The sequence below is a fragment of the Mycobacterium attenuatum genome, from assembly GCF_900566085.1.
GTDB classification, from domain to species: domain Bacteria; phylum Actinomycetota; class Actinomycetes; order Mycobacteriales; family Mycobacteriaceae; genus Mycobacterium; species Mycobacterium attenuatum.
Genome location: NZ_UPHT01000019.1, coordinates 1 through 57,078, shown reverse-complemented (window position 1 = coordinate 57,078; position 57,078 = coordinate 1). Strand labels below are relative to the sequence as shown.

At 66.9% G+C, this 57,078-nt stretch carries 53 protein-coding genes and 1 pseudogene (1 of these 54 only partly in view); 18 read left to right on the top strand and 36 right to left on the bottom strand.

The genetic code is table 11. The features are described 5' to 3' along the window. Positions 1-678, top strand: a pseudogene (locus EET13_RS03080) (DUF1501 domain-containing protein); it begins 504 nt to the left of the window's first position. Here the strand turns inward: EET13_RS03080 and EET13_RS03075 are convergent. Genes EET13_RS03075 through fgd form a run of 3 tightly spaced genes read right to left on the bottom strand, consistent with a single transcriptional unit; the run spans position 640 to position 4,910 of the window. Then, complete coding sequence (locus tag EET13_RS03075) at positions 640-1,812, bottom strand: acetate kinase (protein ID WP_122440909.1); 1,173 nt, start codon at positions 1,810-1,812, stop codon at positions 640-642. The pseudogene EET13_RS03080 and the gene EET13_RS03075 sit on opposite strands and share 39 nt — an antisense overlap. Further along, positions 1,802-3,892 carry a phosphate acetyltransferase gene (gene pta / locus EET13_RS03070; RefSeq protein ID WP_122440908.1) on the bottom strand — a complete coding sequence of 697 codons (2,091 nt, stop codon included), beginning with the start codon at positions 3,890-3,892 and terminating at the stop codon, positions 1,802-1,804. The genes EET13_RS03075 and pta overlap by 11 nt, the downstream gene beginning before the upstream one ends. A gap of 7 nt (positions 3,893-3,899) precedes the next feature. Continuing rightward, positions 3,900-4,910, bottom strand: a complete 1,011-nt coding sequence (gene fgd, locus EET13_RS03065) for a glucose-6-phosphate dehydrogenase (coenzyme-F420) (protein WP_122440907.1) — start codon at positions 4,908-4,910, stop codon at positions 3,900-3,902. Positions 4,911-4,954: 44 nt separating this feature from the next. Here fgd and EET13_RS03060 point away from each other — a divergent pair, with 44 nt between their 5' ends. Genes EET13_RS03060 through EET13_RS03050 form a run of 3 tightly spaced genes read left to right on the top strand, consistent with a single transcriptional unit; the run spans position 4,955 to position 6,739 of the window. Then, positions 4,955-5,716, top strand: a complete 762-nt coding sequence (locus tag EET13_RS03060) for an MBL fold metallo-hydrolase (RefSeq protein WP_122440906.1) — start codon at positions 4,955-4,957, stop codon at positions 5,714-5,716. Between the two features lies 1 nt (position 5,717). After that, a complete protein-coding gene (locus EET13_RS03055; RefSeq protein ID WP_244603736.1) occupies positions 5,718-6,068 on the top strand; it encodes a hypothetical protein in 351 nt (116 codons plus the stop codon). Positions 6,069-6,097: 29 nt separating this feature from the next. After that, positions 6,098-6,739 (top strand): DUF2461 domain-containing protein, encoded by a 642-nt coding sequence (locus tag EET13_RS03050; protein WP_168991221.1) that lies wholly within the window; start codon positions 6,098-6,100, stop codon positions 6,737-6,739. Positions 6,740-7,210: 471 nt separating this feature from the next. Here EET13_RS03050 and EET13_RS03045 read toward each other — a convergent pair whose 3' ends face one another. Continuing rightward, complete coding sequence (locus tag EET13_RS03045; RefSeq protein WP_122440904.1) at positions 7,211-8,980, bottom strand: AMP-binding protein; 1,770 nt, start codon at positions 8,978-8,980, stop codon at positions 7,211-7,213. A gap of 651 nt (positions 8,981-9,631) precedes the next feature. Between EET13_RS03045 and EET13_RS03040 the strand changes: the two genes are divergently transcribed. Beyond that, complete coding sequence (locus EET13_RS03040; RefSeq protein ID WP_122440903.1) at positions 9,632-12,397, top strand: MMPL/RND family transporter; 2,766 nt, start codon at positions 9,632-9,634, stop codon at positions 12,395-12,397. A 318-nt stretch (positions 12,398-12,715) separates the two neighbouring features. On the opposite strand, the gene EET13_RS03035 is transcribed toward EET13_RS03040, so the two are convergent. The 7 genes from EET13_RS03035 to EET13_RS03005 form a co-directional block, all read right to left on the bottom strand. Continuing rightward, positions 12,716-13,414, bottom strand: coding sequence for a class I SAM-dependent methyltransferase (locus EET13_RS03035; protein ID WP_122440902.1), 699 nt, complete (start codon positions 13,412-13,414; stop codon positions 12,716-12,718). Between the two features lie 205 nt (positions 13,415-13,619). Beyond that, entirely contained in the window at positions 13,620-14,942 is a 1,323-nt protein-coding gene (locus tag EET13_RS03030) for an NtaA/DmoA family FMN-dependent monooxygenase (protein ID WP_122440901.1), read from the bottom strand. Beyond that, positions 14,939-16,054, bottom strand: a complete 1,116-nt coding sequence (locus EET13_RS03025) for an LLM class flavin-dependent oxidoreductase (protein ID WP_122440900.1) — start codon at positions 16,052-16,054, stop codon at positions 14,939-14,941. The genes EET13_RS03030 and EET13_RS03025 overlap by 4 nt, the downstream gene beginning before the upstream one ends. After that, positions 16,051-17,136, bottom strand: coding sequence for an LLM class flavin-dependent oxidoreductase (locus EET13_RS03020; protein WP_122440899.1), 1,086 nt, complete (start codon positions 17,134-17,136; stop codon positions 16,051-16,053). Before EET13_RS03020 ends, EET13_RS03025 begins: the two co-directional genes overlap by 4 nt. Further along, positions 17,133-17,612 carry a GNAT family N-acetyltransferase gene (locus tag EET13_RS03015; RefSeq protein WP_122440945.1) on the bottom strand — a complete coding sequence of 160 codons (480 nt, stop codon included), beginning with the start codon at positions 17,610-17,612 and terminating at the stop codon, positions 17,133-17,135. The genes EET13_RS03020 and EET13_RS03015 overlap by 4 nt, the downstream gene beginning before the upstream one ends. Positions 17,613-17,615: 3 nt before the next feature. After that, a complete protein-coding gene (locus EET13_RS03010) occupies positions 17,616-18,530 on the bottom strand; it encodes an SAM-dependent methyltransferase (RefSeq protein ID WP_122440898.1) in 915 nt (304 codons plus the stop codon). Positions 18,531-18,555: 25 nt separating this feature from the next. Further along, complete coding sequence (locus EET13_RS03005) at positions 18,556-18,936, bottom strand: DUF3054 domain-containing protein (RefSeq protein WP_122440897.1); 381 nt, start codon at positions 18,934-18,936, stop codon at positions 18,556-18,558. A gap of 35 nt (positions 18,937-18,971) precedes the next feature. On the opposite strand from EET13_RS03005, the gene EET13_RS03000 reads away from it, so the two are divergent. Together EET13_RS03000 and EET13_RS02995 are read left to right on the top strand one after the other, a co-directional pair. Beyond that, on the top strand, positions 18,972-20,159 hold the full coding sequence (locus EET13_RS03000) for an acyl-CoA dehydrogenase (RefSeq protein ID WP_122440944.1): 1,188 nt from the start codon (positions 18,972-18,974) through the stop codon (positions 20,157-20,159). 79 nt (positions 20,160-20,238) lie between these two features. Beyond that, positions 20,239-20,865: a hypothetical protein gene (locus EET13_RS02995; protein WP_122440896.1), complete on the top strand. Its 627-nt coding sequence runs from the start codon at positions 20,239-20,241 to the stop codon at positions 20,863-20,865. Between the two features lie 47 nt (positions 20,866-20,912). Here the strand turns inward: EET13_RS02995 and EET13_RS02990 are convergent, their stop codons facing one another. Continuing rightward, the gene (locus EET13_RS02990) at positions 20,913-22,073 is read right to left on the bottom strand and encodes a PPE family protein (RefSeq protein WP_122440895.1); all 1,161 of its coding nucleotides are present in this window, start codon (positions 22,071-22,073) and stop codon (positions 20,913-20,915) included. Between the two features lie 151 nt (positions 22,074-22,224). Then, positions 22,225-22,641: a putative copper homeostasis (lipo)protein LpqS gene (gene lpqS / locus EET13_RS02985; protein ID WP_136623092.1), complete on the bottom strand. Its 417-nt coding sequence runs from the start codon at positions 22,639-22,641 to the stop codon at positions 22,225-22,227. 276 nt (positions 22,642-22,917) lie between these two features. Here lpqS and EET13_RS02980 point away from each other — a divergent pair, with 276 nt between their 5' ends. Then, positions 22,918-24,333, top strand: a complete 1,416-nt coding sequence (locus EET13_RS02980) for an NAD(P)/FAD-dependent oxidoreductase (protein WP_122440893.1) — start codon at positions 22,918-22,920, stop codon at positions 24,331-24,333. A 373-nt stretch (positions 24,334-24,706) separates the two neighbouring features. Here EET13_RS02980 and EET13_RS02975 read toward each other — a convergent pair whose 3' ends face one another. The 3 genes from EET13_RS02975 to purT are packed head-to-tail and all read right to left on the bottom strand — an operon-like array spanning position 24,707 to position 27,786. Next, on the bottom strand, positions 24,707-25,936 hold the full coding sequence (locus EET13_RS02975; protein ID WP_122440892.1) for an O-succinylhomoserine sulfhydrylase: 1,230 nt from the start codon (positions 25,934-25,936) through the stop codon (positions 24,707-24,709). Positions 25,937-25,993: 57 nt separating this feature from the next. Continuing rightward, the gene (locus EET13_RS02970; RefSeq protein WP_122440891.1) at positions 25,994-26,416 is read right to left on the bottom strand and encodes a rhodanese-like domain-containing protein; all 423 of its coding nucleotides are present in this window, start codon (positions 26,414-26,416) and stop codon (positions 25,994-25,996) included. Beyond that, positions 26,413-27,786 carry a formate-dependent phosphoribosylglycinamide formyltransferase gene (gene purT, locus EET13_RS02965; protein ID WP_122440890.1) on the bottom strand — a complete coding sequence of 458 codons (1,374 nt, stop codon included), beginning with the start codon at positions 27,784-27,786 and terminating at the stop codon, positions 26,413-26,415. Before purT ends, EET13_RS02970 begins: the two co-directional genes overlap by 4 nt. A gap of 381 nt (positions 27,787-28,167) precedes the next feature. On the opposite strand from purT, the gene EET13_RS02960 reads away from it, so the two are divergent. After that, positions 28,168-29,469 carry a PPE family protein gene (locus tag EET13_RS02960; protein ID WP_122440943.1) on the top strand — a complete coding sequence of 434 codons (1,302 nt, stop codon included), beginning with the start codon at positions 28,168-28,170 and terminating at the stop codon, positions 29,467-29,469. Positions 29,470-29,476: 7 nt separating this feature from the next. On the opposite strand, the gene EET13_RS02955 is transcribed toward EET13_RS02960, so the two are convergent. Both EET13_RS02955 and EET13_RS02950 read right to left on the bottom strand, forming a co-directional pair. Next, positions 29,477-30,154: a PaaI family thioesterase gene (locus tag EET13_RS02955; protein WP_122440889.1), complete on the bottom strand. Its 678-nt coding sequence runs from the start codon at positions 30,152-30,154 to the stop codon at positions 29,477-29,479. Further along, positions 30,151-31,449 (bottom strand): adenylosuccinate synthase, encoded by a 1,299-nt coding sequence (locus tag EET13_RS02950; protein ID WP_122440888.1) that lies wholly within the window; start codon positions 31,447-31,449, stop codon positions 30,151-30,153. Before EET13_RS02950 ends, EET13_RS02955 begins: the two co-directional genes overlap by 4 nt. Positions 31,450-31,536: 87 nt before the next feature. Here EET13_RS02950 and EET13_RS02945 point away from each other — a divergent pair, with 87 nt between their 5' ends. From EET13_RS02945 to EET13_RS02930, 4 genes are read left to right on the top strand one after another with little or no spacing between them, the layout of a single operon-like run. Then, a complete protein-coding gene (locus EET13_RS02945) occupies positions 31,537-32,184 on the top strand; it encodes a peptidase M50 (protein ID WP_122440887.1) in 648 nt (215 codons plus the stop codon). A gap of 10 nt (positions 32,185-32,194) precedes the next feature. Next, entirely contained in the window at positions 32,195-32,974 is a 780-nt protein-coding gene (locus EET13_RS02940) for a site-2 protease family protein (protein ID WP_425294216.1), read from the top strand. Between the two features lie 42 nt (positions 32,975-33,016). Continuing rightward, positions 33,017-33,931 carry a cation diffusion facilitator family transporter gene (locus EET13_RS02935; RefSeq protein ID WP_122440885.1) on the top strand — a complete coding sequence of 305 codons (915 nt, stop codon included), beginning with the start codon at positions 33,017-33,019 and terminating at the stop codon, positions 33,929-33,931. Next, positions 33,928-34,746: a GNAT family N-acetyltransferase gene (locus EET13_RS02930; protein WP_211189018.1), complete on the top strand. Its 819-nt coding sequence runs from the start codon at positions 33,928-33,930 to the stop codon at positions 34,744-34,746. The genes EET13_RS02935 and EET13_RS02930 overlap by 4 nt, the downstream gene beginning before the upstream one ends. A 134-nt stretch (positions 34,747-34,880) precedes the next feature. Here the strand turns inward: EET13_RS02930 and EET13_RS02925 are convergent, their stop codons facing one another. Continuing rightward, entirely contained in the window at positions 34,881-35,294 is a 414-nt protein-coding gene (locus tag EET13_RS02925; RefSeq protein WP_122440884.1) for a DUF3151 domain-containing protein, read from the bottom strand. A 151-nt stretch (positions 35,295-35,445) separates the two neighbouring features. Between EET13_RS02925 and EET13_RS02920 the strand changes: the two genes are divergently transcribed. After that, on the top strand, positions 35,446-36,279 hold the full coding sequence (locus EET13_RS02920; RefSeq protein ID WP_122440883.1) for an Rv0361 family membrane protein: 834 nt from the start codon (positions 35,446-35,448) through the stop codon (positions 36,277-36,279). 18 nt (positions 36,280-36,297) lie between these two features. Here EET13_RS02920 and fbaA read toward each other — a convergent pair whose 3' ends face one another. Then, positions 36,298-37,341, bottom strand: coding sequence for a class II fructose-bisphosphate aldolase (fbaA, locus tag EET13_RS02915; RefSeq protein ID WP_122440882.1), 1,044 nt, complete (start codon positions 37,339-37,341; stop codon positions 36,298-36,300). Positions 37,342-37,437: 96 nt separating this feature from the next. Here fbaA and EET13_RS02910 point away from each other — a divergent pair, with 96 nt between their 5' ends. Beyond that, on the top strand, positions 37,438-38,124 hold the full coding sequence (locus EET13_RS02910) for a VTT domain-containing protein (protein WP_122440881.1): 687 nt from the start codon (positions 37,438-37,440) through the stop codon (positions 38,122-38,124). On the opposite strand, the gene EET13_RS02905 is transcribed toward EET13_RS02910, so the two are convergent. From EET13_RS02905 to EET13_RS02860, 10 genes are all read right to left on the bottom strand, one after another. Then, on the bottom strand, positions 38,113-39,225 hold the full coding sequence (locus EET13_RS02905; protein ID WP_122440880.1) for a glycoside hydrolase family 76 protein: 1,113 nt from the start codon (positions 39,223-39,225) through the stop codon (positions 38,113-38,115). The genes EET13_RS02910 and EET13_RS02905 overlap by 12 nt on opposite strands. Before the next feature lie 14 nt (positions 39,226-39,239). Continuing rightward, positions 39,240-40,520 carry a vWA domain-containing protein gene (locus EET13_RS02900; RefSeq protein WP_122440879.1) on the bottom strand — a complete coding sequence of 427 codons (1,281 nt, stop codon included), beginning with the start codon at positions 40,518-40,520 and terminating at the stop codon, positions 39,240-39,242. A 16-nt stretch (positions 40,521-40,536) separates the two neighbouring features. After that, positions 40,537-41,157, bottom strand: coding sequence for an SRPBCC family protein (locus EET13_RS02895; protein ID WP_122440878.1), 621 nt, complete (start codon positions 41,155-41,157; stop codon positions 40,537-40,539). Next, positions 41,154-42,050 carry an AAA family ATPase gene (locus EET13_RS02890; protein WP_122440877.1) on the bottom strand — a complete coding sequence of 299 codons (897 nt, stop codon included), beginning with the start codon at positions 42,048-42,050 and terminating at the stop codon, positions 41,154-41,156. The genes EET13_RS02895 and EET13_RS02890 overlap by 4 nt, the downstream gene beginning before the upstream one ends. Further along, complete coding sequence (locus tag EET13_RS02885; protein ID WP_122440876.1) at positions 42,047-42,622, bottom strand: nucleotidyltransferase family protein; 576 nt, start codon at positions 42,620-42,622, stop codon at positions 42,047-42,049. The genes EET13_RS02890 and EET13_RS02885 overlap by 4 nt, the downstream gene beginning before the upstream one ends. Beyond that, on the bottom strand, positions 42,619-43,488 hold the full coding sequence (locus tag EET13_RS02880; protein WP_122440875.1) for an XdhC family protein: 870 nt from the start codon (positions 43,486-43,488) through the stop codon (positions 42,619-42,621). Before EET13_RS02880 ends, EET13_RS02885 begins: the two co-directional genes overlap by 4 nt. A gap of 12 nt (positions 43,489-43,500) precedes the next feature. Beyond that, the gene (locus tag EET13_RS02875) at positions 43,501-45,900 is read right to left on the bottom strand and encodes an aerobic carbon-monoxide dehydrogenase large subunit (protein ID WP_425294217.1); all 2,400 of its coding nucleotides are present in this window, start codon (positions 45,898-45,900) and stop codon (positions 43,501-43,503) included. A 5-nt stretch (positions 45,901-45,905) separates the two neighbouring features. Beyond that, a complete protein-coding gene (locus EET13_RS02870; RefSeq protein ID WP_122440874.1) occupies positions 45,906-46,385 on the bottom strand; it encodes a (2Fe-2S)-binding protein in 480 nt (159 codons plus the stop codon). Positions 46,386-46,456: 71 nt separating this feature from the next. After that, the gene (locus EET13_RS02865; RefSeq protein ID WP_122440873.1) at positions 46,457-47,347 is read right to left on the bottom strand and encodes an FAD binding domain-containing protein; all 891 of its coding nucleotides are present in this window, start codon (positions 47,345-47,347) and stop codon (positions 46,457-46,459) included. A gap of 31 nt (positions 47,348-47,378) precedes the next feature. Then, positions 47,379-48,548, bottom strand: coding sequence for an XdhC family protein (locus EET13_RS02860; protein WP_168990655.1), 1,170 nt, complete (start codon positions 48,546-48,548; stop codon positions 47,379-47,381). Positions 48,549-48,581: 33 nt separating this feature from the next. On the opposite strand from EET13_RS02860, the gene EET13_RS02855 reads away from it, so the two are divergent. Next, a complete protein-coding gene (locus EET13_RS02855) occupies positions 48,582-49,547 on the top strand; it encodes a LysR family transcriptional regulator (RefSeq protein ID WP_122440872.1) in 966 nt (321 codons plus the stop codon). A 17-nt stretch (positions 49,548-49,564) separates the two neighbouring features. Then, positions 49,565-49,783, top strand: a complete 219-nt coding sequence (locus tag EET13_RS02850; protein ID WP_023370097.1) for a dodecin family protein — start codon at positions 49,565-49,567, stop codon at positions 49,781-49,783. Positions 49,784-49,980: 197 nt separating this feature from the next. Here EET13_RS02850 and EET13_RS02845 read toward each other — a convergent pair whose 3' ends face one another. From EET13_RS02845 to ttfA, 5 genes are read right to left on the bottom strand one after another with little or no spacing between them, the layout of a single operon-like run. Continuing rightward, complete coding sequence (locus tag EET13_RS02845) at positions 49,981-50,625, bottom strand: TrmH family RNA methyltransferase (protein ID WP_122440940.1); 645 nt, start codon at positions 50,623-50,625, stop codon at positions 49,981-49,983. Then, complete coding sequence (locus EET13_RS02840; RefSeq protein ID WP_122440871.1) at positions 50,622-51,512, bottom strand: hypothetical protein; 891 nt, start codon at positions 51,510-51,512, stop codon at positions 50,622-50,624. Before EET13_RS02840 ends, EET13_RS02845 begins: the two co-directional genes overlap by 4 nt. Before the next feature lie 10 nt (positions 51,513-51,522). Further along, positions 51,523-52,062, bottom strand: a complete 540-nt coding sequence (gene pyrE, locus EET13_RS02835) for an orotate phosphoribosyltransferase (RefSeq protein ID WP_122440870.1) — start codon at positions 52,060-52,062, stop codon at positions 51,523-51,525. Further along, positions 52,049-52,822: an SDR family NAD(P)-dependent oxidoreductase gene (locus tag EET13_RS02830; protein WP_122440869.1), complete on the bottom strand. Its 774-nt coding sequence runs from the start codon at positions 52,820-52,822 to the stop codon at positions 52,049-52,051. The genes pyrE and EET13_RS02830 overlap by 14 nt, the downstream gene beginning before the upstream one ends. A gap of 45 nt (positions 52,823-52,867) precedes the next feature. Beyond that, positions 52,868-53,722, bottom strand: coding sequence for a trehalose monomycolate transport factor TtfA (ttfA, locus tag EET13_RS02825; RefSeq protein WP_122440868.1), 855 nt, complete (start codon positions 53,720-53,722; stop codon positions 52,868-52,870). A 200-nt stretch (positions 53,723-53,922) separates the two neighbouring features. On the opposite strand from ttfA, the gene EET13_RS02820 reads away from it, so the two are divergent. Then, positions 53,923-54,363 carry a DsrE family protein gene (locus EET13_RS02820; RefSeq protein ID WP_211186331.1) on the top strand — a complete coding sequence of 147 codons (441 nt, stop codon included), beginning with the start codon at positions 53,923-53,925 and terminating at the stop codon, positions 54,361-54,363. 109 nt (positions 54,364-54,472) lie between these two features. Here EET13_RS02820 and clpB read toward each other — a convergent pair whose 3' ends face one another. Continuing rightward, the gene (gene clpB / locus EET13_RS02815; RefSeq protein ID WP_122440867.1) at positions 54,473-57,019 is read right to left on the bottom strand and encodes an ATP-dependent chaperone ClpB; all 2,547 of its coding nucleotides are present in this window, start codon (positions 57,017-57,019) and stop codon (positions 54,473-54,475) included. Positions 57,020-57,078: the final 59 nt, after the last annotated feature.

Below are 57,078 nucleotides of genomic sequence, written 5' to 3'. Positions count from 1 at the left end.
CTGGCGGTTGGCGAAAAGCGCACCGCCGCGGCGCTTTCGACCAACCCAGCAACGCAGGCCCCCGGCAGGTTCGACGCGACGATGAAGGCGCTGAGTGCGACCGACCCGGACGACACCCCGGCGATGGCGGCGGTTTCCAGGTCCTATCGCGACGCGCGCACCACCGACGCGGCGTTCGCGTCCATCAAGACGGACGGCGCCCATAATTCGCTGGCCACCCAGCTGAACATGGTGGCCGCGGCGGTCAAGGCGCGGGTGCCGGCCCGCGTTTACACCGTGCAGCTCGGCGGATTCGACACCCACGCCGACGAACGCGACACACAGCAGCGGCTGTTGCAGACTTTCGACGAAGCCGTCACCGGGTTCTTGCGGAAGATGGCCGGTGATCGCTGCGGCCGCAATGTCGTCGTACTGGCGTATTCGGAGTTCGGCCGCAGGGTGGCTGCCAACGCTTCGCAGGGCACCGATCACGGCACGGCCGGGCCGGTATTCGTCGCGGGGGTCCCCGTCAACGGCGGTTACTACGGCGACCAGCCCAGTCTCACCGACCTAGACCGCGGAGACCTCAAGTTCACCACCGACTTTCGCGACATCTACCACGAGCTGCTGGTGCATACGCTGGCAACCGACCCGACACCATCAGTCGGAACCGGCCCGACCAGCCTGGGTTTCCTGTAAGCAGTCCCGGGCGATTGCCAATTCCTCGTTGGTGGGGATCACCAGTACCGCAATCGGCGAGCCGTCCGTCGAGATCTGCCGGGGCCAGCCCGCCGGAGCAGCGTTGCGCCCCGCGTCGAGTTCGAGGCCCAGCTCACCCATTCCGGCCAACGCGTCACGACGTACCGCGGCATCGTGCTCGCCGATGCCCGCGGTGAAGGTCAGCGCGTCGGTGTGGCCGAGCACGGCCAGGTAAGCACCGATGTACTTGCGTAACCGGTGGATGAATACGTCGTAAGCCAATCTTGATGCGAGGTCGCCCTGTTCGATCAACTGGTGCAACCGCCGGAAGTCGCGTTCACCGGCCAGTCCCAAGATCCCGGAACGGTGGTTGAGCATCGACTCGATCTCGTCCACACCCATGTTCGCGGTGCGCCACAGGTACCACATGATGCTCGGGTCGACGTCACCGCTGCGGGTACCCATCACCAGACCCTCCAGGGGAGTGAGGCCCATGGAGGTGTCGACCGGGCGGCCGGCCGCGATCGCCGACGCCGACGCACCGTTACCCAGATGCAGCACAATCTGATTCAGCGTCTCCACCGGCCGGCCCAGGAAGGCGGCGGCCTGCTCACTGACGTAGCGATGCGACGTGCCGTGAAATCCGTAACGACGGATCTGCCACGCCTCGGCCAACTCGCGGTCGATGGCGTAGGTCGCCGCCGCGGCGGGCAGGTCATGGAAGAACGCCGTGTCGAACACCGCGACGTGCGGGATATCGCCGAGCATGGTGCGCGCCACCTTGATGCACAGCACCGCGGGCGGGTTGTGCAGCGGAGCCAACACCGACAGTTCCTCGAGCCGGGCCACCACCGCATCGTCGAGAACCGTCGGCCGGTGAAAGTCCTTGCCGCCGTGCACTACCCGATGCCCGACGGCCATCAGGCCACAGGTCGCCACGTCAATGCCGTCCTCGGACAGCATGTCGAAAGCACGCCGCAGCGCGGCGTCGTGATCGCGGACCGAGGACGACGCTTCGCCGATCCGCTCGATGTTGCCCGCCGCTTTAGACATACCCGACACGGGATCGATCAACTGGAACTTCAGCGACGACGAGCCCGAGTTGAGCACCAGCACCAGGCGACTACCTGGCATCGCCGATGCCCTGCGCCTGGATCGCGGTAATGGCAACCGTGTTGACGATGTCCTCGATCAGCGCCCCGCGCGACAAATCGTTCACCGGCTTGTGCAGGCCCTGCAGCACCGGGCCGATCGCGATGGCTCCCGCCGAACGCTGCACCGCCTTGTAGGTGTTGTTGCCGGTGTTGAGGTCGGGAAAGATCAACACCGTCGCCCGTCCGGCCACCGGCGAATCATGCATCTTGGCGGCCGCGACCGCGGGGTCGACTGCGGCGTCGTATTGGATGGGCCCCTCGACCAGCAGCTGCGGCTCGCGTGAGCGCACCAACTCCGTAGCCTCCCTGACCTTTTCGACGTCAGCACCGGTCCCCGACGCCCCGGTGGAGTAGGACAGCATCGCCACCCGCGGTTCGATGCCGAATTGTGCGGCGGTGCGCGCCGAGCAGATCGCGATATCGGCCAACTGCTCGGGCGTCGGGTTCGGCACGATCGCGCAGTCGCCGTAGGCCAACACCCGATCGGGCAGGCACATCAGAAAGATGCTGGACACCGTCAAGATACCTGGGGCCGTTCTGATGATTTCCAGGGCGGGACGAACGGTGTGCGCGGTGGTATGGGCAGCTCCGGACACCATGCCGTCGACGTGAGAATTGTAAACCAGCATGGTGCCGAAATACGATACGTCACACATGATTTCACGTGCCAGCTCGGCGGTGATGCCGTGCGACTTCCGCAATTCGGCATATTGCTCGGCGAAGCGGTCGCACAGCGGGCTGGTACGCGGGTCGAGCACCTTTGCCTGGCCCAGATCCACGCCGAGTTCGGCTGCGCGCGCCCGGATCCGGGCCTCGTCGCCCAGAATCGTCAGCTCGGCGATGCCGCGTTGCAGCAGGCGGCCGGCGGACTTGAGGATGCGGTCGTCGTCCCCCTCGGGAAGCACGATGTGTTTGCGGTTCGAACGCGCGCGTTGCTGCAAGCCATAGGTGAACATCTGCGGTGTTGTCACGGTCGGGATCGGAATGGCAAGGTGGGTCATCAAATCGGCGGTATCGACGTGGCGGTCCATCAGCTCCAGCGCGGTGTCGATCTTGCGCTGCGAGGTTGCGGTGAGCCGGCCGCGGGCCGCCGCGGCGGCGCCGGCGGTCTCGTAGGTACCCAATGTGGTGGCGATGATCGGCAACCTCAGCCGCAGCCCCGACACTAGCGCCGCGATCGACGGATGCAATTCGAAACCGCCGTTGATCACGATGCATGACAGCGACGGAAACCCTTCGGCCGCATGGGCGCTGGCGACGGCGAGCACCACGTCCGAGCGGTCGCCCGGCGTGATCACCGCCATGCCGTCGCGTAGCCGCTCCAGCACGTGATCGGCGGTCATTCCGGCCACCAGCACGTCCATCACCTCGCGATTGCGCAGCGGCGCCTCACCGCTGATCGCCGTCCCGTCGACGGCCCTTTCCAATTCGGCCACCGTCGGCGCCGACAGCAGCGGCTCCTCGGGCAGCGCGTAGCTTGGCGGACCGACGATGCGTAGCGCTTCGCGGATGGCCGCCAATTCCGCGGGCCCGCAACGGTTGGCCACCACCGCCGCGGTGTGTGCGTGGTGGGCCGACAGCTCGGCCAGACACACCCCGACGACGCTGACCACCTGGTCGGCGGTACGGCCTTTGGCGTTGACCGCCAACAACACCGGCACGCCGAGGTTGACCGCGATCCGGGCGTTGACCGACAGTTCGGTGGGGGTGGCGACGTCGGTGTAGTCGCTGCCGACGATCACCACCGCGTCGCACTTGTGCGCCATCGCGTGATACGCGGCGACGATGTCGGTGATCGCGGTGTCGGTGTCAACATGCAGCTGGTGGTAGGTCACGCCCACGCATTGCTCGTAGGGCAGGCCCGCGGTGGTGTGCTCCAACAGCAACTCCAGGAGGTAGTCACGCGCCCCGGATGCTCGCGTAAGTGGCCGGAACACGCCCACTTTGGCAACCGTTGCCGTCAACCGGTGCAGGATTCCCAGCGCAATGGTCGCCTTGCCGCTTGCCGGTTCGGGCGCGGCGATGTAGATCGCAGTGGCACCCGGGGAGCTCGGGGACACCGGCCGTTCAGCCCAGCCGTCGCAGCCGCGGCGCCAGGTCCGTTTCGAAGAGCTGCAGGAACCGGAGCTGGTCGTGCCCGGGCGCGTGGAATACCAGGTGGTTGAGGCCCCATGTCACGTACTGGCCCACCTGTTCCACGGCTTCGTCCGGGTCGGACGCCACGATCCAGCGCTTGGCGATCTGTTCGATCGGCAGGGCGTCGGCGGCCTTCTCCATCTCGATCGGGTCGTCGATGCTGTGCTTCTGTTCGGCGGTCAGCGACAGCGGCGCCCAGAACCGGGTGTTCTGCAAAGCCAGCTCGGGATCAGGGTCGTAGGAGATCTTGATTTCGATCATCTTGTCGATGTCGTCGGCGTTGCGGTTGGCCGCGGCCGCCCCTTCCAAGACGCCCGGGACCAGCTTTTCGGTGTAGAGCTCTGCGCCCTTGCCCGACGTGCAGATGAAGCCGTCGCCGGCGCGGCCGGCGTATTTGGCCACCGCCGGACCGCCTGCGGCGATGTACACCGGCACGCCGCCCAGGGGCACGTCGTAGATGGAGGCGCCCTTGAGCCGGTAGTAGTCGCCGTCGAAATCCACGCGGTCGCCGCGCCACAGTTCTCGCATCAGCCGCACCGATTCGCGCAGCCGGGCGAAGCGTTCCTTGAAATCAGGCCAGGCTCCTTGGTATCCGGTGGCGATCTCGTTCAGCGCCTCGCCGGTGCCCACACCCAGGAACACGCGGTCCGGATACAGACAAGCCATGGTGGCGAAGGCCTGCGCTATGACGGCGGGGTTGTAGCGGAAGGTCGGGGTGAGCACCGAGGTACCCAGCAGCACCCGCTTGGTGCGCTCGCCGACGGCGGTCATCCAGGACAACGAGAACGGCGCGTGCCCGCCCTTGTGGCGCCAGGGCTGGAAATGGTCACTGACCGTCGCGCTGTCCATGCCGTGCGCCTCTGCGGCGACGCCGAGTTCGACGAGCTCACGCGGGGCGAATTGTTCAGCCGACGCCTTGTATCCGAGTTTGAGTTCAGCCACCAGTTCTTTCTACTCCTGGACTTCCTGCTCCTAGACTCGCGGGCATGGCGGAGCTTGTTCAGGTCACCGAAAAGGTTCACCTTGCCCATGGCCATGCGGTGAACTGGGTGCTGGTCGCCGACGACACCGGGGTGATGTTGATCGACGCCGGTTATCCCGGCGACCGCGAGGAGGTGCTGGCGTCGCTGCGGCTGCTGGGCTACGAACCCGGAGATGTCCGCGCGATTCTGCTGACCCACGCGCACATCGACCACCTGGGCAGCGCGATCTGGTTCGCGCGTGAGCAGCACACGCCGGTGTACTGCCACGCCGACGAGGTGGGCCACGCCAAACGGGAGTACCTGGAGCAGGTGTCGCTCCTGGATATCGGGTTGCGCATCTGGCGGCCCCGCTGGGCGGTGTGGACGGTCCATGTGGCGCGCAGCGGCGGCCTGGTCCGCGACGGAATCCCGACCGCACAGCCGCTGACCGCCGAGGTGGCCGCGCAGTTGCCGGGCCACCCGATGGCCGTTTTCACTCCCGGCCATACGAACGGGCATTGCTCGTATCTGGTGGACGGTGTGCTGGCCAGTGGTGATGCTCTGATCACCGGCCACCCGCTGCTGCGCCGCGACGGTCCGCAACTGCTGCCCGCGATTTTCAGCGACAGCCAGCAGAACTGCATCCGCAGCCTGTCCGCGCTGGCCCTGCTGGAAACCGAGATTCTGGCGCCCGGCCACGGCGCCCTGTGGCGCGGCCCGATCCGGGAGGCCACCGAAGAGGCTCTGACACGCGCTGGTGTGAAGGCGCCGAGCCGGGAGAAGTGACGTGACTGACGCACGTATCGAAGAGATGGCACCCGGCGACGGTGAGAACTTGTTCTGGACGCTGGCACAGCATCTGCTCGCCCAGGCGGAAGTTTCCCGCTCGACGATGATGGGACTGCCGTGCTTGCGGGTGAATGGTGCCTTCTTCGCCAGCTGCGACCGAAAGACCGGCGAATTGCTGGTGAAGCTACCCGCGGCACGAGTCGCCGAGCTGATCGCCGCCGGACAGGCCGAACCCTTCGCGCCGGCGGGGCGCCGGTTTCGCGAATGGGCAGCCGTGCCGACGGCGCGCAGCGGCAGCTGGAAACCGCTGTTGCAAGATGCTTTAGCGTTCGTCGGGGGCCAACCCTGATGCGCGCATTTCGGTTTCCCCTGGGCACCGTGGACTTTCTGACCGAATTGCGCGCTCACAACGAGAAAAGTTGGTTTGATGCCCATCGCGGTCGTTACGAGGCCGACTACCTCGAGCCGGCGAAGGCGTTTGTCGAGGCGATCGGAACAGAGCTGGGTGATCTGGTGCCCGGCATTCATGCGGAGCCATGGTTACGAGGCTCGATATTCCGGATCAACCGGGATGTCCGGTTCAGCCGCGACAAGCGACCTTATAAGGACCATTTGGACTTTTGGTTCTGGGAAGGGGAGCGCACGACGGCGGTGGGCGGCTTGTTCCTGCGGGTGTCGCCGGACGGCATACTCGTCGGGGCCGGCGCGCACGGGTTTGACAGCAGGCAGCTGAATTCATATCGCAACGCCGTCACCGCGGCCGCGCCTGGGGCGGAGTTGGCCGCGGTCGTGTCTGACCTGGAAGCAGCCGGATACGAGATCGGCGGGCAAACGTTCAAGCGGGTGCCGCGCGGCTTCACCGCCACCGAGGCCACCGAACGCCTGCTCCGTCACTCCGCGCTCTACGTCCATAGCGAGCTGCCGGCGGATGCCGCCAGTTCAGGCGGTTTCATCGACGCGGTGCTGGCCGATTGGCGGACCTTCCTTGGCCTGTACACGTGGCTCACCGGACACGTCTAGCAAGCCGAGGACTCGGCGCCCTGGCCGACCAGGCGATGCTGCCGAAGTCATTCGGCGCCCCGGGATGGGACGGTTGGCCAGTTCGCAGGGTACGAACACGAGAACCCGCGCACGTCATTGAAACATGCCGGCGCAGTGGGCACGAGCAACAAGCAGCACGTGCCGGCCGGTTGAACGAAGCACGCAACCACAACATCGCCGCGCACGGCGTCGCCTTGAACCCTGGCTTAACTCGGCACCCGGTTCGCACCACTCAACCCTGCTCAAGAAATCTCGAGAAATGCGTTATTTTACCACCACGAGCCGGCGGACAACTTCCGTAGCAAACCAGGACGCGGCGATAGGGCCATGACCAACTGAGAACCCCGCCGCTTGCCCATAGCCAGGCCAGGAACGTTTCTACCGCACGCACGAATGCAGACCCGAAATCCAATCGCTGATTGCGGCAGCGGTCGACAGGTGCCGAATCCGTCACGGCGAGGCCTTGATTCGCTCGAATCTGTCCGCGGTGTACAGCTTCATGCAGGCGGTGCGGCTGATCTTGCCGCTAGTGGTCTTCGGGATGGTGCCGGGCCCCACCAACAGCAGATCGGCGATCCGTAGGCCATGCGATCTGGACACCGCCGCCATGACGCTTTTCTTCATGGTCGACACGTCCAACTCGGCTGATTGATCGGCGGCCGCAGCGACCTTCAGCTCGGCCACGACGACCAGGCGCTCGCCCGCGTCGTCGAGCAGTGAAAATGCGGCTACTCTGCCGCCGGTGAAATCCTTGACGGTGCTTTCGATGTCATCCGGATAGTGATTTGCACCGTTTTGGATGACCAGGTCCTTGATGCGCCCGACGATAAAGAGGCTGTCCTCCAGCATGAACCCCATGTCCCCGGTCCGCAGCCATGGCGCGTTCGGAGTGTCGGCATGCGCCTGGCGCAGGACCGCACGAAATTGCTCCCGGTTCGCCGTCTCGTCCGCATTGTGATAGCCGCGCGAGATCTTCCGGCCGCGCACCCAAATCTCGCCGACCTCACCCGGACCCAACTCGGTACGCGAGTCGGGATCCACAATTCTGAGCAGTGGCTCGTCGCCCGAGTTGTGGTAGCGCAGCAACCGCGTGCTGCGCTCGGTTTCCGCATTCCTTAACGCTGCGTGCCCGCGGGTCAGGCTTTGCGCATCGAAGTCAACGCACTGCGGCGGTGTTCCCGCTTTGGTGGTCGCGACGAATACCGCCGCTTCGGCCAGGCCGTACGACGGCCTAACCGCCTCCGGCCGAAGACCATAGGGACGAAACCGGTTCAGGAAGTTGCGCAAAGTGGTCGGCTGCACACGCTCGGCACCGCTGATGATGGTATGCACGCCGGCTAGATCACGACCCACCATATCCGCGTCAGAAATCCTTGCTGCCGCGAGATCGAAAGCAAAATTCGGCGCAGCAGAAAACGGCGCCTTGTGGCTTGCGAGAAGCCTGATCCAGCGCGCTGGTCTACGGATAAATGAATCTGGGCTAATGAGGGTACACGGACATCCCGTCAGCAACGGGAAGAAGATGCCAAGCACCAATCCCATGTCATGATAAAGCGGCAACCACGATACTACCGAACCGGGCAGCGCGGTGCGTTCATTCTTTTCCGGGAAATAATCACGAAGGACGTGTTCGAGATTTCTCTCGACATTGTTCAGAGTTAGCACCACGCCGCGGGGGGCCGCTGTCGACCCGAATGTGTACTGCAGATAGGAGCTGCTGCCCGGCGGCCGGCAATCATGAATATCGACGTCATCGTTCGTCAACGGGTAGAGATCAGCCAATGCGTCCACCGCGAGGATCGGTTCAACTCGGGACCGCCCATAGGCGGCCAGCGTCGACCTGACCGCTTGTTCGGCTTCCGATGTTGTCAGCACAATCTCGGCAGCGCAGTCGAGCAAAGCCAGCCCGGTCCGCTTGTCTTGCACGGTCCCCTGCGGTTCTGGTAGCGGAACAGGCGTCCAGCCTGCGCAAAGGGACGCCAGAAAGCCAACCACGTAATCCAGACCCGGTGGTGCGGATATCGCGGCAGACCGCCGTTGTTCGGCGCGCTTGTTCAAACCTGTCAGATAGGCCGCCAAACCGGTGGTCCGGCTATGCAATTGCCGCCAGGTCAGCTTGGCCATGCGCGCGGCGCCGCGCGCGTCGTAATCGACAAACACGAAAGCGTCATTGTCGGGAGTGGCAATCGCCCGTTCCCGCAACACCGAGATAATAGTCATGAGAATGGGCTTCCTTCATTCATGATCAATTGGTGCGGCGAGCGTGCCAGCTCTTCCGAGGAGACCATCGGCGTCCGATAAATGAGCGACAGGTTTGTAACAATGTCCAGCATCGTCATTTACACCTGCCGCGCTTCGATAATCCGGCACCTACTGGAATAACCTGGTCAACCGGAGCAATTGTTCTATTATCCACGGCCCAGGTTTATCGGCCGGACCCGCCGAGCTGTATCGTACATCCGGGTATACGGGTAGGGAAGTGCCTGCCAGCGGAGCAATTGCTCCAATAGTTTGATCCCGTAATCCCTCTGAAAAGATGCCTCCGCGGTGTACCCTCTGAGCTCGGCGTGCAGGTTGTGAGCGGGTTTATCGGAGCAATTGTTCCGCGGCCCGTAGCCGTGCTTTTATGTTGAAATCGCAACGGAAAGAGGCGATCATTGTTACTCAGCTTTTCGCTTTATGCGGGCCGCCGCCCCCCGCGCACGATATGGTTTGGCCGCACACCGTCGGCGCCGCAATCGACGGGGGGTTGCCCGCAGCCGCGACCTCCCGGCGGAACCGGCCGGACGGCGGCGACGCCGAAGCGATGATCCGTGGCGCACGCACGGTCGACGTCAATCACGCCCACATCAGCTGCGCGGCGAAGTCCGCATGAGCACCCGGAGACGCACGCGATACCGCGCTGCCGCCGGGCCGGCCATCCGAAGATGGTCGCTGCCCATCATGCTGTTCTGGGTGGCGTTGACGGTCACGGTGAATATCGTTGCGCCCCAACTGCAACAGGTCGCCAAAGCGCACTCGGTGACCCTCGGCTCCCGCGACGCACCGTCGCTGATCGCCATGAAGCGCATCGGCCGGAATTTCCAGCAGTTCGATTCCGACACCACGGCCATGGTGGTGCTAGAGACTCAGAGCGGGCTCGACGATGACGCACACCGGTTTTACAACGTTCTGATCGACCAGCTGTCCCGGGACAAGGCCCACATCGAATACGTCGAAAACTTCTGGGGAGACAGCCTTACCGCGGCGAGCGCGCGAAGTGCCGACGGCAAGGCCGCATATGTGGAGCTGTATCTCGCGGGCGATCAGGGGGGTTGGCGGGCCAACGAATCCGTCGAAGCGGTTCGACGCATCGTCGACAGCGTGCCGGCGCCACCGGGCGTCGCGGCCTATGTGACGGGCCCCGGTCCGCTGGGCACCGATCGAGTGAGCTACGGCGACCGTAGCCTGCAGAAGATCACGGCCATCAGCATTGCGGTGATCGCAATACTGCTGCTATTGACCTATCGGTCAGTGGTCACCGCTGTCGGTACCCTGCTCATCGTCGGTATCGAACTACTTGCGGTCCGCGGCATTACCAGTGTCCTGGCCATCAACGGCGTCGTGGGACTGTCCACTTTCACCGTCAATGTGCTGGTGGCGTTGACTATCGCCGCCGCTACTGATTACGTCGTCTTTCTCGTGGGCCGCTATCAGGAAGGGCGCACAGCCGGCCAGTCCCGAGAAGCTGCGTACCACATGATGTTTCGTGGTACAGCGCACGTGGTCTTGGGATCGGGCCTGACCGTCGCCGGGGCGATGTATTGCCTGAGCTTTACCAGGCTTCCCTACTTCAACACCCTCACGGCCCCCTGCGCGCTTGGTCTGATCGTGGTGATTCTGGCCTCCCTCACCCTGGCGCCGGCCGTGATCGGCACAGCTGGCCGATTCGGCGCGTTCGAGCCTCGGCACAGGACAACAACGCGGCGCTGGCGCCGCATTGGCACCGCTGTTGTCCGATGGCCTGGTCCCGTCCTCACCGCAGCCACGCTGGTGGCTATGCTCGGAATCCTTGCCCTGCCGGGATATCGGACCGGTTACAACGAGCGCTACTACATCCCCGGCGAAGCACCGTCCAATGTCGGCTACCGCGCGTCGGACCGCCACTTTTCACAGGCCCGAATGGAACCAGACGTCCTGCTGATCGAGACCGATCACGACCTACGTAACCCCACGGACATGCTCACGCTGGAACGAATCGCAAAGGGAGTGTTCCATATTCCCGGGGTTGCTATGGTGCAGAGCATTACCCGACCGTTGGGCTCCACGATCGACCACAGCTCCATACCGTTTCAGATGAGCTTCCAAAGCGCGGTGGCGATCGAAAACCTGCAGGATCTCAAAGAACGCGTGGCGGATCTGTCCAGGATCACCGACGAGCTGCAACACATGATCGACATCACCAAGCGCACCGAAGCTTTGACGCGACAACTTAGCGATATCACCCACGACATGGCTGATCACGCTGAACACATGCAGGCCAGCAGTGACGAATTGCGGGACCGACTAGCCGATTTCGACGACTCATGGCGCTCGATTCGCAGCTACTTCTACTGGGAGCGTCATTGCTTCGACATTCCGGTCTGCTGGTCGCTGCGGTCCCTTTTCGACAGCATCGATGACGTCGACCGACTCAGCGAAGATATCGGAAACTTCACACATGACCTTGCCCGGGGTGACACCGTACAGCCGCCGCTACTTGCCCAGTTGCCGACGATGATCGCCGCAATGGAGACCGTCAAAACCATTGCCCTGACGATGACCAGCTCGTTCTCCGGCCTGATCAATCAGATGGAAAGCCTCACCCGAAATTCGACCGCGATGGGCATGGCGTTCGACGCTTCCAACAATGACGACACGTTCTACCTGCCGCCGGAAGCCTTCGAGAATCGGGACTTCCAAAGAGGTTTGAGGCTGTTCCTGTCTCCCGACGGCAAGTCGGCGAGGTTCGTCATCACCCACAAGGGAGATCCCGCCAGTCCTGAAGGCATCGCCCAGGTCGACCCCATCACCCGGGCTGCCGAAGAGGCCGTGAAGGGAACCCCTCTGGCAAGCGCCAATATTCACCTGGCTGGCACCGCGGCCACCTTCAAAGATATCCACGTCGGCACCGTCTACGACCTCATCATCGCCATCGTCGCGTCGCTGTCGCTGGTCTTCATCGTCATGTTGGCCATTACCAGAAGCGTGGTCGCCGCCGCGGTCATCGTGATGTTGGCCGTCGGCTCGGACTACAACCTGCTGCTGGTCTCGCGATTCCAAGAGGAAATGGGGGCGGGTCTCAAGACCGGCATGATCCGGTCCTTGGCCAGCACGGGCAAGGTGGTCACCACCGCCGGGCTGGTGTTCGCCTGCACTATGGGTTCGATGGTGACCAGCGATCTGCGGGTCGTTAGCCAAATCGGCACCACGATAATGATCGGGCTGTTGTTCGACACCCTCGTCGTGCGCTCGTTCATGACCCCCGCGATCGCGACCCTGCTGGGTCGCTGGTTCTGGTGGCCGCGTCAGGTGCACCGCTCACGGCGGCAGCCCGAGGTGGTCGCGCGGTGTCAGGCTGACGTGCTCGGTGCGCAACACGCCGCGCTGCTGCAGTAGCGGCACCAGGCTGCGCCGGTCGCACGAGCCGGCCCACACGGAGCGGTCGATCTGCTGGGCGATATGCGTTGGGGTGCCGGAGAAATGCCGACGGCTGCTCACGGCGATGACCCGTGCCCTGGATCGATTGCCACGGTGGCTACCGCCGGAACCCAGCGCAGCTCACCGGCCGGTGGAGCGGCCGCCCTGTGCCGGGCGGCCGCTCCACCGGTGGCTTCACTCAGCCAGGTCACCGGTGACGAAGAAGGCGCTCGCGCACGTCATCTCAACTTCGCCGAACAGGAGCTCGTAAGCCACGTAGATCACCTCCTCTCCGGGTCAGCGGACAGCGGCCGGTAACGACGTGACTTGCAGCCATCGCGTCGAGTCAGGCGCGGCGGTGGTCAGGCCCAGCCCTGCCGCCATCAGTTCGTCACGTATCGTCGCGACGCTGACTCGTTGCAGGACCAGCGATTGGCGCCACAATTGGCCGTCGGCGGCCAAGGTGAACTCGCCGGTGGTGATGCCGCCGGAGTTGGAGTGAACCGTCAGTGTCACCTCAACTCCGTTGGCCGGCAACGACTTGGTCCAGCCCGCCGGCCGAGAGGCAAGTAATGACGGTGGCGCCCACTGAATGACGGCCCGCCCGGTCGGCGAGAGATGATGAGCAACGGTAGCCAGCATCGCTCTGCGCAGCTGGGCGTTTGGATAATTGACCAGGTTTGACATCAGCAGCACCGCGTCGAATGTCTCGGCCAACCGGAGGTCCTCGATGCGGGCCGCAACCGCGCGTGCCTTGCAGATCTGCGCCAGCATGTCAGGCGAGTCGTCGACGGCGGTGACGCGGTGGCCGAGCGAGGCGAGTGCGTCGGCAACCCGTCCGGTGCCGGCACCCAGATCGAGCACCGAGCTGTTGGGCACCAGCAATGATTGGACCTGCTCGATCTCTCCCAGCGACGGCATCCGCCGGTAGATCTCGACCGCGCTGCCGTCCCGCGTCACCGCGCTGTTGCCGGACGTCGTTGTGCTGCGCGGCATTTCGGTAGCTTTCTCTGCTCGACCGCTCGACGTACTCCAGACGGTCGTCGGAGTGCCATGGCAGTGACTTTTACGGGGTTGCGCCCCCGCACGCCAAGCCACCCCAAATATTGTCAACTATGGTTGCCATTAAGCTACCGTGCCATCACCCCGCCCGCAAGCCGGCCCCTCAGCTTGGGGCCGGACAAGCCTTACACCGTGCGGGCTAGGCCCCCAGACCCAAATGCTCACGCAACGTCGTACCGGCGTACTCGGCGCGGAACGCACCGCGCTCCTGCAACAGCGGCACCACCCGGTCGACGAATTCGTCCAGGCCGCGCGGTGTCAGGTGCGGCACCAGGATGAACCCGTCGCAGGCGTCGGCCTGCACATAGCGGTCCATTTCGTCGGCAATGTGAGCGGCGGTGCCGGCAAACTGCTGACGGCTGGTGACCGCGATGACCAACTCCCGGATCGAAAGATTGTCCGCCTCGGCCAGTTCCCGGTAACGACGGGCCAGCGCGACGGGATCGGCGTGGCGGACGCGGCCCTGGCTGATGGCACCGTCGGCAACGGGGTCCACATCCGGCAGCGGGCCGTCCGGGTCGTAGCCCGACAGGTCGCGGCCCCAGACCTGCTCCAACATCGCGATCGCGGTCGCCCCGCTGACCTGTTGACGGCGGATGTGCCACGCCTTGTCCTGCGCTTCGGCCGCGGTGTCTGCGATGACAACGGTCGCCGCGGGAAACACCTTGAGCCGGTGCGGGTCTCGGCCATAGGAGCGGGCCCGGCCCTTCATGTCGGCGTAGTAGCGCTGGCCTTCTTGCAGCGATGCGTGCAGGGTGAACACAGCGTCGGCGTGGCGGGCGGCAAAGGCCCGTCCCGTCGGGGAGTCGCCGGCCTGCAGCAGCACCGGGTGTCCCTGCGGTCCCGCCGGAAGGGCGGCGAACCCCCGCACGTCGAAGTGCTTGCCGGAGTATTCGATGCTGCCGATTCGCTCCGGGTCCACGTAGACGCCATGGTCGACGTCGGCCCGCACCGCGCCGGGCGCCCAGCTGTCCCAGAACTTTCGGGCCACGGCCAGAAACTCCTCGGCCCGCGCGTAGCGGTCGCCGTGGTCGAGGAAACCGCCGCGGCGGAAGTTGGCGCCGGTGAACGCATCCGACGAGGTGACGATGTTCCAACCGGCGCGGCCGCGGGACAGGTGGTCGAGCGTGGCGAATTGCCTTGCCACCTCGAACGGTTCGTTGAAGGTGGTGTTGATGGTCCCGGTCAGGCCGATGCGATCGGTGACGGCGGCCAGCGCCGCCAGCACGGTGAAGGTGTCCGGGCGACCCACCACGTCCAGGTCGTAGATCCGGCCGCGATGCTCGCGTAACCGCAGCCCTTCGGCGAGAAAGAGGAAGTCGAACAGGCCGCGTTCGGCGGTGCGGGCCAGATGCACGAACGAGTCGAACTCGATCTGGCTACCGGCGTCGGGGTCCGCCCAGACCGTGGTGTTGTTCACCCCCGGGAAGTGGGCCGCGAGGTGAATGGGCCTGCGACTCACATCAGCCCCCAGCTGCGCGCGATCAGTTCGTGTGAGTGCAGCCGGTCCTGGTGACCGTGCGTCACCGAGGTGATGACGAGTTCGTCGGCACCGGCGACCCGCTGCAGTGCGTGCAACCGCTGCGCCACCTCATCGGGGTCGCCCACGAATTGCGTTGCCAGCCTGTCGATTACCACGGCGCGCTGCTCCTCGGTCAGCGGCGCACAGTCGGCGGGGTTGGGGTAGGGGATGGCGCCTCCGTTGACGCGGATGGAGTACACCCAATGCCCGTAGCTGGCTGCCAGGTGCCGGGCGGTGGCAGTGTCGTCGGCGACCACGACGTCGGCCGACACCACGACATAGGGCCGCGCCAAGTAGGCCGACGGGACGAAGGCGGCGCGATAGGCGTCGACGGCTTCCAGTGCGGTGGCCGGGGTCAGGTGATAGCTGGCCACGAAAGGCAGGCCCAGCGCCCCGGCCAGCAGCGCGCTGTGGCCCTTGCTGCTGCCGAAGATCCACGGGGTCAGCGCGGCCCCTTCCCCGGGTACCGCGTGGACGTCGAAACCGTCCACCCGATAGGTGCCGGTCAACATGGCGATGATGTCGCCGACCTGCTCAGCGAAGTCGCGTGCGACCGTCTCGGGTTGCTGCAGGATCGCCATGGTGGCCTGGACCCGGCCACTGGACAGCAGGGTGCGCACGTCGAAGGGGGGCGGGATGACCACACCGTCGACCTCGCGCCACTCAACCGGTGGCCGCGGTTCGCGGGCTTTGGCCGGGTCTCGCGGCTTTACGCCGCGTCGCAGTGCGGACCGGCCCAGGCCGAGATCGATGCGCCCAGGATAGAACGCGTCGAGCATGCCGAAGCTCTCGACCACCGCGGCGGCGGTGGTGTGGCTGAGCTGGACCGCGGCCGAGCCCACCCGAATGCTGTTGGTAGCCGAGGCGATTTGACCGATCAGTACCGCCGGGGCCGCGCTGGCGACGGCGACGAAGTGGTGCTCGGCGATCCAGTAACGGCGATAGCCCCACCGCTCAGCATGTTGGGCCAGTTCGACGGTGTTGCGCAATGCCGTCGCGGCGTCGCTGCCGGCGCTGATCGGCGACAGGTCCAGGATTGACAGTGGGATCACGGGTTCACCGCCGTATATCGGTTGGGCGCGGCCGGTAGGCCGAGTCGCTGGCGCAGCGTTTCAGTATCGCGATAGTGCGTTCGAAACCGGCCGGCGCGCTGCAGCAGCGGCACCACCTGGTCGACGATCACCGGCAGATCGGTGACGTTGACCGCCGGCCGCAGCCGCACACCGTCGATGCCGCAGCGCTGCCAATTCAGCAGCAGCTCAACAAGATCTGCCGGGCTGCCGGCCCAGACCAGTGCATCAGACCGGAAGTTGGCGGCTCCGCCGAACGAAACCACCACGTCGGCAAAGACTTTCAACCCGCCTCCGGCGGCACGCACATCATCGAGGATGTCGGTCAGCGAGTCTTCGACCGGCGTGATGAAGACCAGATCTGCTGCGACGGCCGCGAACTCGTAGGCCGGCAGCGCATGCGCCAGGGCGGCCACCACCGGCTGACCCTGCGGCGGCCGCGGCGTTATCGACGGTCCCTTGACCGCGAAATATTTTCCCGTGAAGTCGATGTAATGCAACTTGTCCCGGTCGACGTAGCGGCCCGTGGCCACGTCGCGAATCACCGCCTCATCTTCCCAGCTGTCCCAGAGCCGGCGCACCACCTCGACGCAATCCCGGGCTTCCTCGAATAATTCGTCGGGCTGCAGCGAACGGCGACCGAACAGGGCCGCCTCGTGGGCGGTCACGCTGACCCGCGGCTGCCAGCCGGCCCGGCCGTGCGACACAAAGTCAAGCGTGGCAATGGCTTTCGAGATATGGAAGGGTTCGGTATGGGTGACCGTGGCCACCGGAACCAGACCGATATGCCGGGTCGCCGGGGCGATGCGGGCCGCGACCAGCACCGCGTCGGCGCGGCCGGCCAGGCGCCGGGGATCGATCCGCTCGCGCCGGCCCGGCTGCGGCATCAGGCTGTCGTCAACGGTCAGAAAGTCCAGCAGCCCGCGTTCGGCCGTCAGCGCGACGTCGACCCAGTAGCCGCCGCTGAGCACCGACCGGGACTCGACCGCCACAGTGGCCCGCCAGGCTTGCGGGTGCCAGCCATACCCGTCCAGCGCGACCGCCAAATGCAGGAGATCCGTCATGTCAGCTCTTTTCGGAATGCGACAGGCAGGACGGGACCCGAAGAGGGCAACGGCTCCGGCAGCCGGGTGTAGCCAGCTGCCCTATACAGCTCCTCGGCCTCGGGTTGACGGTCGCCGGTTACCAGATAGACGTTGCCGTAACCGCGGGCCGCGATCTCGGCTTCCAGCTCGGCCACCAGCGCCCTGGCGTATCCGCGGCGGCGATGCTCGCGGTGGGTCCAGACCCGCTTGAGTTCGGCGGTGTCGGCATCGCGGCGGCAGAACGCGCCGCCGGTCACCGGACGGTCGCCGAGCAGACCGATCATCATGCCGCCATCGGGTGGCGCGAACTCGGAGGCCGGGCTGCGCGTCAGCCATGCCAGCACCACGGGCGGCGTGCTGCCGTAGCGCTGCGCGTATTCGACGGCGAGCTGGTTGAGCAGCGGCTGCGCCAGCGGGTCGTGGAGTGTTGCGGCAACGAACCGTAATTCGGGCATCACCTAACTCCGCGTCGCGGTGACATACCGAGGGGTGATAGCCACGTCCCGGGGCCGGGCACTCCGGCGGCCCGGCATTCCCATCACCCCGAACAGCTCGACGACGTCGCGTTCCACCGTCTCCCAGCCGTGGGATGCCAACCATTCCGGAAGATAGCGGTATTCGCCCGGATACGTCAGTGCGGCCAGGTCCACGTCCAGGCCGAACTTTCGCCAGCGGTCGACGAAAGCCCGTCCGGCCTTCTGCTGCAACGGTGTCCACGTGGGCATGTGATCGGCGGGGAACCGGCTGCCCGCCGCACTCACCGCAGTGAGGTCGTTGAGCAAGCGCTCCTGCCCACCCGGGGGCAGGTAGCCCACGAGCAGGTTCTCGGCAATCCACACCGTGGGTTGCTCCGCGTCGAAACCGGCCCGCCACAAGGCCGCCAGCCAATCCTGACGAAGGTCCATGCCGACCGCGCGACGGTGGGCGGTCGGCTTGGCGCCCAGACCGCGCAACACCACCGTCTTGAATTCGATCACTCGCGGCTGGTCTATCTCGTACACCGTTGTTCCCGGTGGCCACCACAGCCGGTATGGCCGGGCGTCCAGGCCAGACCCCAGGATCACCGCCTGACGAATCCCCGCCCGGCCCGCGTCGGCAAGGAAACCGTCGAGGAACCGGGTGTGCGTCACCAGGATGTCGATGAGACCGGAGGTTGTCCGGTTGTCGGCCTCGTCGGCCTCGTCGTTCTGGGCCAGTTGGCCGTCGATTATCCGGGTGAAGTACCCCACCCCCGCGGCCCGAACCAGCGGTTCGGCGAACGGATCGTTGAGCAACCCGGCGCCGGCGGCGACGGCCCTGGCGGTCGCGCCGAAGGTCGCGGTTACCCCGACGCCGGTGGTCGGATCCCAGTCGTCGTCATCGGTGCGTACCATCTGCCCTCACCCCGTCAGGGCCTCGTCAAACATCCGAACGCTGGCGCAGCCTCAGCCCGACGGCCGCACGCCAACCGAGCAGCAACACGCCGGTGACCGACGAGGCGACCACGACGAAACTCACCGCCACACCGGCCGACGTGGCCTTGCGCAACACCATGCCGACCGCCACGGTGCCGATCCAGACCATCACCCCGGTGGGCGTCACGCTGGTGGGCCGTTGCCAGCCCCGCGACACCAGCCATCCGGTGAGGGTCCCGCTCAGAAACGGCCACGCGGTTGTCGCGACGCCGGCAACGCTGATGCCCTCGGCATGGCTGCGGCGCCCGATGGTGCAGAAGATCAGGACGGCGACCACGTCGGTGGCCAACGCGCCCATCCAGGAAAGCCGGCGCCGCGGTTGCATGGAGCGAGATTACCGGGCCGGGCAGGATGTTGGTCATGAGCACTGATACCCCACCCGCGTTCGACCGCTACGATCCGCTCGGGCTGGACGCGTCGCTGTCCGCCGATGAACTCGCGGTGCGCGACACCGTACGGCAATTCTGTGCCGAGCAGGTAACGCCATTCGTCACCGAGTGGTTCGAGAACGGCGACCTGCCGGTGGCCCGCGAGCTGGCCAAACAGTTCGGCCAACTGGGCTTGCTGGGAATGCATTTGCACGGCTACGGATGTGGGGGCTCGTCCGCGGTCCACTACGGCTTGGCCTGCCTGGAGCTCGAGGCCGCCGATTCCGGCATCCGGTCGTTGGTATCGGTGCAAGGTTCGCTGGCAATGTTCGCCATTTGGCACAACGGCTCCGAGGAGCAGAAGCAGCAATGGCTGCCCGGCATGGCGGCCGGCGAGTTGGTCGGCTGTTTCGGGCTTACCGAACCCGACGCCGGGTCCGACCCGGGCGCCATGAAAACGCGGGCGCGACGTGACGGTTCGGATTGGGTGCTCGACGGGCGAAAGATGTGGATCACCAACGGTTCGATCGCCGACCTCGCGATCGTGTGGACCGGCACCGACGAGGGAATCCGCGGCTTTATCGTGCCCACCGACACCCCGGGCTTCACCGCCAACACGATTCATCACAAACTCTCACTGCGGGCGTCGATCACCAGTGAATTGGTGCTCGACGATGTCCGGCTGCCCGCCGAAGCGATGCTGCCCAACGCTATTGGACTGCGGGCGCCGCTGGCCTGCCTGTCCGAGGCTCGGTACGGAATAGTCTGGGGCGCAATGGGTGCCGCGCGGTCCGCGTGGCAGTCCGCGCTCGACTACGCGCTGCAGCGCACTCAATTCGGCCGTCCCATCGCCGGATTCCAGTTGACTCAGGCAAAACTGGTCGACATGGCTGTCGAACTGCACAAGGGCCGGCTGCTGGCACTGCATCTCGGACGGCTCAAAGACCGTGTCGGCCTGCGCCCCGATCAGGTCAGCTTCGGCAAGCTCAACAACACCCGCGAGGCGATCGAGATCTGCCGCACCGCGCGGACCATCCTGGGCGGCAACGGAATATCGCTGGAGTACCCGGTGATCAGGCACATGGTCAACCTGGAATCGGTGCTGACCTACGAGGGCACCCCCGAGATGCACCAGCTGGTGCTCGGCCAGGCCTTCACCGGCATGGCCGCGTTCCGCTGAGCCGGCCCGGGGCGATGGTTCAGCACGTTCTGCTCGAATCCGCCCTACCCGTGGTGCCCGGACAGTAGATGATGGGCGTATGTCACACCGGATCGTTGTCGCCGTCGCTGTGTGCGGGCTGTCGCTGGGCATTCTGACAGTAGCGCCCAAGACAGTCGCCGACCCCACCGTTACGCTGCCGCCGATGACCTCCACCGGCAGCGGTCCGATGATCGCCGGCACCGGCGCGGCGGCGGGCCTTTCGCAGCAGCTGACCGGCCTCAACAACCCGAATGTCCAAGAGGTTGACGGCTCGGACGCAGCTCAATTCATCACCGCGGCCGCCTCGGTGACCGACCCGAAGCTGGCGGCACCCTTCGTGCTGCTGCACCGTGCATTGGCCTGCCAGGGCAACGGTGCGGGATCGGGTCCCCCGTTCGCAGCCCGCGCCTACCGGCGTACCGACGGGCTGTGGGGAGGGGCGATGCTGGTCGCGGCCAAGAGCAGCACCGCCAACGTCGACGCATTGGTCAGCTGCGTCAAGACCAATTGGCGCCGGTCGGCGGCGGGCAGTGAAAACGCCATGTGCAACAACGGCTGGACTACCCCGACCGACGGCGATCTGCGTCGCACCGAGGTCTATTACATCTTGCTCGCCGGCACGGCCGCGGATTTCTGCACCGGGCTCAACGCCAGATACGCCACCAACGCCAGCGGCTGGCCGTGAGCCGGCCCGTCGTCCGGTCCGTCGCGGCGCACCGGGACCGGGCCGGCTCATCCGCCGGACAGCGGGCGCGGCATCACCGTGGGGGCTGTCCCGGCCCGTGACGTCGCACCGTTGAGACCGCTGCCACCGCCGCGGCCAGGCATTCCGGCAATGGGCAACCCGCCCAACAGGTTTCCGCTGCCGCCCGGTGGTGCTGCCGGAACACCCGCAGCGCTACCCGGCGGGGCCACGGGGCGGGCCGCCAACGCGGCCGCGGTCCAGCTCGGTGGCACCGACAACGGTCCCAGCGACGCGGCCTTGCCAGCCTCGGCCGTGGCGACCGATGCGGTCCCCGCCGTGACAAGCCCTGCCGCCGGCGCGACCGCTTCGACACCGGACAGCGCCGAGCCCAGCGTTGCGGCATCGCTGGCCATCGCAGTGGTGGAGGAGCTGAAAAGCTTTGCCACCGAGCTCACCGAGGACATTGTTGACATCGTCGAACTCATCGTCGAGGCAGCCGCGCTGGTGGGCGAAGTCAACGAGGTCAGCAGGCTCAGGCATTCCGCGAAGTTCCACCCGGATGCCGACGCCGTTACCGGCTGGGCGAGCTGTTGCAGCGCCAGGGGCACCGTCGAGATGACGCCGAGCGTCGAGGTGCCGACCGCCTGCGCGGCGGCTGCGACCTGGTCCCCCAGCCCGGCCGGATTCGTCATCTCGGGAGGCGGCGGGAAACTCGCCAGCGTCGACGCCACGGCCGAAGCGCCCGCGTAGCCATACATGGCGGCCGCGTCCTGCGCCCACATCGCCCCGTATTCGGCTTCCGCGGCGGCGATCGCGGGAGTGTTGACACCCAGCACGTTGGTCGCGCTCAGCCGTATCAGCAGCGCCCGGTTGGCCGCGATCAACGGCGGGGGTACCACAGCGGCGAACGCGGTTTCAAACGCGCCGGCGGCCGCCCGCGCCTGAACAGCGCTCTGCTGGGCCTGCTCCGCCGTCGCGGTCAGCCATGCCAGGTAGGGGGCCGTCGCCGTCGCCATCACGACAGATGCCGGTCCTGTCCAGGTTTGGCCGGTAACGGCGAAAATGGTCGCGGCGCAGGACGTTGCGGCGCGGTAGAGCCCGTCGGCTATCTCATCCCACGCTGCTGCCGCCAGCAGCAGCGACCCGGCTCCCGGGCCGGCATACATTTTGGCCGAAGTGGCTTCGGGTGGCAGCGCGCCGAAGTCCATTGCGCCTTGACCTCCAACTGAATTAGCTCTGCACGCGACGCACTGTACGTGAGATACATTGCTGCGAAACGTCTTTGACGTCTGAGGTAATGACCGTCAAGGCCATCGGGAGTTACTGCCGAGCCGACGAACGGGCGCGGTGGTTAACGCCTCAGCGACGCGCTAAACAGAGCCGGGTCAAGAGCACCCGACCGGAGATGACGCAGCCCGGCCCTGCGGGCGGGCTGCGCCCACCGAACACCACCGGGTCGGCTTGCAGGCCACCCAGACCGACCACCGCGAGCACCGCGACCGCGGCCGCGGTCACCGACTGCGGGAGCGCCGCCGTCGCCAGCTTGCCGGGACACAGCGGCGTCGGAGCGTCGGAACGCAGCGCGTGCTCGCCGTTGATCATCAATTGATCGGCCGGTGCAGCCGGGAGCGACGGGGACAGCTGGGCCGGGTGAAAATCCCATCGTGGCAACCCGCAATGAACGCCCGCCACCCCGAGCAGCAACGCGGCCAGCACCGCGACGAGCGCGGATCGGCCCAGCAGTCTCGAGACCGCGCCCGTTTGCCGGATGTCCACCGCGACATCATATACCCCCCACCGGTATAGTGCAATGGTTGAGTCGCGGGCCGGTTTGGCGCGGCCGTTCATCGCGATAGCAGCCGTCGGTACCGTCAATCAACCAAAGATATTGGGCGCCAGAGGGTTTTCTCGTAGGGTGGGCCGCGCAGCGGCCCAGGACTGGGCTCGGCGCACCTGGGGGCCTGGAAACAATCGACGTTTGCCCGGTGGAGTCGTACGGTGTACATGCGCTGCAGTGACTACCCGGAATGTCGAAGCGACCGAAGGAGGACCATGACGCCCCCATCCAGCGAAGGCTCGTCGGTCGGCAGGCGCCATCATGTCGTCATCATCGGAAGCGGGTTCGGCGGCCTGAATGCAGCCAAGATGCTCAAGCGCGCCGATGTGGACATCACCCTGATCTCCAAGACGACCACCCATTTGTTCCAGCCGCTGCTGTACCAAGTGGCCACCGGGATCTTGTCCGAGGGTGACATCGCCCCGACCACCCGGCTGATCCTGCGCAACCAAAAGAACGTGCGGGTGTTGCTGGGTGAGATCATCGACACGGACCTGAACACCAAGACGGTCACGTCGAAGTTGATGGACATGCAGACGGTCACGCCATTTGACAGTCTCATCGTGGCGGCCGGAGCGCAGCAGTCCTATTTCGGCAACGACGATTTCGCCATCTTCGCACCCGGCATGAAGACCATCGACGATGCGCTGGAGCTGCGCGGCCGCATCCTCGGCGCCTTCGAGGCCGCCGAAGTTGCCACCGACCATGCCGAGCGCGAACGCCGGCTAACCTTCGTCGTGGTCGGGGCCGGGCCCACCGGTGTGGAACTCGCCGGTGAGATCGTCCAGCTCGCCGAGCGCACCCTGGCCGGGGCGTTTCGCACCATTACCCCCAGCGAGTGCCGGGTGATCCTGCTCGACGCCGCGCCGGCCGTGTTGCCGCCGATGGGGCCGAAGCTGGGCCTCAAGGCGCAGCGGAAGCTCGAGAAGATGGATGTCGAAGTCCAGCTCAACGCCATGGTGACGGCGGTGGATTACAAGGGCATCACGGTGCGGGACAAGGACGGCACCGAACGCCGCATCGACTGCGCGTGCAAGGTGTGGGCTGCCGGCGTACAGGCCAGCCCGCTGGGCAAGATGGTGGCAGAACAATCCGACGGAACCGAAACCGACCGCGCCGGAAGGGTTGTCGTGGAACCCGACCTGACCGTCAAGGGGCATCCGTATGTCTTCGTCATCGGTGATTTGATGGCGGTGCCCGGAGTACCGGGGATGGCTCAAGGCGCCATCCAGGGGGCGCGATATGCGACCACGATCATCAAGCACGCGGTGAAGGGCCACGACGACCCGGCCAACCGCAAGCCGTTCCACTATGTCAACAAGGGCAGCATGGCCCTGATCTCCCATTTCAGCGCGGTCACGAAGATCGGCAAGATCGAGTTCGCCGGCTTCTTCGCCTGGCTGGCGTGGCTGCTGCTGCATCTGCTGTACCTGGTGGGCCACCGCAACCGCATTGCCGCCGCGTACTCCTGGGGGCTGGCCTTCCTGGGCCGCACCCGCGGCCAGATGGCCATCACCAGCCAGATGGTCTACGCCAGGCTCGCGATGCGCTATGTCCAGGCGCACGCCGAACAAGGCGCGCTGGCCGCCGCCGAGCAGGCCGAACGGGCCGAACAACGAGCGGCCGGTTAGCTCGCCGCCCAAGATGCCGCGGTAGTCGCGCCGGCCTCCCGTGGCCGGCGGCCATCATCTACGCCGCAGCAGTCGCCGGGAGGCCGGTTCGCGGTCTGCCCGCCCGTATCATCGCTCAAACCTCTTGCGGTGGCGGATTTTCGGGAATGACTTAGGTGCTCGTGGGGTCGGCTGTGATGCTGCCGTATCGAGTGTGCGTTGACGGCTTTGAGCGTGCGTGTAGGGCGGGAAAGAATGCCGCGGACCGCCCTGGCGGCACACTCGACGCCCGCCATGCACACTCGACGCCCCCCACGCACACTCGACGCCACCAACGTACACTCGACGCTCCCAACGGATTAAGAGAGCGACAGCCGGGCACTACAGACGCCGGCTAGCTCAAAGCGTGGTCCAGATCGGCGATCAGGTCTTCGGTGCCTTCGAGACCGACCGAGATGCGGACCACGCCGTCACCCAATCCGATTGCGGCGCGACCCTCCGGTCCCATTGCCCGGTGCGTCGTGGTAGCCGGATGCGTGACAAGGGATTTGGCGTCGCCGAGATTGTTGGAGATGTCGATCAGCGCCAACTTGTCGAGCACCTCGAACGCGCGTTGCTTGGCCGTGCTCTCCGGAGCGTCCAGCGCAAAGGTGACGACGGTTCCGCCGCCGGCCATTTGCCGCCTGGCCAGGTTGTACTGCGGATGCGACGGCAGGTACGGGTAGCGCACCCAACTCACGGCGGGATGACCTTCAAGGAACGCCGCGATGCGCAGCGCCGAAGAGTTGCTGTATTTCACCCGAACTGCCAGCGTCTCAAGCCCTTTCAGCAGCACCCAGGCATTGAAGGCGCTCATCGCCGGGCCGGTGTGGCGCATCAGTTTCTGCACCGGGCCGTCGATGTACTCCTTGTCGCCGAGGATGGCGCCGCCGAGCACCCGGCCCTGTCCGTCGATGTGCTTGGTGCCTGAGTACACCACCACGTCCACCCCGAGCGGAAAACCCTGCTGCAGCAAGGGAGTAGCAAAAACGTTGTCCAGCACTACTTTTGCGCCGGCAGCGTGAGCCAGCTCGGTAACCGCGGCGATATCCACCAGCGACTGCATGGGATTCGACGGCGTCTCGAAGAACACTGCCCGGGTGGGCTTGGCGGGGTCGGCCAGCGCCTGCTCCCACTGGGAAAGGTCGTCGCCGTCGACGAAAACCGTCTCCACTCCCCAGCGCGGCAGGATCTCACTGCATACCACAAAGCACGATCCGAACAGGCTGCGTGCGGCCACCAACCGATCCCCGGCCGCCAGCAACGCCCCAAGCGAGGTGAACACGGCCGCCATGCCGCTGGCGGTCGCGAATGCCGCCGGCGCTCCCTCGATGAGTCGCAGCCGCTCCTCGAACATTGATACGGTCGGGTTGCCGTAGCGCGAGTACACGAAGTGGTCCAGTTCGCCGGCAAAGGACTGCTCGGCCATGGCCGCGGACTCGTAGACATAGCCGGACGTCAGATACATCGCCTCGGCGGTTTCGTCGAACTCCGACCGCAACAGGCCGCCACGCACCCCGATGGTGGCCGGGCTGACCCCGTCGGGCAGCGGCCTGGGCGTGCGGACCGAAGGCTCGTCGGTCATCGGCGCCCCATCCCGGGAACACCGGCGTCCACGCCATCACCGCGGCTCATCGTCGGATCACCTCTGTCTCCAGGGCAATCCGATTGCCCGCCAACCGACTACACCACGATGCCCTTCGGCGTCGAGGTGCCCTTCGAAGCCGTCCAGCACGTTGTAAGCCGGTGTGATCCCGGCGCCGGTTGCCGCTTCGGCGGCACCGATGGAGCGATGACCGGAGCGGCACAGGAAAACGACGGGCCGCTCACCCGAGCCGTCCGCGGGCGGGATGGTGTCGCGCAGTTCGGCGACAAAGTTCTGGTTGCGTGCCCCGTCTACGGTGTTCCACTCAACGTAGACGACGTCGCGGCCAAGGCTGGACAGGTCGGGCACCCCGACGAACTCCCACTCGGCGGCGGTCCGCACGTCCACCAGCACAGCCTGTGGGTTGTCGCTGAGTATCTTCCATGCCTCGAGTGGCGTCAGGTCTCCCGCGTAGCTCACTTGCCCGAGTCTCGCATACCCAGCCGGTCGGCGACGTCCCGGGCGCGGTCGCGGGCGGTGCCCACCTCGGGCGCGGTGGCCAGCGCCACGCCGAGCTTGCGCGGAGCACGGGCACCGACGCTGGTAAACACCCGGACATCGCTTTCCGGGACGCCCAGCGCGGCCGTCAGCGTCTCGGCGCTGGGCGCCACGCCCGCGGCGGCCCGGCCCGGGCCGACCACCCGGGCAGCGCCGGGCGACACCATCAACGTGTCCACCCCCAGACCCATGACGGCCCGGGCCTGCAGCTCGAAGGCGGAAAGCCGCTGGCTGCGCAGGGTAACCCAGGCGCTGTCGCCCGGCCACGCGGTGACGTCGGCGAAGTACACCTCATCGCCGTTGACCATCAAGTCGACACTGAAGACGCCCCGGCCGCCAAGCGCCTTGACGATGCGCGCGGCGATCGATCTCGCCGAGTCGTGCGCGGCGGTACTCAGCTGCTGCGGTTGCCAGGATTCCAGGTCCTGGTCATCCCGGTCGTCTGCGCCGCGATAACCGATCGGCGCACAGAACGTGATCTCGGGTCCGCCCGAACCTTCGGTGCGCACGACGAACAGGGTGACCAGGACCTGGATATCGACCACTGTCTCGGCCCACACCCGGGGCCGGGTGCCCGCGAGCTCGCCGCCCACCGCCAGGTGCCAGGCGCGCTCGATCTCTTCGGGCCCGCGGACCACCGACCGCTGCCGACCGCTCACCTTGGTGACGGGTTTGACCATCAGCGGGTAGCCGGCGTGGGCGGCCACCGCCTGCAACTCGCCCAGCGACCCGACGAACCAGAACGGCGCGGTAGGCAGGCCGAGTTCGTCGGCGGCCAGCTTGCGCAAGCCCTCCCGATCACGCGTCAGCCGGACGCTGCGGGCGCCGGGGACCAGCTCGGCGTACCAGCCGTCGGACTCGGCCCGCGGGGCATGGCCGGCTTGGAGAGCCTCGAGCGCGTCGACACTGACCGCATCGGTAAGCGTCACCACGAAGTCGGGATGCAGCCGGGCGAAGAGCGCCGCCAGCTCGTCGGCATCGGCCATGGTGACGACCAGCGCCTGGTCGGCGACGCGATGAGCGGGTGCCTCGGCATGATTGTCGGCAGCGATCACCTCTGCGCCGAGTCCTTGCAGCGCAACTGCCAGCTCCCGGCCGGGTTCACCCGAGCCCAGCAGCAGTACCCGCGGCCGGCCACCGGGGCCCGGCGTGACCGGCTGCGGAGGTGCGTCGGGCGGCACCCGCAGGGCCGTCGTCTGGTCGTCGCGAGCGGCGTTCGCAGCGTCGCCGGCGGCCGGCTGCTCGTCCCTACCGGTGAGCTCATCGCGTCCCTCGGTCAAGCCGTCAGTCACCAGCTCACCCCTTCAATCGGTTCAATCGGTAGTTGGCCCGCTGCTCAAGGATAGGGGCGCCGAACGGCGACGGGAGCCGCGGCAATGCGGTTAGCGGGCGATACCCAGCGGCACGATATGAGAAAGGCGCTTCTGCGCTCATTTGACGAGTTTTTGTGTAACCCTGCTCACAGCCCGGTGTTCGCTTGGCGCATGCGGACGTGGGTCAGGTGAGCGACGGGACTCGCGCCAGCCGGAAAGAAGGCCCTTCGCGGACCGCGCAGTTTCCGTCAAGGAGAAGTCGATGTCTTTCGTGATGACCCGGCCGCCGGTGGATGCGGCCGGCGACGCGACCCACGCCGCCGCGGCGGGCCCGGGAGGGACATAGCGATGACGATCGGGATGGACTTCGCGGCCCTGCCGCCGGAAATCAATTCCGCCAGGCTCTATGCCGGTCCAGGCTCGGCTCCGCTGCTGCATGCGGCCGCGGCCTGGCAGCGACTAGCCAACGAACTGAACGCCACGGCCGCGTCGTATTCCGCGGTGATAGCCGGCCTCACCGGCGACGAGTGGCGGGGCCCCTCGGCGCTGTCGATGGCGGCCGCCGCCGCCCCCTACGTGGCGTGGATGCGGGTCACCGCGGCTCAGGCCGAGCAGGCCGCGGCTCAGGCCGTTGCCGCGGCCAACGCCTACGAATCGGCGTATGCGTCGACAGTGCCCCCGGGTGAGATCGCAGCCAACCGCAGCACCATGGTCGCGCTGGCGCGGACGAACATTTTCGGGCAGAACACGCCGGCGATAGCCGCCAGCGAAGCCGACTACAGCGAAATGTGGGCTCAGGACATTGTGGTCATGGATGGCTACGCCGGCAGTTCGGCAGCCGCGTCGGAGCTGCCGCCGTTTGCCGCTCCGCCGCAGACCACGACCGGGATTCAGCCGGCGGCCGAAGCCACCGCGGCTGCGGCGGCCGCTGCGCCGGCCGCCGCAGTGGTCGAACTGCCCGATTTGGTGAACCTGCCCACACCACTTGGGGAACTCGACCTTCTGGTGGCCGCTGCGGTGTCGGTCGCGGCCGCCAGCCTGGGTGTCCAGACGGCGCAACTGATCGAGGTCTACCGCCACGACGAGGTCGACGAGTGGGAAAAGGATCCCTTGGCCGCGGAATCGGATGACGGCGCTGAGGGTGGCGTCGGCCCGTCGGCGCCCAGCAGGGGAGGGTCCTCGTTCCCGCCGGGCCGGATCATCACCCCAACCCAGCCGCCGATCGCTGCGCTTTCGGGTTACTCGGCCAACATCGGCGGGCTCTCGGTGCCACAAGGCTGGATGCTTCCGCCGGCGGTGCGCCAAGTCGCGGCGATGTTCCCCGGTGCCACACCCATGTATATGACCGGCGGGTCGGACGGCGGCTATACGGGCATGGCGGCGGCGGGCTTGGCCGGGACCAGCCTGGCCGGCCTGGCCGCCCGGGGCGGTGCCACCTCGCCGGCCCCGGGCGCGGCCGCACCGGGCACTGGCGGCGGGGCCGCAGCGGCCGGCAGGCCTGCCGCGAACATGCCCTCGCTCCCGGCGGCGGCTGGCGCGAACATCCCGGGGTTACCGTCCGGCTTGCCGCCGGGCGTGGTAGCCAACCTGGCCGCGACCCTGGCGGCGATCCCGGGGGCGACGATCATCGTGGTGCCGCCGAACCCGAGCCAAAGCCAGTAGCCTGCGTTCAGGGCTGGCCGGGCAGCAGCCGCACCATCAGACCGTTGCCCTCGGCCAACACCGTCTCGCCAGGCCCGTTCGCGTCCACCAATTCCGCGGACACGAACGCTTTGCGGCCCTCGATCCGGGTCACCCGTCCCCGGATCACCAGCTGCGTGTCGATCCGCGTGATTTTGCGGTAGTCCACGTGCAGGAAGGCGGTCCGGCTGATCGGCCGCCCGGCCGCATGCGACACCATGCCGAACAGGTGGTCGAACAGCAATGGCAGCACCCCGCCGTGCACCGCGTGGTTGCCCCCGACGTGAAAGCGGCTGAACGAACCCGTCATCTCCACCCCGTCGGGCTGATAGCGGGTCAACGTCCACGCCGGCAGCAGCAGGCTGCCCATGCCGGGCAGGTCGGGAGTCCGCCCGGCCGGCGATTGGCCTTCCTCGGCTTCAAACGGGCCCAGCAGCTCGACCAGCGCGGCGGCACGCTCGGCGGCCTGCTCCCACACGGCCTCTGCGTCCGGGCCCGGTGCGGCCGACACCGCCAGGTCCTGCAGACGGCGCATGGTGGTCACGAAGCTTCGGAATCCGGCGCCGGGGCTGGCCGGGCCGTACTCGGGAAAGCCGCCGTGGTGCTGGTATTCGGGATCTTCCTCTGGTGGCTGCACCGACGACCCGAACGAAGAATAATGCGTCACGCCCGGGCCGCCAGGACGTCGCGGCGCACGATAGTCTGATCACGCCCAGGGCCGACACCGATGCACGAAACCGGCGCTCCGGCAAGCTCTTCCAGCCGCAAGACGTAGTCACGCGCCTTGGCCGGCAGGTCGTCGAAGTCACGCGCCGCGGAGATGTCTTCCCACCAGCCGGGCAGCTCCTGATAGACGGGCTCGGCGCGGCACAGATCGCTTTGGGTCATCGGCATCTCGTCGGTCTGCTTGCCGTCGATTCGGTAGCCGACGCACACCGGCACCGTCTCCAGGCTGGACAGCACGTCGAGCTTGGTCAGGAAAAAGTCGGTGATGCCGTTGACCCGGGTGGCGTAGCGGGCGATGACGGCGTCGAACCAGCCGCAGCGCCGACGCCGGCCGGTGGTCACCCCGAACTCACCGCCGGTCTTGGACAGATATTCGCCGTTCTCGTCGAACAGCTCGGTGGGGAACGTGCCCGAGCCCACGCGGGTGGTGTAGGCCTTGAGAATTCCCAGCACTGTCCGGATCCGGGTCGGGCCGATGCCGGAGCCGACGGCCGCGCCGCCCGCGGTCGGATTCGACGACGTCACGTAGGGGTAGGTGCCGTGGTCGACGTCGAGCAGGGTGCCCTGGGAGCCTTCCAGCAACACCGTTTCGCCGGCGTCGAGCGCGTTGTTGAGCAGCAGCCGGGTGTCGGCGATGCGATGGCGGAAACCGTCGGCCTGCTGCAGCAGCGCTTCGACGACCTGGTCGGGCTCCAGCGCCTTGCGGTTGTAGATCTTGACCAGCACCTGGTTCTTGAACTCGAGTGCGGCCTCCACCTTGTGGGCCAGCTGCTCGGGGTTGAGCACATCGGCGACCCGGATCCCCATGCGGGCCACCTTGTCCTGGTAGCAGGGGCCAATACCGCGGCCGGTGGTGCCGATCTTCTTGCTGCCCATATAGCGCTCGGTGACCTTGTCGATGGCCACGTGGTAGGGCATCAGCAGATGGGCGTCGGCCGAGATCAGCAGCTTGGAGGTGTCGACCCCACGCTCTTCCAGACCATGCAGCTCGTCGAGCAGTACGCCGGGGTCGATCACCACACCGTTGCCGATGACGTTAGTGACCCCGGGTGTCAGCACACCCGACGGGATGAGGTGCAACGCGAAGTTCTCACCGGTGGGCAGGACGACGGTGTGCCCGGCGTTGTTGCCGCCCTGGTAGCGCACCACCCATTGCACTCGGCCACCGAGCAGATCGGTGGCTTTACCCTTGCCCTCGTCGCCCCATTGGGCGCCGATGAGGACGATTGCCGGCATGACGCGCTCCCACCTGCTCTCACGGATTGTGCCCGCTTATTGTGGTCCAGCCGGTGACTTACCCTACTCAGCGGTTTGGGAGGAACCATGCATATCCGTGCCGAACCGCCCGCCACCGTGGTAGTGGTGTTCGGGGATCGGCCGGTCCCCGGCCCGCTGACCGGCCTGCCGACGCAGCGCACCGATGACCTCGAAACCGCGCTGCGGTCCTGCCGGCGGCTGGTCGTGGTGGGTGGTGACGCCGACCTGGCCGGCGTGCTGACCCGGCTGCTGCGCACCAACCGGCTCGACATCGAGGTGGGCTACGCGCCGCGCCGGCGCACCCGAGCAACCCGGGTGTATCGGTTGCCCGCCGGGCGGCGGGCGGCGCGACGGGCGCGGCACGGAACGGCGCATCGGGTGCCACTGATCCGCGACGAGACCGCGACGGCGATTGTCGGGCGGGCAGCTTGGATTCCCCCGGACCAGGAGCGGCTGGTGCGCGGCGAGGCGGTGGTCGACGACACCGTGCTGTTCGACGGCGAGGTCGCTGGGGTTCATATCGAGCCGACGCCGGAGCTGCCGGGGCTGCGGGCCGCCCTGGAGGCCGGGCCGTGGCGCCGCTGGATCAGCGGACGCGCCGCCCAGTTGGGCACCACCGGCGCCGCGGTGGTGCGCGACGGCGTCGCCGCGCCCCGATCGGTACGCAGATCCTCGGTCTACCGCCATGTCGAAGGGTGGCTGCTGGTCCGGTAGTTTTCGATCGGTGAGAGAGATCGGCCTGCACGAGTCGGTGCTACCCAGCCCGATCTTTCTGGGCCTGGTCGGATTAACGGCCGTCGGTGGGGCGCTGGCGTGGCTGGCCGGGGCCAGCGTACGCCCGCTGGCCTATGCCGGGGTGTTCATCTTCGTGATCGCCGGCTGGTTGGTGTCGCTATGCCTGCACGAGTTCGGGCATGCGTTCACCGCCTGGCGATTCGGCGACCACGACACCGCGGTGCGGGGCTATCTGACCCTGGACCCGCGGCGCTACAGCCATCCGGCCCTGTCGCTGCTGTTGCCGATGGTGTTCATCGCCCTGGGCGGAATCGGCTTGCCGGGCGCGGCCGTCTACCTGCGGACGTGGTTTATGACCCCAACCCGTCGCAGCCTGGTCAGCCTGGCCGGGCCGGCGGCCAACGTGGCGCTAGCCGCGCTGCTGTTGACCGCAACGCGGTTGCTCTATGACCAGCGCCACTGGGTGATGTGGGCCGGGGTGGCGTTCCTGGGCTTCCTGCAGATCATGGCGGTGGTGCTGAATCTGCTGCCGATCCCGGGCCTGGACGGCTACGACGCCCTGGAGCCGCACCTGAGTCCGGAGACGCAGCGGGCGCTGGCACCGGCCAGGCAGTTCGGCGTCTTCATCCTGCTGTTCGTCCTGCTGACACCGATGCTGAACCAGTGGCTGTTCGGCATTGTCGGCTGGCTCTTCGACTTCTCCGGAGTGCCGCACGTGCTCGCGGGCGCAGGCAATTCGCTGACTCGGTTTTGGAGCCGTTGGATCTGACCACCTTGCAATATATGCGTGATTACGCATATATTGCTGGTCATGGGCGCTGACCACCATCACACCCCGCATGGCCCAGCCGGAGCGGACACCTCGCGCATGATCCCGCGCATGTTCGCTGCCGCGGCCATCCTGGCGGCGTTGTTCGTGGTGGAACTGACCACGGCGCTGCTGATCAACTCGATCGCGCTGCTGGCCGATGCCGGACACATGCTCACCGACGTCGTTGCCGTGTTCATGGGGCTGACCGCCGTCGTGCTGGCCAGGCGGGGCAGCTCGTCGCCCGACCGCACCTATGGTTGGCACCGAGCCGAGGTGTTCACCGCGGTAGCCAATGCGGTGCTGTTGATCGGCGTCGCGCTGTTCATCCTCTACGAGGCGGTGGACCGTCTCCGGGAAGCGCCATCGGTTCCCGGTGTGCCCATGATCGTGGTGGCGCTGGCGGGCTTGGCCACCAACTGCGTCGTCGCGATGCTGTTGCGGTCGCATTCCCAGGGCAGTTTGGCGGTCAGGGGTGCCTATCTGGAAGTCGTCGCCGACACCGTCGGCAGCCTGGGCGTGCTGATCGCCGGGGTCGTGACCGTCACGACACGCTGGCCCTACGCCGACATCGTGGTCGCCGTCCTGGGCGCGCTGTGGGTAGCACCCCGCGCACTGTCGCTGGCCCGCGCCGCGCTGCGCATCCTTTCCGAGTCGTCACCCAGCCACATCGACGTAGCCGAACTACGATCGGCGCTGCGCGATGTGGACGGCGTAATCGACGTGCACGACCTGCATGTATGGACACTGTCACCGGGTAAGGACATGGTCACCGCCCACCTGACCGGCAGCGGCGAATCCGCCGCAGTGCTACGCGATGCGCGTACGGTGCTGCACGCCCGGGGGCTCGAGCACGCCACGGTTCAGGTCGAGCGGCCCGAAGAGGCCGGTTCCTGCTTGGCCAACCTGCAGCCATGACTGCTGACCGTCTGATCCGGCCCATGCGCGAGGCAGACCTGTCGACGGCGAGCGCGATTTGCCGCCAGGCATTCGCGACGTTCATGCGGGCGCCCAACCCGCAGACCTTCTGGGCGGATCGCGAGTACGTCCGGACGCGGTGGCGTGCCGATCCAGCTGCCGCGCTTACCGCCGAGGAGAACGGCGCCGTGGTGGGCTCGAATCTCGCGACCAGATGGGGCACTTTCGCGTTCTTCGGGCCGCTGACAGTGACACCGTCGCTGTGGAACCAAGGCATCGCCCAGCAGTTGATGACGGCCACGATCGAGCTGATCGACTCCTGGGATGTGACGGCCGCTGGACTCTTCACATTTGCGCACAGCCCCGGCCACATCCACCTCTACCAGAAGTTCGGGTTCTGGCCCCGGTTCTTGACCGGGGTGCTCGCGAAGACCCCCGCCGAGCCGGGAACCGTCTCATTCACCAGACTGTCGCAGACCAGCAGCGCCGAACGGACCGAGCTGATCGATGCCTGCCGTGCCCTGACCGACGAGGTCTACGACGGCCTGGACGTCAGCGGCGAGATTCGGTCGGTCGACACTCAGCAACTGGGCGAGACGGTGCTGCTGTGCAGCGGCGACTCGTTGGACGCGTTCGCGATCTGCCACCTGGGTGCCGGCACGGATGGCCGGCGCCGACGCGTGTTACATCAAGTTCGCCGCCGTCAGCCCGCGGACCGCCGAGCACGTCTTCGGGCAGCTCTTGGACGCCTGCGAGACGCTGGCCGGCCAGCACGGCATGCGCAGAGTGGAAGCGGGCGTCAACCTCAGCCGTAGCCTCGCTTATCGGAGCATGCTCCGGCACGGGTTCACCGCACAGTCTTACGGAGTGTCGATGCACCGACCCGACGCGCCCGCCTACAACCGGCCCGACACCTACGTCATCGATGACCTGCGGTGAGCCGCCCGGGTCAGAGGCCCAGCGCCGGGCGCGCCGCGGGGTCGCAGTCGTCCAGCAGGTCCAGGCACCGCTCGTACTCGGCGGTTTCCCCGATGGCGTCGGCGGCCCGCGCAAGCGCCGCCACACAGCGCAGAAAGCCTTGATTGGGCTGGTGGGAATACGGCACCGGGCCGAAGCCCTTCCAGCCGTTGCGGCGCAACTGGTCCAGGCCGCGGTGATAGCCCGTACGGGCGTAGGCGTAGGCGGTGATGGCCTTGTCGTCGGCAAGCGCCTCCTCGGCGAGACCAGCCCAGGCCACCGACGCCGACGGATGTGCGGCAGCGACGATGCCCGGGTTTTCACCGGCCAGCAGCTCGGCCTCGACCTCGCTGTCGCCGGGCAGCAGGATCGGATCAGGCCCCAGAAGATCACTCATCGGCGTCATGGCCTCTATTTTGCATCGTTGTGCACCGGCCGCTGTCCGGGCTGGTGGTCCCTGGTCTAGGACGCGTTCTCACCTCGGCGATCGGGCGGATCGGGGGTCGAATCGCTAAGCTCCCAACTACCCACTCGATAGCGAGAGGACGACACTACTTATGCCCAACGCACCCGAACCCGACCGTGACGACACCCAAACCGGGGACCAGTCGGCCGGCAATGAAGGCGCCGCAGGCACCGAGGGAAATCCTCCGATTCCCGACCCTTTGATCCCCGATGATGCCGAAACCGCGACCGTGGTGATCTCCAAGTCCGATCCGCAGGACAACCCGGAATCGGGAAACACCGACCGGCAGCGCGAGCGCCGCTTTACCGCACCCGGCTTCGACGCCAAGGAGACCCAGGTGATCGCCACCTCGCCGGAGCCGGCCACCGAGGTCTTCCACACGCCGCCACCGGCCGGTCCGCCGCCACCGATCAGTATGCCGCCGAAAACCGCTATGCCGCAGTCGATTCCACCTCGCGGCGGCAAGTCGCCGGCCTTGTCGCAACGCAATTGGGGCTGGGTGCTGGCGATTGTGGTGATCGTGCTGGCGGTGGCGGCCATCGCCATTCTGGGCACGGTGCTGTTCACGCGTACCAAGCACTCGAAGGTGTCACAGGAAGATCAGGTGCGCCAGACCATTCAGAGCTTCGACGTGGCGATCCAGACCGGCGACCTGACGACGCTGCGCAGCATTACCTGCGGCACCACGCGCGACGGCTACGTGGATTACGACGAGCATTCCTGGTCGGAAACCTATCGACGCGTTTCGGCGGCCAAGCAGTATCCGGTCATCGCCAGCATCGACCAGGTGGTCGTCAACGGCCAGCACGCCGAAGCCAATGTCACCACGTTCATGGCCTACGACCCGCAGGTTCGCTCGACGCGCAGCCTCGACCTGCAGTTCCGCGACGACCAGTGGAAGATCTGCCAGTCCCCGAGCAACTGAGGTGCCGAGCAGCCCCTGTTAGCCGAGGGACTTTCCGGCACAGTGCAAGTCGTTGCAGGCCTCGATCACGCGTTCGGTCATCGAAGCTTCGGCCTTCTTGAGGTAGCTGCGCGGGTCGTAGACCTTCTTGACGCCCACTTCGCCGTCGACCTTGAGCACGCCGTCGTAGTTGGTGAACATGTGACCGGCGATCGGTCGGGTGAACGCGTACTGGGTGTCGGTGTCCACGTTCATCTTCACCACGCCGTAGCGCAGCGCCTCCTCGATCTCCGACTTCAGTGAGCCCGAACCGCCGTGGAAGACGAAATCGAATGGCTTGGCCCCTATTCCGTCAGCGTCGGCCAACCCGAGCTTGGCCGCCGCCACCTTCTGTCCCTGGGCCAGGATGTCCGGGCGCAGCTTGACGTTGCCGGGCTTGTAGACACCGTGCACGTTGCCGAATGTCGCGGCCAGCAAGTACTTGCCATGCTCGCCGTGGCCCAGGGCGTCGATGGTCTTTTCGAAGTCGTCGGGAGTGGTGTAGAGCTTGTCGTTGATCTCGTTGGCGACACCGTCTTCCTCGCCGCCCACCACGCCGATCTCGATCTCGAGGATGATCTTGGCGGCCGCCGCCGACTTGAGCAGTTCCTGAGCGATCACCAGGTTCTCGTCGATCGGCACCGCCGACCCGTCCCACATGTGCGACTGGAACAGCGGATTGTCGCCCCTGCTGACCCGCTCCGACGAGAGCGCCAGCAGCGGCCGCACATAACTGTCGAGTTTGTCCTTTGGGCAATGATCGGTGTGCAGCGCGACGTTGATTGGGTACTTGGCCGCGACCACATGGGCGAACTCGGCCAGCGCGACAGCGCCGGTCACCATGTCCTTGACGCCGAGGCCCGAGCCGAACTCCGCGCCTCCGGTGGAGAACTGGATGATGCCGTCGCTGCCCGCGTCGGCGAAGCCTTTGAGCGCCGCGTTGATGGTCTCCGACGACGTGCAGTTGATGGCCGGAAAGGCGTACGCGTTCTCCTTGGCACGTCCCAGCATCTCGGCGTAGACCTCGGGCGTTGCGATGGGCATGGAACTTCCTCCTCGAAGACTGCTGGGTCTACCCAGTATTGCAACATCAACGTTTGTGTCCAGGCCGGCGGGTCAGGCCCGGTATGTTGGGACATCGTGAACACCGCCGTGACGGCCCTGCCGGACATCCTCGACCCGATGTACTGGCTGGGCGCCGACGGAGTTTTCGGATCCGCCGTGTTGCCCGGGATCCTGTTGATCGTCTTCATCGAGACGGGCCTGCTTTTCCCGCTGCTGCCCGGCGAATCGCTGCTGTTCACCGGCGGGCTGTTGGCCGCCAGCACCAACCCGCCGGTCACCATCGGGGTGCTGGCTCCGGCCGTAGCGGTGGTAGCGGTCCTCGGCGATCAGAACGCGTACTTCATCGGCCGCCGGATCGGGCCGGCGCTGTTCAAGAAGGAAGATTCGCGGTTCTTCAAAAAGCACTATGTGACGGACTCGCACGCGTTCTTCGAGAAGTACGGGCCGTGGACGGTCATCCTGGCCCGCTTCGTGCCGTTCGCGCGAACCTTCGTGCCGGTGATCGCCGGCGTCTCCTACATGCGTTATCCGGTATTTCTGGGGTTCGACATCGTCGGCGGCATCACCTGGGGAGCCGGCGTGACGCTGGCCGGCTACTTCCTGGGCAATGTGCCGTTTGTGCACCACAACCTGGAAAAGATCATCCTGGGCATCCTGTTCGTCTCGCTGCTACCGGCGATGACGGCGGCCTGGCGGGGCTACCGCTCCCGGCGCCGGGCCAAAGAGCAGGCAATGGAAAACGAGCCCGCGCTACCCGAGTGAGCCGACCGCCACGCTGTGGGCGGCCTCCATCAGCATCCAACCCGACAGCTGTACCGAGAGGTCACGCTCGGGAATCTCGGAACTGTTCACCGCTCCCCCGATGAACTGCGCCTGCTGCCCGGCCGCGGAGGGCAGCTCGGCGTCGCGGTCCCAGAACGCCCCGAAGACCGGCAGCCCGTCGGCTGTTTGCCGGTAGTCCCACGCCGATTTCGCCGACGACAGCACTATCTTGCGGGCGGTGTCACGGGCCGCGACGTCGTCGGCGGAGTCCCCCGGCAGCGTCGTGGCCACTAGGGCGAGGTAGCGAGCGGTGATGCCGGCGAACAGGCCGCCGTCGCCGCCGCCGGCGCCGCGCAGCACCCCCGCCGGAGCCATTTGCTGGTCGACGGCGGCGACCAACCGGTGCACCCGGGCGACGTGGCGCTGGTCGCCGGTGCGGGCCGCCAGCTCGGTTTCCAGGCCGAGCACCACGCCCTGGCAGTAGGTGTACTGGGCGCGTACCAAAGATCCGGCCTTGATGCCGTCGAATACCAGGTGTGTCTCCGGGTCGATCAGCGTGCGGTCGATCCAGTCGGCCATCTGCTGCGCGCGCCCGAGCCAGTCGTCATAACGGGCCAGGAATATTCCGGCCGGCCCGTTGGCGGGGGCGTTGAAGAACTGGTCCTGCTTGCGCCACGGGATACCGCCGCCGTCCTCGGGCACCCATGCCTTGACGAACTGGTTGGCCAGCTTGGGCAGCGCACGCCGGCGCTGCACACCGGCGATCCGGGCGGCGCGTTCGAGCGCCAGCGCCAGCCACGCCATGTCGTCGTAATAGCTGTTGGTCCAGGAGAAGTTGTTGCGCAGCCGATGCGAGCGGACCTGCCGATTGATGCTGATGTGCCGCTGTGGCTGCGGGTCGCGCAGTTGCGCATCGACCAGGCAATCCAACAGATGCGCCTGCCACCAGTAGTGCCAGGTGCCGAACAGCCGGTCTTTGCGGGCCGCCGGCCAGGCCACCACACCCAGCTGCGTTCCCGGCACCGCCCACAACCGCCGCAGGTGGCGCTGCGTGACGGCGGCTTCAGAAGTGGCTGCCCGGTTGGCCCAGAGCTGGTCCATGGGTCGATCTTGCCCTACCCGGCCGGCGTGTCCGTTGCGGGTGAAAGCTGCGCGCCCCCGCGGTGTCGCCGCGCAGACTCGCTGTCCCGCATTCTCAGCACTGGCCGGGTGATCAGCTGCAGCAATTGATGCACGCCGGCCAGCGAGTGCGCGGGCAGAAAGAGATCGCAATGCGGCAGCGCCGCCGCCATCGAGCCGGCCAGCGGCCGGAACTCGACTTGCGCGGCCCGCGGATTGAGCCACACCACCAACTCGGCGCGACGACGCACCCGGGCCAGCGCGTGTCCGAGGACCTCGGGCTGGTCGCTGTCCCAGCCGTCGGAGGCGACAATCACCACCGCGCCGCGCAACGCATTGCCGTGTGGTGGGGCCAGCAGTGCCTCGATACTGCGGCCGATGAACGTGCCGCCGTATCGGTCGATCACCTTGGTGTTGGCCCGCTGCAGCGCAACCTCGGCAGAGCGGTGCGCCAACACCGCCGTCAGCCGGGTCAACGACGTCGCAAACGCGAACACCTCGGGCCGCACGCCCACCCGGCGAAGCGCCGCCGCCCGCATCAGATGCAGGTATATCGCGGCGTAGGGCTGCATCGACCGGCTCACGTCACAGACCAGCACAATGCGGCGCGGCCGCTGGCGTGGCCTGCTTCGCGCCAGCACCATCGACTCCCAACCGGTGGACCGCGAGGCTTTCATCGTCGCCCGCAGGTCGATGCGCTTGCCGTGGCGGCTGGACTCCGACCGCAGGCTGCGTCGCCGCGGCCAGTGCTGCGCCGCGGTCTCCAGCCATGCCCCCAACAGCTTGAGGTCGTCGGTATCGAACCGGTCGAACGGTTGATCGGCCAGGGCGGCGATGCGGCTGGGCAGCAATTCGGGAAGCCGGATGCTGCTGGCGGCGGCCTGTTCGGTGGCGGACCGGGTAGACCAGGGCAGGTTCTGCGCCTCGGCGGTACCGGATCTGCCCGCGTAACGCACCCTCCCGGCGGCGGGTGTCCGCGGGCCGGCAAGTGTCGGCAGCGATGGGGGCCGTGAGCTTACCCCGGCGACAACAAGGTCGATGGCGCCGAACACCCCTCCAAACACCTCGTCGAAGGCGGCGAGATCTTCCATCCGGTTCACCAGCGTCAGCCGGGCCGCCCAGTACAGCGACGGCGCCGTGCGCGGCATTTCCCGCAGCGCGGCCACGAAGGACGCCTGGCCGCCGGCCGACACCAGTACCCCGGCGCCACGCAGCCGGGCCACCATGGCGGCCGCGAACGCCGCCAGGTCCACGCCCCGCAGCAACGCAGGGTTCATCGGAGCGTCCACGCCGTCAGCGTCGCCGTCGCAGCACCCACAGCAGGATCGTCACGACTGTCACCGCCAGCGCCACGGTCGCGTATTTCTTGAGCCGGTCGCCGCCGGCGAGCTCGATGAGGTCGATCGGTGCGGGCTCGGCAGCCGCGACGGTTGCCGCCGCTGCCAAGGGACCTGCTGGGGCCGGCTGGCCGCTGGCCGCAAGTTCGGCCTCCAGCGAATCCACGAACTGGCTCAGCAGCTTTTCCGACACCTGCTGCAGCATTCCGCTGCCGAACTGGGCCAGCTTGCCGACGATCTTCAGGTCGGTGTCGACGGTCACCTGGGTACGCTCCCCCGCCTCGCGTAGCTGGGCGGTGACGGTGGCGGCCGCGTTGCCGGTGCCCCGCGACTCCTTGCCTTTGGCGTCGATGACGGCGCGGTGCTGGCCGCGGTCCTGCTCGACGATGCGCACCTTGCCGCTGAATTCGCTGGTGACCGGGCCGACCTTGACCTTGACCTTGCCGAGGTATTCGTCGCCCTCGTGGCCGGTCAGTTGCGCCCCGGGCATCAGCGGAATCACCTTCTCGAGGTCACACAGCACGTCCCAGGCCTGCTCGATCGGAGCGCTGACGGTGAACTCGTTGGCAATCTTCATCGCGCGGGTCCTCTCATGTCCGGGGTGTACTCGACAAAGGCGTGGTAAAAGTCGCGGATCAGGGTACGGTCGTCGGGCGTCTTGGCCAGTGCCCCCAGCGTGACCAGCGGAGCCGAGTCCACCAGATCCCCGACGCCTAGCGCCACCAGGGCCGCGACCCAGTCGATGGTCTCGGCCACCCCCGGTGGCTTGTCTAGGTCGAGATCGCGTGCGCGGCCGACGAATTGGGTGGCGTGCTCGATCAGCGGCGCGGTGGCCCCGGGTACCGTACGGCGCACGATCGCGGCGGCCCGGGCCGGCTCGGGGTACTCGATCCAGTGGTACAGGCACCGCCGCCGCAGGGCGTCGTGCAGGTCACGGCTGCGGTTGGAGGTCAGCACCGCGATCGGCGGACGCTCGGCAACGAAGGTACCCAACTCCGGGACGGTGACCGCGGACTCGCCGAGGAATTCCAGCAGCAGCGCCTCGAATTCGTCATCGGCGCGGTCGATTTCGTCGATCAGCAGCACCGGCGGCCGAGGTCCCCGATGGCGTACACAACGCAGGATGGGCCGGTCCACCAGGTAGGCCTCGGTGTAGAGATCCGCCTCGTGAATACCGGCGCCCTGCGCTTCGGCCAGCCGGATGGACAGCAGCTGCCGTTGGTAGTTCCAGTCATAGAGAGCCTCGCTCGCCGTCAGCCCTTCGTAGCACTGCAGCCTTATCAGCGTCGTATCCAGCACCGCGGCGAGCGTTTTGGCAGCTGTTGTCTTGCCGACTCCGGGTTCACCTTCCAGCAGCAGCGGTCTGCCGAGGGTGATCGCGAGATAGATCGCCGAGGCGGTCCCCAGGTCGAGCAGGTAGTCCCGGGCATCGAACCGGCGCACCACGTCGTCGGGCTCGGCGAACGTCATGATCTCACCAGCCGCCGATAGTCCTCCCAGGTGTCCACGTCGAACGGCATCGGACCGTCGACCGCAAGTTCGCCCACCGGGCGCCGGCCCGACTCCATCAGTTTCCAGACCCCCTTGTCACCGTGCAATCGCGAAAGCTCGCCGAAGATGCTGCAGCTCAGCCAGATTGGATGCCCAACACCGTCGGAATAGCGGCACACCATGATCTCGGCCGCCGGGCCCAGGGTCACCAGCTGCCGCAGCGCCGCGGGGGCCACTCCGGGCTGATCGCCCAGCATCAGCACGATGCCGGCGGACTGCGGGTCCACCTGTTTCAATGCGGCTCGCAACGAAGCCGAACACCCGGCCCCGTGGTCGTCGGCGACGGCCACGTCGAGCCCGGCCAGCGACACCGCGCGACGCACCTTGTCGGCGGCCCCGCCAAGGGTGACGATGAGCTGATCGAACGCGGCACGGCGAGCGACCTCGAGCGTTGCCCCGAGCAACGTAGTATTCCGGTATGCCAGTAGCTGTTTGGGCGTACCCAGCCGACGGGAACTGCCGGCCGCCAGCACGACACCGGTGACCGTCATCCGACGGCTTTGCCCGCGAATGCGGCGCGGCATCGGGGACCACAGAACCAGTGGTCGGTGCCGTCCAGGCGCAGGTGCTCGGTCGCGGGCCCGACGGTCACCGTCATGCCGCACACCGGGTCGATCGCCTCCCGGACCATTCCGCTGGACCGATCCGGCGGGTCGAGGCTACCGCCGCGGAGTGCGGCGATCAGCTCCGCCGTGATCGCCACCGCGATCTCGGCGGGCGTCTTGGCGCCGATGGCCAACCCGACCGGCGTATGCACGCGAACCCGTTCGGCGTCGGACAGGTTGAGCGAATCCAGGATCGAGGCGCCGCGAACCCTGCTGGCCACCAGGCCGATATAGCCCACTCCGCTATCCAATGCGGCGCGGATGATTTCGGCTTCCGGTCCGCCGTGGCTGGCGATCACGACGGCCGTCGTCCCGCTGAGATCCGTCTCGCGTTGGGCGTCATAGCCCAGCAGGGCGCACAACTGAATCAGCGCGTCGGCGATGGGCGTGGTGCCGTAGACCCGGATGAGCGGCGCGGGCAGCTGCGGGGTCAAAAAGATCTCCAACGCCCCGCCGGACAGACATGGGTTGACCACCACGCAGGCGCCGGGTGCTTCCGGGAAATGCACATCGCCGTCGGGAAGCACCCGCAGCAGCACACTTTCGCCGGCCTGCAATGCACCCAGCGCGGCCTTGCGGACCGAGTTCTGCGCACACTCGCCACCGACGAACCCTTCAATTGTGCCGTCCGCCAACAATATCGCCTCATCACCGGGATAGGCCGAGGTGGGCGGCTGGGCTCGCACCACGGTGGCGTGCACGAAGGGTGTCCGGGTCGCGGCAAGCTGCGCCGCTCGCTCACTGATAGTCATCTACGCTCCCGGCTAGATCGGCGGTCTGGCACGGCCCTGCATGGCCTCCCACACCCGCGACGGGGTCAACGGCATATCAGCGTGGCGAACCGCGAACGGCGCCAACGCATCCACCACCGCGTTCACCACCGCGGGCGGCGACCCGACGGTAGCCGACTCACTAATTCCCTTGGCGCCGATGGGATGATGCGGCGACGGCGTCACGGTATGCCCGGTCTCTATATGCGGCACCTCCAGCGCGGTCGGGATCAGGTAGTCCATCAGCGAACCGCCCAGGCAGTTGCCGTCCTCGTCGAAGGCGATCATCTCCATCAGCGCCATGCCGATTCCGTCGACGACGCCGCCGTGCACCTGACCCTCGATGATCATCGGGTTGATCCGGGTACCGCAGTCATCGACGGCCAAAAAGCGCCGCACCTTGACCACACCAGTGCCCGGATCTACGTCTACCACGCAGAAGTACGCGCCGTAGGGGTAGGTCAGGTTCGACGGGTTGTAGCAGACCTCGGCGTCCAGCCCGCCCTCGATACCCTCCGGCAGATCACCGGCGCCGTGGGCGCGCATCGCGATGTCGGCGATCGTCACCGATGCCGCAGGGTCACCTTTGACGTAGAACTTGCCCTTCTCCCATTCCAAATCGGCCACCGAAACTTCCAGCATGCCCGAGGCGATGATCTTGGCCTTGTCACGCACCTTGCGGGCCACCAGCGCCGCGGCTCCGCCCGACACCGGGGTTGAGCGGCTGCCGTAGGTGCCCAGCCCGAACGGGGTCTGGTCGGTGTCGCCGTGCACCACCTCGATGTCATCGGGCGGGATGCCCAGCTCCTCGGCGACGATCTGCGCGAAAGTCGTCTCGTGCCCCTGACCCTGCGTCTGCACCGACAGACGCACCACGGCCTTGCCCGTCGGATGCACCCGCAGCTCGCAGCCGTCGGCCATGCCCAGGCCCAGGATGTCCATGTCCTTGCGCGGGCCTGCGCCGACGGCCTCGGTGAAGAACGACATGCCGATGCCCATCAGCTCACCGCGCTCCCGCTTGGCCTTTTGCTCGGCCCGCAGCGCGTCGTAGCCGATCATGTCCATCGCCTTGCGCATGGTGGCCACGTAGTCGCCCGAGTCGTAGACCCAGCCCGTCTTGGTGGTGTACGGGAATTGCTCGGGCCGCAACAGGTTTCGCAGCCGCAGCTGCGCCGGGTCCATCTTCAGCTCGAAGGCCAGGCAGTCCACCAGCCGCTCGACGAAGTACACCGCCTCGGTGATGCGGAACGAGCACGCGTAGGCCACCCCGCCGGGCGCCTTGTTGGTGTACACCGCGGTCATGTGGCAGTAGGCGGCCTCCAGGTCGTAGCTGCCGGTGAACACCCCGAAGAAGCCAGCCGGGTACTTCGCCGGCGCGGCCTGGCCGTTGAACGCGCCGTGATCGGCCAGCACGTTGGACCGCAGCGCCAGGATGTTGCCGTCCTTAGTGGCGGCGATTTCGCCGACCATGATGTAGTCGCGCGCGAAGCTGGTCGAGGTCAGGTTTTCGCTGCGGTCCTCCATCCACTTGACCGGCTTGCCCAGCACCAACGAACCAACGATCGCGCACACATATCCGGGGTAGATCGGCACCTTGTTGCCGAAGCCGCCGCCGATGTCGGGCGAGATCACCCGGATCTTGTGTTCGGGTAAACCGGCGACCAATGCGTACAGCGTCCGGTGCGCGTGCGGTGCCTGCGAGGTGGTCCACAACGTCAGCTTGCCGCTAACCGGGTCCAAATCGGCTACTGCGCCACAGGTTTCCATCGGCGCCGGGTGCACCCGCGGGTAGACCATCTCCTGCTTGACGACGACGTCGGCGCGCGCGAACACCGCCTCTGTGGCGGCCGCGTCGCCGGTCTCCCAGTCGAAGACGTGGTTGTCGCTCTTGCCGTCGAGGTCGGTGCGGATCACCGGTGCGGCCGGGTCGAGCGCCTTGCGGACGTCCACAACGGGATCCAGCGGGTCATACTCGACGTCGATCAGCTCCAGGGCATCGCGGGCCGAATACCGGTCGGTGGCAACGACAAACGCCACCTCCTGCCCCTGGAAGCGCACCTTGTCGGTAGCCAGCACGGCCTGCACGTCGCCCGCCAGCGTGGGCATCCAGGCCAGGCCCTTCTCGGCCAGGTCGGCACCGGTCACCACCGCCTTGACCTTCGGATGGGCAAGGGCCGCAGTGGCATCGATGCTCACGATGCGGGCATGCGCATACGGGGACCGCAAGATGGCGAGGTGCAGCATGCCGGGCAGCGTGACGTCGTCGACGTAGGTGCCGCGGCCGCGGATGAAGCGGGGGTCCTCCTTGCGCAGCATCCGGCCGTGACCGCACGGCTTTTGGTCGTTGTCAGCGATGTCTTCGGGTGACGGCGGCCTGGACGCCCCATCCTTCATCGTGGTCATGACTCGGCCTTCGCGGTGCTGTGCTGCGCGGCCCATTGGATGGAGCGCACAATCGTCGTGTATCCGGTGCAGCGGCAGATCTGCCCGGAGATCGCCTCCCGGATGGTCTGTTCGTCGGGATCGGGATTGCGGTCCAGCAAGGCCCGGGCGGTGATCATCATTCCCGGGGTACAGAAGCCGCATTGCAGCCCGTGGCAGCGCATGAACCCTTCCTGCACCGGATCGAGAGCGCCGTTCGGTCCGGCTAGGCCCTCTACAGTCCTAACGCTGTGGCCGGATGCCATCACGGCCAGCATTGTGCAGGACTTCACCGGCACGCCGTCGAGGTCGACCACACACGTTCCGCAGTTGCTGGTGTCGCAGCCCCAGTGAGTTCCGGTGAGCCCCAACTGGTCTCGCAGGAAGTGCACCAGCAGCATTCGGGGTTCTACCTCGGCGGTCACCTGCTCGCCATTGACGGTCATATTCAGCTGCATGATTTCTCCTTATCGGGTCCTTGTGGTGCGGCGACCCGTTACATCCGGCTACGCCGCGGTTGCGATCGCCGTTAGTTCCCTTCCGGCTCAGGGATATTGCGCACCCGCTCGGCCGCGGTGCGCAGCGTGCGGATGGTCAGTTCGGAAGCCAGGTGCCGCTTGTATTCCTCGGTGCCACGGATATCGGTTACCGGATCGCAGGCTTGACCCGCCCGCCGGCCCGCGTCGGCAAAGACCTCTTCGGTGGCGAGCTGGCCTACCAATGCTTCGGAAAGCTCCGCGAGCGCCGTCCTGTTGGGATTGACCGCAGTCAGGCCCACCCGCACCGCGGCTATGGTGTCGCCATCGAGGGTGATCGACGAACCGGCGGCGGTGACAGCCCAATCACCAACCCGTCGTTCGACTTTCGCGTAGGCACTGGAGGTGTTGAGCCGCACCGGGATACGTACCTCAACTAGGATCTCGTTGGGTGCCAGCGTGGTTTCGTACGGGCCGGCCAGAAAGTCATCGATCGCGATCTCGCGCTCGCCTGCGGGTCCGCGCGCCAGGCACACGGCGTCCAGCACGGTGCACACCGTCGACAGGTCCTCGGCCGGATCCGCTTGGCACAGCGAACCGCCCAGGGTGCCACGGTTGCGGACCACCGGGTCGGCGATCACGCGTTCGGCGTCACGGAAGATCGGGCACGCCGCGGCCAGCGTGTCGGACTCCAGGATCTCGCGATGCCGCGTCATCGCCCCGATGCGCACCAGGGTCGGGTCGGTGATCACATATCCGAGCTCGGGCACCAGGTCGTTGATGTCGATGAGATATTCGGGGTTGGCGATGCGCAGCTTCATCATCGGCAGCAGGCTGTGGCCGCCGGCGACGATCCGCGCCCCCTCCCCCAGCCGATCCAGTAATCCGATGGCGTGGTCGACGCTGGTCGCACGCTCGTATTCGAAAGGCCCAGGTACTTGCATGCCGTCAGTGTCAGCCGCGGCAGAACCAGCGTCAATATCGAGTTAAGTGATCCCTGAAGTCGCCGTCTACCTGCGTGTCGTGGTGGATCCGCCCGTCGGTCTCGGCCAGCGGGCGCCCGCCGCCGCCCCACCGCCGGGCGATGATGTCGGCGGCGATCGACACCGCGGTCTCCTCGGGCGTGCGCGCGCCGAGGTCCAGGCCGATCGGGCTGGACAACCGGCTCAGTTCGGCCTCGGTCAGCCCCGCCGCGCGCAGCCGCCGCAACCGGTCGTCGTGGGTCTGGCGCGACCCCATGGCACCCACATATCCGGCCTTCGGCAGGCGCAGCGCCACCTCCAATACCGGGACGTCGAACTTCGGGTCGTGGGTGAGCACGCAGATGACGGTGCGCTCGTCGATGGCGCCCGCCGCCGCCTGGACGGCCAGGTAGCGGTGTGGCCAGTCGACGACCACCTCGTCGGCCGTCGGAAACCGTGTCGCCGTGGCGAACACCGCGCGGGCGTCGCAGACGGTGACCCGATACCCGAGCAATGATCCCTGCCGGGCCAGCGCGGAGGCGAAGTCGATCGCGCCGAATACCAGCATCCGCGGGCGCGGCGCGTAGCTGGCGACGAAGACTTCCATGCCTTCGCCGCGGCGTTGTCCGTCGGGCCCGTACTCGAGGATTTCGTTGCGCCCCAGCGCAAGCAGACCGCGCGCGTCGTCGGTGACCGCGGCGTCGGCGCGCGCCGAACCCAGCGATCCCGCGGCGGGGCTGCCGGCGTCCGGATGCACGACCAGCCGCCGGCCCACCCAGTGTGCGTCCGGGTGCGCGATCACCGTCGCGATGGCCACCGGCCGATGGCCGGCGATGTCGCGGGCCACCGCGCCGAGTTCAGGAAACGTTGCCTGCGAGGCGGATTCGACGAAGACGTCGATGATGCCGCCACAGGTCAGGCCCACCGCAAAGGCGTCATCGTCGCTGAACCCATACCGTTGCAGCCGCGGAATCCCGGTGTGCACCACCTCGGCGGCGAGCTCGTAGACAGCGCCTTCCACGCAACCACCCGACACCGAGCCACTCACCGAACCGTCGGGCGCCACCACCATCGCCGCGCCAGGCGGCCGGGGCGCCGACCGCACGGTCCGCACCACCGTCGCCAACCCGGCGGTTTCACCGGCGCGCCATATTGACAGCAACTCGGCAAGCACGTCACGCACCCCCTTAAATTAGGCCAGAAGTAGGCTCTTTCCATGACTCCGGCTCAACTTCGGGCCTATTCGGCGGTGGTTCGGTTGGGCTCGGTGCGAGCAGCCGCCGCAGAGCTGGGGCTCTCCGACGCGGGGGTGTCGATGCACATCGCGGCGCTGCGCAAAGAGCTCGACGACCAACTGTTCACCAGGACCGGTGCCGGGCTGGCGTTTACCCCCGGCGGGTTGCGGCTGGCCAGCCGGGCGGTGGAAATCCTGGGCCTGCAGCAGCAAACGGCGATCGAGGTCACCGAGGCCGCCCATGGCCGGCGGCTGCTGCGCATCGCGGCGTCCAGCACCTTCGCCGAGCATGCGGCGCCCGGCTTGATCGAGTTGTTCTCGTCTCGCGCCGACGACTTGTCTGTCGAGTTGAGCGTGCATCCAACGAGCCGATTCCGCGACCTGATCCTGTCGCGTGCCGTCGACATTGCGATCGGCCCGGCCAGTGAAAGCTGCCGAGGTGCCGACGGTGCACTATTCGTACGGGCGTTTCTGAAGTATCAGATCATCACCGTCGTGGCGCCCAACAGCCCGCTGGCCGCGGGCCTGCCGACGCCCTCGTTGTTGCGCCAGCAGCAGTGGATGCTTGGCCCGTCGGCGGGCAGCTTTGACGGCGAGATTGCAAACATGTTGCGGGACTTGGCGATCCCGGAATCACAGCAGCGAATCTTTCAGAGCGATGCCGCCGCCCTCGAAGAGATCCGGCGCGTCGGCGGTGTCACGCTGACTATCGGCTTCGCGGTCGCTAAGGACCTGGCCGCCGGACGGTTGGTGCACGTGACGGGTCCGGGACTGGATAGATCCGGCGAGTGGTGTGCGTCGACGTTGCCGCCCGCGGCCCGCCAACCCGCGGTATCGGAACTGGTCCGCTTCATCACCACACCGCGGTGCACCCAGGCGATGATCCGGGGCAGCGGGGTCGGGGTGGCGCGGTTCCGCCCGAAGGTCCACGTCACGTTGTGGAGTTAGCTATACGCTGTAGCCCCATGAGCGTGTACAAGGTGATCGACATCATCGGGACCAGCCCCACCTCCTGGGAGCAGGCCGCGGCGGAGGCGGTACAGCGGGCGCGGGAAAGCGTCGACGACATCCGGGTAGCCCGGGTCATCGAGCAGGACATGTCGGTGGATTCGAGCGGCAAGATCACCTTCCGGATCAAGCTCGAGATCTCGTTCAAGATGAGGCCGGCAAAACCCCGCGACTAATTCGCCGTCGGACCCAGGCGCCGAATGTGCTTCTGCGGGCGCTGACCCAACACGAGGCCGGCAAAACCACCCGACCAATTCGCCGTCGAACCCAGGCGCCGAATGTGCTTCTGCGGCGTTGACTGTGTATCCAGGGCTGCGGATTGGGCCGAACGCCGCCACAGACACACACTCAATGCCACAGACACACACTCGAATCACCACGCTCGCGACAGATCGGCGTGCTGCCGTATCCAGGCGTGCATTGCGATGCCGGCGGCCACGCCGGCGTTGATGCTGCGAGTCGAGCCGAACTGTGCGATCGACACCGTGATCGACGCCCCGGCGCGGGCGTCGTCGGTGATGCCCGGTCCTTCCTGACCGAACACCAGCAGGCACTCCCGCGGCAGCGGCGTTTCTTCCAGCCGCACAGCGCCCGGGACATTGTCGACGGCGACCACCGTCAATCCGGCTCCAGACGCGAAGCCCAGCAGCTCGGCCGTGCTGTCGTGGTGGCGCAATCGCTGGTAGCGGTCGGTCACCATGGCGCCACGCCGGTTCCAGCGCCGGCGGCCCACGATGTGCACGGTGTCCACGGCGAACGCGTTGGCGGTGCGCACCACCGAACCGATATTGGCGTCGTGGCCGAAGTTCTCGATCGCCACATGCAGCAGGTGCCGGCGGGTGTCGATGTCGGCGACGATCGCTTCCCTGGTCCAATACCGATACGCGTCGACAACGTTGCGAGTATCGCCGTCGCGCAACAACTCTGGGTCATAACGGATGTCGTCGGGCAGGTCACCCACCCAGGGACCGATACCGCCGGCCGGCACCGCCCATTCGGTGGGCCCCGCTTCGTTCATCGCGACGTCCACACCGTGGCGTGAGTGCCCACGATCGCCACCGTCGCATACAGCAGCGCCTGGTTGATTTCACCCTGGGTGCACAGCGAGGCGTCGACGTGTACGGCGTCGCGGGAGGCGTCCGGCAGGATCAGCACCGATGAGCCGTAGATCGCGCACGCCGGGCTCAATCCGCGGCCGGGCAGCGTCGGCGCGGCAAGCAGCATCATCGGCCCGCCGCGGGCGGCGGAGTCGTCGCGATAGCGGGTCGCCAGCGCGTCGGCCGCCAACCCGAGCAGCATGTAGCCGTTGCCGGTGAACGCCGCCGGGTCCCCGAGCTGGGTCTTGGTCACCGGCGTACCGTCGGCGCGCCAGGCCGACAAGCTGGTGCTCTTGACCGTCAGGCCGGTGTCGTTCTGATTCGTCGGCAACATCCCCACCGGAAATGCGGCCGGGTAAGCGGCCGCGGTATTGGCGATCCGATCGTGCGGCGAATAGGTATACACACCGCGCACCGCGCTGCGGTCGGTCAGCGGGCCCAGACAGACCGTGCCGGTGAGCCGGTCGGGCGGCGCCGACAGCGGCTTGGCGATATCGTGCACCTTGGTCATCGCGTCGTCGCAACTGCCGAGGCCGGTCGACTCCAGCGGATGGGATAGCGCTCCGTAGAGGCCGTAGCGAACGTCCTCGGGTTTGGCGTGCGGGGCATGCGGATCGCTCGGCGAGGCATCGATGTCAACCAGCACATAGTCACCGGACCAGCGCAGATTCGACACGGCCATGTTCCACCCCAGCACCGGCAGCGACTCGCCCAGCCGGGCGCTCTGGGCGCCGTAGATGCGATCCGGTGCCGACCGGGAGCAGGCCAGGCAGGACAGCACCACGATCAGCGCAACCAGAACCCGCACCGCCGGCGGCCTAGCCCAGTCCCAGGTCGGCGAGCCCCAGCACGCTGCGGTACGACAGACCCGCGGCCTCGATGGCCTCGGCGGCACCGGTGGCGCGGTCAACCACCGTGGCCACGCCGACCACCTCGCCGCCGGCGTCCTGGACGGCGCTTACCGCCGTCAGCGCGGAGTTGCCGGTCGTGCTGGTGTCCTCGACCACCAGAACCCGCTGGCCGGACACCTCGGATCCTTCGATAATGCGCTGCAAGCCATGGGTTTTCGCTGACTTCCGGACGACGAACGCATCGATCGGGCGGCCGGGCGCGTGCATGACGGCCGTCGCCACGGGGTCGGCGCCCAGCGTCAGACCGCCGACGAGCGCATAGTCCCAATCGGCGGTGAGCTCGCGCATCAGCCTGCCGATCAGAGCCGACGCCCGATGGTGCAAGGTAGCGCGGCGCAGGTCGACGTAGTAGTCGGCCTGCTTGCCCGACGACAGGGTCACGCGCCCGTGCACCACCGACAACCGGCGCACCAGCTCGGCAAGCTCGTCGCGGTCAGCTTCGGTCACGACCACCGCCGACGCGTTTGACGGCCGCCCTGACCAGGCCCCGCGGCATCATCCGTCCGGCCGCGGCGATCGCTTTGTACTGCAGGCCGGGAACGCTGATCACCTTGCCGCGGTTGACATCGGCCAGGCTTTGGCTGACCACGTCGTCGATCTCGAGCCACATGTACGACGGCACCTTGGGCATCTCGAGGCCCGCCCGGGCATGGAATTCGGTGTGCACGTAGCCGGGACATACGGCGTGCACGCCGACGCCGGTGCCTTGCAATCCGTTGGCCAGACCCTCACTGAACGAGATCACCCAGGCCTTGGACGCCGAGTAGGTCGAGGCGCGGCCCGACAGGAGACCAGCGACGCTGGCGATGTTGACGACGGTGCCCGTAGCGGCCTCGATCATGGCGGGCAACGCGGCCCGGGTCAGCTGCATCACGGCGGTCACGTTGACGTCCAGCTGCGCCTGCAGCAGGGCGGGATCGGTCGTCCAGAATTCCCCGGACGTGCCCAACCCAGCATTGTTGACCAATACCCGGACTCCCCGGGCGAGCCGTTCGGCGACCTTGGCGCGGTCGGCCGCGTCGGCCAGGTCGGCGGGCAGGATTTCGACGTTGCCGGCCTGCGCTTCCAACTCTGCGGCCAATTGCCGCAACCGGTCGACATCACGGGCGACAAGAACCACGTCGTAGCCATCACGGGCGTAGCGCCGCGCGTAGCCGGTGCCAATCCCGGAAGTCGGACCTGTGATCAGCGCGACGGGCCGTGGCATGAGCGACAGTGTACTGACCGCCCGCTCGCCCGCCGGGCCGCGCTATCAGTGCTGGTAGTTGCTGGCCTGGCGGCCGTTGCGGCTGGTGGGCGGACGCCGAACCCCTTCGTCACGATGCGCCGGCTCGGCCGTCCGACGTGCCGGGTCCGGTAGCAGACCGGCAGCCGGGTCCACCTGAGCGCGCCGGGGCGGCAACTCGGCCTGACGGGCGGAAGCCAACGGACGGCCAGGTGCCGCGTTGCGCACCGGCTCTTTGCTCTCCGGAGAGCTCTCCTGGGGGTTGTCCTCCTGCGGCAGCGGCGGCAACACCCGCAACAGGTCGTTGAACTGGCGCACGGTGCGCAGCCCCTCGTCCCACTGCGCGCGGGTGCTCGAGATCGGCATGCTGATCATCGTCCAGTTCTGCTCGTTCCACATGATCTCGGCGCAGTCGGGTGCGGTGTGGGCGAAGGTGACCATGCGCCGGTCGCAAGCCCGCCGGGCCGCGTCGAGGTTGGTGGAATAGACCATCCGCGGCCCGATCGCGCCGAGCAACCAGATGTCGCTTTCTCGTGGCTCCTTGAGCCCCTTGAGCCGCAGGTCGACCACGACGTTGGTGCCCACCTTGCGGTGCAGGGCGATGACCGTGGCGACTTCCTCGAGGTCGAAGATGTAGACAGCCTCGCCGCGGATCTGACCCAGCACGACATTCTTGGCCGGAACATCGCCGACCGTCGACATCACACCGCGCTTCCAGCGGTGCAGGATTTCGGTCGATTCGCGCTCGTAGTCGAAGCCGTGCGACCGCGCCCACGACCTACGACGTCTGCTGCGCCCGCGTTGTCGATCGATGTCGACGTACAGCAACACCACCGCACCGACGAAGCACAGCGCGGACAGCGTGAACCAAAGCGGGACCACGGAAGACAGCCTATCTGCTGATCGGCTCCAATAGAGAATCCGACCAGGTCACAACCGAATCACAGGACGAAAAACCAGGCGCGTCGCAGGCCGGTATCGGGTGGCCGATATTGGGTGGGCCGAACATACATGCGATGCGCTGAGGTACCGTCGGGTCGCGATCAGGACTGTCATCCTGTCCTCTAAATAGGAGCCCATCCGTGTCGCTTCCAGACCTGCCGCCACACATCGACATTCCAGTCCAGCTCGATGAGGTGAAAGTCGTATTCAGCGTGGCATCGCTGACGTTCGAGGGAGACATGCCAGCCGTACTGTTCCACCTGGGAATCGTGGTCAACGATGCCGCGGACTGGGGCGCCGCGGCCGAGGTAATCGCCGTGTTCCACACTAATGCCGGACATGTGACCCTCGACGATGAGGCGTATAACGCGAACCGGCACGTCAGTACCGGTAATCCGTACAAACAGATGATTGCCGGCCTGATGGCCAAGGGCGCCCAATTCGAGCTGTGCGGCGCTACCGCCAGAGCCAACGGTTGGCGCAATGCCGATTTGATTCCCGGAATCAAAGTCAACAGGAACGCCATGGCGAGGTTGACCCAGCTGGTGCAGCAGGGGTATGTGAAAATTTCGGAGGCGTAGAAAAAGCCTAGAGGGGCCTGGGCACCCAGCGGCCGTCACGCCGAGCAGACGCGTAAGCCCCCATTTTCGTTCCGAAAAGGGGGCTTACGCGTCTGCTCGCCCAGGGAACTTAGCCCAGGATCAGGGAGTCGCCGTCAGCGCTGACATTGACCGGCACCACGTCGCCGTCGTGCACCTCGCCGGCCAGCAGCATCTTGGCCAGCTGGTCGCCGATGGCCTGCTGGACCAGCCGCCGCAACGGACGCGCGCCGTACACCGGGTCGAATCCGCGATGCGCCAGCCACTGCTTGGCTTGCAGCGACACCTCGAGCTGCAACCGCCGTTGCGCCAGCCGTTTCTGCAGCTGCGCCAGCTGGATGTCGACGATCTGCACCAGTTCCTCGGGGTTGAGGCCCTCGAAGATCAGCACGTCGTCCAGCCGGTTGATGAACTCCGGCTTGAACGTGGCCCGCACCGCGGCCATCACCTGTTCCTCGCTGCCGCCCGATCCTAAATTGGACGTCAGGATCAAGATGGTGTTGCGGAAGTCGACCGTGCGACCATGGCCGTCGGTGAGCCGGCCTTCGTCGAGCACCTGCAGCAGCACGTCGAACACGTCGGGGTGGGCCTTCTCGACCTCGTCGAACAGGACCACCGTGTAGGGACGGCGGCGCACCGATTCGGTCAGCTGACCACCGGCCTCGTACCCGACATAGCCGGGCGGGGCACCGATCAACCGGGCCACGGTGTGCTTCTCGCCGTATTCGCTCATGTCGATGCGCACCATCGCGCGCTCGTCGTCGAACAGGAAGTCGGCCAGCGCCTTGGCCAGCTCGGTCTTACCGACACCGGTCGGCCCGAGGAACATGAACGCCCCCGTCGGCCGGTTGGGGTCGGAGACGCCGGCCCGGCTGCGACGCACCGCGTCCGACACCGCCTGCACCGCCTTCTTCTGCCCGACGACGCGCTTGCCCAGCTCGTCTTCCATCCGCAGCAACTTGGCCGTCTCGCCTTCCAGCAGCCGGCCGGCCGGGATGCCCGTCCAGGCCGACACCACGTCGGCGATGTCGTCCGGGCCGACCTCTTCCTTGAGCATCACCTGCTCACGGGCCTGAGCCTCCGGCAGCGCCGCCTCGAGTTTCTTCTCGACCTCGGGGATGCGTCCGTAGCGCAGCTCGGCGGCCTTGGCCAGGTCACCGTCGCGTTCGGCCCGCTCGGATTCGCCGCGCAGGGCTTCCAGCTGCTCCTTGAGCTCACGGACGATCTCGATGGCGTTCTTTTCGTTCTGCCAGCGCGCAGTAAGTTCTGCCAGCTTTTCTTTCTGGTCGGCCAGCTCGGCGCGCAGCTTCTCCAGCCGCTCTTTGGAGGCCGCGTCCTCCTCCTTGGCCAGCGCCATTTCCTCGATCTCCAGCCGGCGGACCAGCCGCTCCACCTCGTCGATCTCGACGGGCCGCGAGTCGATTTCCATCCGCAGCCGGCTGGCCGATTCATCCACCAGGTCGATCGCCTTGTCCGGCAGGAAGCGCGCGGTGATGTAGCGGTCGGACAGCGTGGCCGCGGCGACCAACGCCGAGTCAGTGATCCGGACGCCGTGGTGCACCTCGTAGCGGTCTTTGAGCCCGCGCAGGATACCGATGGTGTCCTCCACCGACGGCTCCCCGACGAACACCTGCTGGAAACGACGCTCGAGGGCCGCGTCTTTCTCGATGTACTTGCGGTACTCGTCGAGCGTGGTCGCGCCGACCAGCCGCAGTTCGCCACGGGCCAGCATCGGCTTGATCATGTTGCCGGCGTCCATCGCGCCCTCGCCGGTCGCGCCGGCGCCGACGATGGTGTGCAGCTCGTCGATGAAGGTGATGATCTGCCCGGCCGAGTTCTTGATGTCATCGAGCACGGCTTTTAGCCGTTCCTCGAACTCGCCGCGGTACTTCGAACCGGCCACCATCGAGCCCAGATCCAGGGCGATGATCGTCTTGTCGCGCAGGCTTTCGGGCACGTCGCCGGCCACGATGCGCTGGGCCAGGCCCTCCACGATCGCGGTCTTGCCGACGCCGGGCTCGCCGATGAGCACCGGGTTGTTCTTGGTGCGACGGCTCAGCACCTGCACCACGCGGCGAATCTCGTTGTCGCGCCCAATCACCGGGTCGAGCTTGCCTTCGCGGGCGCGTGCGGTCAGGTCGGTGGAGTACTTCTCCAGCGCCTGATACGTCGCCTCGGGTTCGGGGCTGGTCACCCGGGCACTACCGCGGACCTTGACGAACGCCTCCCGCAGAGCCTGAGGCGAGGCGCCGTGGCCGTTCAGTAGTTTGGCGACCTCGGAATCACCGGTGGCCAGGCCGACCATCACGTGCTCGGTGGAGACGTACTCGTCGTCGAGCTCGGTGGCCAGGTGCTGCGCGGCGGTGATCGCCGCCAGGGATTCGCGAGATAGCTGCGGCTGCGAGCTGGCGCCGCTGATCTGCGGCAACCGGTCGAGCACGCGCTGCGCTTCGGCGCGGATCGCGGCGGGTTCGACACCGACGGCCTCGAGCAGCGGCCCGGCGATTCCGTCGGCCTGCGTCAACAGGGCCATCAGCAAGTGAGCCGGCCGGATCTCGGGATTGCCGGCGGCCGAAGCCGCCTGCAGCGCCGAGGTCAGCGCCGCCTGGGTCTTGGTGGTCGGATTGAAAGAGTCCACAACAACTCCGTTCGGGGGTGCTTATGTACTTCGGGGGTAGTTCGGGGGGGTATTTCGGG

Bases quoted from the DNA above. Each gene is read 5' to 3' on its own strand.
- EET13_RS03075 (WP_122440909.1), bottom strand. From the start codon at position 1,812: ATGCCAGGTAGTCGCCTGGTGCTGGTGCTCAACTCGGGCTCGTCGTCG.
- EET13_RS03060 (WP_122440906.1), top strand. From the start codon at position 4,955: ATGGCGGAGCTTGTTCAGGTCACCGAAAAGGTTCACCTTGCCCATGGC.
- EET13_RS03045 (WP_122440904.1), bottom strand. From the start codon at position 8,980: ATGACTATTATCTCGGTGTTGCGGGAACGGGCGATTGCCACTCCCGAC.
- EET13_RS03040 (WP_122440903.1), top strand. From the start codon at position 9,632: ATGAGCACCCGGAGACGCACGCGATACCGCGCTGCCGCCGGGCCGGCC.
- EET13_RS03035 (WP_122440902.1), bottom strand. From the start codon at position 13,414: ATGCCGCGCAGCACAACGACGTCCGGCAACAGCGCGGTGACGCGGGAC.
- EET13_RS03020 (WP_122440899.1), bottom strand. From the start codon at position 17,136: ATGACGGATCTCCTGCATTTGGCGGTCGCGCTGGACGGGTATGGCTGG.
- EET13_RS03015 (WP_122440945.1), bottom strand. From the start codon at position 17,612: ATGCCCGAATTACGGTTCGTTGCCGCAACACTCCACGACCCGCTGGCG.
- EET13_RS03010 (WP_122440898.1), bottom strand. From the start codon at position 18,530: ATGGTACGCACCGATGACGACGACTGGGATCCGACCACCGGCGTCGGG.
- EET13_RS03005 (WP_122440897.1), bottom strand. From the start codon at position 18,936: ATGCAACCGCGGCGCCGGCTTTCCTGGATGGGCGCGTTGGCCACCGAC.
- EET13_RS03000 (WP_122440944.1), top strand. From the start codon at position 18,972: ATGAGCACTGATACCCCACCCGCGTTCGACCGCTACGATCCGCTCGGG.
- EET13_RS02995 (WP_122440896.1), top strand. From the start codon at position 20,239: ATGTCACACCGGATCGTTGTCGCCGTCGCTGTGTGCGGGCTGTCGCTG.
- EET13_RS02990 (WP_122440895.1), bottom strand. From the start codon at position 22,073: ATGGACTTCGGCGCGCTGCCACCCGAAGCCACTTCGGCCAAAATGTAT.
- EET13_RS02980 (WP_122440893.1), top strand. From the start codon at position 22,918: ATGACGCCCCCATCCAGCGAAGGCTCGTCGGTCGGCAGGCGCCATCAT.
- EET13_RS02975 (WP_122440892.1), bottom strand. From the start codon at position 25,936: ATGACCGACGAGCCTTCGGTCCGCACGCCCAGGCCGCTGCCCGACGGG.
- EET13_RS02960 (WP_122440943.1), top strand. From the start codon at position 28,168: ATGGACTTCGCGGCCCTGCCGCCGGAAATCAATTCCGCCAGGCTCTAT.
- EET13_RS02950 (WP_122440888.1), bottom strand. From the start codon at position 31,449: ATGCCGGCAATCGTCCTCATCGGCGCCCAATGGGGCGACGAGGGCAAG.
- EET13_RS02945 (WP_122440887.1), top strand. From the start codon at position 31,537: ATGCATATCCGTGCCGAACCGCCCGCCACCGTGGTAGTGGTGTTCGGG.
- EET13_RS02935 (WP_122440885.1), top strand. From the start codon at position 33,017: ATGGGCGCTGACCACCATCACACCCCGCATGGCCCAGCCGGAGCGGAC.
- EET13_RS02930 (WP_211189018.1), top strand. From the start codon at position 33,928: ATGACTGCTGACCGTCTGATCCGGCCCATGCGCGAGGCAGACCTGTCG.
- EET13_RS02925 (WP_122440884.1), bottom strand. From the start codon at position 35,294: ATGACGCCGATGAGTGATCTTCTGGGGCCTGATCCGATCCTGCTGCCC.
- EET13_RS02920 (WP_122440883.1), top strand. From the start codon at position 35,446: ATGCCCAACGCACCCGAACCCGACCGTGACGACACCCAAACCGGGGAC.
- fbaA (WP_122440882.1), bottom strand. From the start codon at position 37,341: ATGCCCATCGCAACGCCCGAGGTCTACGCCGAGATGCTGGGACGTGCC.
- EET13_RS02905 (WP_122440880.1), bottom strand. From the start codon at position 39,225: ATGGACCAGCTCTGGGCCAACCGGGCAGCCACTTCTGAAGCCGCCGTC.
- EET13_RS02900 (WP_122440879.1), bottom strand. From the start codon at position 40,520: ATGAACCCTGCGTTGCTGCGGGGCGTGGACCTGGCGGCGTTCGCGGCC.
- EET13_RS02895 (WP_122440878.1), bottom strand. From the start codon at position 41,157: ATGAAGATTGCCAACGAGTTCACCGTCAGCGCTCCGATCGAGCAGGCC.
- EET13_RS02890 (WP_122440877.1), bottom strand. From the start codon at position 42,050: ATGACGTTCGCCGAGCCCGACGACGTGGTGCGCCGGTTCGATGCCCGG.
- EET13_RS02885 (WP_122440876.1), bottom strand. From the start codon at position 42,622: ATGACGGTCACCGGTGTCGTGCTGGCGGCCGGCAGTTCCCGTCGGCTG.
- EET13_RS02880 (WP_122440875.1), bottom strand. From the start codon at position 43,488: ATGACTATCAGTGAGCGAGCGGCGCAGCTTGCCGCGACCCGGACACCC.
- EET13_RS02875 (WP_425294217.1), bottom strand. From the start codon at position 45,900: ATGAAGGATGGGGCGTCCAGGCCGCCGTCACCCGAAGACATCGCTGAC.
- EET13_RS02870 (WP_122440874.1), bottom strand. From the start codon at position 46,385: ATGCAGCTGAATATGACCGTCAATGGCGAGCAGGTGACCGCCGAGGTA.
- EET13_RS02865 (WP_122440873.1), bottom strand. From the start codon at position 47,347: ATGCAAGTACCTGGGCCTTTCGAATACGAGCGTGCGACCAGCGTCGAC.
- EET13_RS02855 (WP_122440872.1), top strand. From the start codon at position 48,582: ATGACTCCGGCTCAACTTCGGGCCTATTCGGCGGTGGTTCGGTTGGGC.
- EET13_RS02850 (WP_023370097.1), top strand. From the start codon at position 49,565: ATGAGCGTGTACAAGGTGATCGACATCATCGGGACCAGCCCCACCTCC.
- EET13_RS02845 (WP_122440940.1), bottom strand. From the start codon at position 50,625: ATGAACGAAGCGGGGCCCACCGAATGGGCGGTGCCGGCCGGCGGTATC.
- EET13_RS02830 (WP_122440869.1), bottom strand. From the start codon at position 52,822: ATGCCACGGCCCGTCGCGCTGATCACAGGTCCGACTTCCGGGATTGGC.